Genomic DNA, 57671 nt, shown 5'->3' on the forward strand with positions numbered 1-57671 from the left:
TGCCGTTGCTGTCTGTGGCATGTTATGTCCTATAACTTGTGACTCATATTCCTGTGAGCAGTATAAAAGATTCAAAACTAAAAAATCTTTTGTTTGTTTTGAATCTTACTATTTTGGCATCCATAGCCAATAGATTGGCGTTTCGAGCTAAGCATACAAAGGTAGATATAAATAGAGTAGGGATATGAGAAAACTGAGGAATAACGGATGACCTACATATATAAAAATCCTGCTGGAATGAGCGATAGCGAAAAAACGGAACACATTAAAAAAGTAGTCACAGCGGAAGGTGTGGCTTTACGCAAGCGCCATCCCATTTTGAACCATCAAAACGCAATAGGAGCGATGATTCTATTTGTTTCCCTTGTTGGAATGATTGCTACGGCTGTACTCTATATCAATCATCAGCTTTCAGCGTGGTTCGCAATTCCAATTATTGCGTTTTTTGCATCTCTTACCCATGAGTTAGAACACGACCTCATTCACTGGATGTATTTTAGAAAAAAACCATGGGCACATCATTTAATGATGGGATTAGTGTGGTTAGCTCGCCCAAGTACCATTAACCCATGGAAACGCCGTGAGCTTCATTTTAATCACCATAAAAATTCAGGCACTGAAGTTGATTTAGAAGAAAGAGCGCTCACCAATGGAGAGCAGTGGAGCATACGCCGACTCGTCGCCATCGGTGATAATGGCTTTGCAGTTTTGCTACGCATTATTGCTGCAATCAATTGGACTGTTAGAAAAGTTATTTTTAAACGTGCGTTCTTAGCTTATTTTCCACTTGGAATTATTCATTGGTCTCTTTGGTATATCTTCTTAGGTTTCCATGCAGTTGATATGGTTTCAAGCTTGGCAAATGCACCGATTTCGTGGTCAGCTACAACCCTAAATGTTATGCATGTGATTAATATTCTGACTGTGGTGTGGATTGCGCCAAATGTGCTGCGTACCTTCTGCCTGCACTTTGTGACAAGCAACATGCATTACTACGGTGATGTTGAATTGGGTAATGTCATTCAACAAACTCAAGTGTTAACACCGTGGTGGATGATGCCGTTCCAACTCTTTTGCTTTAACTTTGGTTCGACACATGCCATCCATCATTTTGTGGTGAAAGAACCATTCTATATTCGACAAATGACCGCGCCCGTTGCCCATAAAGTCATGCGTGATATGGGAGTACGGTTTAACGATGTCGGAACCTTTAAAAGAGCAAATCGTTGGAATGTAAATAATTTATCTGAATCGAATACTTAAAAAATAGATTCTTAACTCGCTTGAATGGACTGAGTTCTGTACACAGGACTCAGTCCACACTCTACAGTTTCTTAAAAATTAAAAAGTTTTACTGAAACTTAGTAAAAAGCAGAATCACGCCTAAAACACATAAAATTGAACCAATCACCTTATTAATTTGCACTTGCTTGGCTAACATTTTCTGTCTCAATAGCATGGAAGAGAAAAGCACAGCCACAAGTGAAAACCATATGAAATGCGCAAATGACATAAAAAAGCCATAAGCCAAAAGAATGGTTTTAGGCGTGGTTAAGCTCACAATTTGGGTATAGGTACTAATCACAAATAGTGTGGTTTTAGGGTTCAGGGCATTGGTAAAAAAGCCGTATTTTATGGCTTGCAAACTACCTATAGCAGTTAAAGCAGCAGTGTCTAAAACAGGTTTTTGAGTAAAGGTTTTATAGCCAATGTAGATCAGGTAAAGCGCACCAATGTACTTAACAATATTTAAAATTTGCGGCGTATAAGTCATCACAAAGGCAACGGCAACTAACGTATAGGTTACATGTACCAACACGCCAAGCGATATCCCGAGTGAAGTGAACACACCTATTCTTCTACCGTACAGATAACTATTTTTGGTGACAATCGCAAAGTCAGCTCCGGGACTTACCACTGCCAAAATCGTAATTAAAATAACCGCAATAAACTCTGCCATTATCTTGTACCCTCACTGAAAACGAGGGAGTTCATCTGTACTTTTTGGAATGCATGTAAGAGAGCGAAAACACTACTTAAAATTGCTCTTCTTTTTGTAAGAGATGCTTGGGCTTTAGGTTTGCGAAGATAGATATCGATATCCAATATGTTTTTCATCATCTAAAATAGGGCCTAATCAAGATGATTTTTATTTTGAACAGAAACCTAGAAATAAAAATCGATAAAAACGACTACACATTTATGAGTTTTTGGAATGATTGAAAGAATATCGCTGAATTCATTAAAATTTTTCTACTTTGTGGCGAAGTATGGCAGCGTCACTTTAGCTGCAAAGAAATTATTTGTGACGCAAAGTGCGGTCAGTAAACAAATTTATAATTTAGAAGAAGCTTTAAATACGACTTTGTTCGACCGAAAAAATAAAACACTTGTGATGACCGAGCAGGGTGAAACTTTATTGAGTTGTTGCCATCAGGTGTTTGGTCAACTCGATGAATGTTTAATAGAGCTAAGCCAGCCTAAAACTCACAACAAGCAACTGGTTTTGTCGTGCGAACCCACTCTTTCCATGAAGTGGCTCATTCCGCGTTTATCAAAATTTAAAAAGCTCGGTCATGATTTTGAGGTTGTGCTGCTCACAGCAGGTGGGGTGGTCGATTTTGAAAAAGATAATATTGATATCGCGATTCGTAGAAATGATTTTGATTGGGGAGAGCATATCTATAGTGAAAAGATTGCCGATGAATATATCGCTCTAGTTCAAGCAACCAAGCCATCGGAAACAACCGACGTACTGATCTCGACCTCTAGACCCAATTTTTTCACAAGCATTAGTCGCATTGTTGAATTAAAGCAGAGTTTAAAAGGCTACACCAAAGTTGAACTCGAACATTTTTATCTATGTTTAGAAGGCTGTTTGGCAGGACTTGGCGCAACAATCATCTCAATTTATATGATTGAAAAAGAACTTGAGTGGAACTTACTGAAAAAAATTTCACCTGTTGTACAAGATAATTCAGCCTATTTTTTACTTTCTCATAGTGCTTTTGAGGAAGATTCACGTAAAACCATATTTTTAGAATGGCTAAAAGCAGAGATGAATGAGAGTCAGCATAAATTACTTTAGATCTAGCCATTCTCTCTAAATTTTTATGGATTAACATATTGAAAATAATAATAAATATTTGAATTTTTAAAGGTGGTTTGTGAGCGCCGTATAATGAATTTCTGCTGTCTAAAATTCCCAAAGATGAAAAATATTTAGCTTCATACTTCTTTATTAAACCCTAAACATGAATTTCACTCAGTTTTGAATGAGACTAAATCATTTTTATTCATGTTGTGATTGCGGTATAAATCTATTCACGCTCTGAAGCGTTCCAGTCATTCACTTTTGATAAGACCTTAAGGCACAAATCTGACAAGGCTGGAAAGTTTAAAAAGAGCTCGAAATATTTTTAGGTTTATCTCAGAAATTAGGGTACTGATCAAAATGAGTAAAGAATTTACATTTACGATTAAGAGTATTTGTTTCGATGAAAACTATCGTCCAGCAGACAATACGCGTATTACAACCAACTTTGCTAACTTAGCGAGAGGGATGAGCCGTGAAGAGAATCTGCGCAACACCTTACAGATGATCGACAATCGTTTTAATGCCTTAGCTCATTGGGACAACCCTAAAGGTGACCGCTACGGCGTTGAACTTGAAATCATTTCAGTTGAAATGAACATTGATGCCGAAAATCGTACTAGCGGGCTTCCTTTAATCGAAATATTGAAAACCAATATTGTTGATAAGAAAACTAATGAGCGCATCGAAGGTATTGTAGGTAACAACTTCTCGTCTTATGTACGTGACTATGACTTTAGTGTGCTGTTGTTAGATCACAACAAAAACAAGTCTACTTTCAGTACTCCAGAGAAGTTTGGTGAATTGCACGGTAACTTATTTAAGAGCTTTATTAACTCTGAAACTTACAAAGCCAACTTTAAAAAAGCACCTGTGATTTGCTTAAGCGTTTCAACCACTAAAGAGTACCACCGTACTGAAAATGAACATCCTGTTTTGGGTGTGGAATACAAGCAAGAAGACTATTCACTCACTGATGAATATTTCCAAAAAATGGGCTTAAAAGTTCGCTATTTCATGCCGAAAAACAGTGCTGCACCTTTGGCGTTCTATTTTACTGGTGATTTGCTGAGTGATTACACCAACCTTGAGTTGATCAGCACCATCAGCACCATGGAATCGTTCCAAAAGATTTACCGCCCTGAAATTTACAACGCAAATTCAGTTGCTGGACAGTCTTATCAGCCAAGCTTAAAGAACCAAGATTACTCACTTACTCGAATTGTGTATGACCGTGAAGAACGTAGCCGCCTCGCTATTGAGCAAGGGAAGTTTGTTGAAGAGCAATTTATCAAACCATACCAAGCGATTCTTGAGCAGTGGTCTGCTAATTACGCTCTTAACTAATCAACATATAGGTCATTGATCATGAAAAAATTACTACCGACTTCAACTGCTGGCAGCTTACCTAAACCATCTTGGCTTGCAGAACCTGAAAAGCTTTGGTCGCCTTGGAAACTCGAAAACGAAGGTCTGCTTGAAGGTAAAAAAGACGCGTTACGTTTAGCGTTGCACGAACAGCGCCTTGCTGGCATCGACATTGTGAGCGATGGTGAACAAACCCGCCAACACTTTGTGACTACGTTTATTGAACACTTAAATGGCGTAGATTTTGAGAAGCGCGAAACAGTTCGAATTCGTGACCGTTACGATGCAAGCGTGCCGTCTGTAGTGGGTGCGGTGTCTCGTCAAAAGCCTGTGTTTGTTGAAGACGCTAAGTTTTTACGTCAGCAAACTGATCAACCAATTAAGTGGGCATTACCTGGCCCAATGACCATGATCGATACGCTTTACGATGGTCACTACAAGAGCCGTGAAAAACTTGCTTGGGAATTCGCAAAAATTTTGAACCAAGAAGCGCGTGAGTTAGAAGCTGCTGGTGTAGACATCATTCAGTTTGACGAACCTGCATTTAACGTCTTCTTTGATGAAGTAAATGATTGGGGCGTTGCGACTTTAGAGCGTGCAATTGAAGGTCTTAAGTGTGAAACTGCGGTCCACATTTGCTATGGTTACGGCATTAAAGCTAACACTGACTGGAAAAAGACATTAGGTTCAGAATGGCGCCAGTACGAAGAAGCTTTCCCGAAACTGCAAAAATCTAACATCGATATTATCTCGTTAGAATGTCACAACTCACATGTGCCTATCGATTTACTCGAACTCATTCGCGGTAAAAAAGTGATGGTCGGTGCAATTGATGTTGCATCTAATCAAATTGAAACACCAGAAGAAGTGGCAAACACACTTCGTAAAGCGCTTCAGTTTGTAGATGCTGACAAGCTTTACCCTTGCACAAACTGCGGTATGGCACCTCTTTCTCGTGAAGTGGCACGTGGCAAGCTAAATGCCTTAACTGCAGGTGCAGAAATCGTTCGCAGAGAACTTACTGGTTTTGATCTTACTGCTTAATATTTACCAATAAGTGGTATAAAGGGTTACTTTTTTGATGGCAGTTGATAATCAAACAAGTAACCCTCATTTTACTTACTACATGTAGTTCTAATCAGGACTCATGTCGATAAAGTACCTTCCTGATGGAGTTGGGCGGTATAGCAAACACTCAGGACAAGGTACGATTCAATTTAGGAATAATGTCATGGTTCAAGCAACAGACTTTAGAAATGCAATGTCTTTACTCACAAGTGCGGTTAGTGTTGTGACTACGGCAGGCATGTCTGGCCGTTTTGGATTTACTGCCTCTGCTGTTTGTAGTGTGACTGACACACCTCCGACATTATTGGTGTGTATGAACCAATCTGCGAGTTCACATGCACATTTCCTAGATAATAAAATCTTAACTGTGAATGTTTTAGGCGCACACCACGAACATATTTCAAAAGCATTTTCATCTAAGCTCACGCCAGAAGAACGCTTTAAACATGGTGAATGGATTGAGTTAGAAACAGGTTCACCTGTGTTAGATGATGCGTTGGTCAGTTTCGATTGTGAGATTGAACAAATTCAACAAGTCGGCACACATACCATTCTTATTTGTCCGATTGTTGCGATTAAACAAAGCCAGCATGACCAAAGTTTGGTTTATTTTAATCGTGCTTATCACCAAGTGGGGCAGACGGAAATTGTCTAAACCGACTTTCCGCTGTGCACTCACACATTAAAAGTTAAAAGATAGAAATGAATAAGCATGGATCGCTTAATTTAAAAAATACAATTAAATATAATATCTAAAATAATAATTAAGTTAATCTAATGAAAAATAATAATAAATTTAAATACTTGTCATAAAAGCTACATTGACACCTATCAACTCTCGAATTATGCTTTGCGTGCTGGCCTACATTGCCAGCTGGCTTTGACAGGCCAGAACCTAAGTACATTGAAAAAACTTGTTTTTTTAATGTAGACTCGTTCGTCCCCCTTTTTTTGTTGCGGTAGGACGGAAGGGGGACACCCTCGGGTGTGCTGATTCTTAGGTTCAGTCTGTCAACCCTCTTTCGTTCTGCCACCATTATTTGACAGTAATGCGGTAGGACTTCTTTTACCTAAGGAGTCGCTCATGCGCAACATTTCTATTTTATTGGCAACCATTGCCAAGCCTTTTATTCCAATATCCTTTAGCTCATCTTTAAAACTATTTAATTGAAAATACATTTTAAAGCTTTAGCTCGTCACGACTAAAAACTTATATCAACAATAAAACTTGAGATGTGCCAAGCACCGTCTTACGGCTTTGCTGTGCCTTTTTTTCTCCCAGAAAGGGCACAGGCTTTTTATCTCAGCGAGACATAACAACTTATTTTTATAATGGTAAAACTATGCCACCTTTAGAAACGGCTTCAAAAAAATTAAAAGTTATTCATAGCGCAGTAGATCTATTTAACATCTATGGATTTCACAACACGGGCGTAGACTTAATTGCCAAAGAAACTAAAATTCCCAAAGCCACGCTTTATAACTACTTTCACTCGAAAGAAAAGCTCGTTGAAACCTGCATAAGCTTTCAAAAAAGTAGACTGAAAGAAGAAGTACTCGCAATTGTCTACTCACACCGCTACTCAAAACCAAGCGAGAAACTCAAAGAAATTGTGCGTTTACATGTCGAGGTAAATAGCCTTTACCACCTTTTGTTTAAAGCCATATTTGAAATAAAACAGCTTTACCCCACAGCTTATCGCATGGCGGTTGAATATCGAAAATGGCTAATTCGAGAGCTTTTTGATTTGGTCTTTAGTTTGGAGACCAATGCATTTAATCCCGATGCCAACATGGTTTTAAACCTGATTGATGGCTTGATGCTACAAGTTTTAAGCTCAAACAGTTTGGATGAAAGGGATGTAGTGTTGGAGAAGTTTTGGGGGAGGGGAAATAATAAAATAGTATACGGTGACTATACTTAAGGTTATTCAATAAAATTTTATTTTTATGCTAATATTTACCCGCTAAGGGTTTATAAAATATGTTTATATATTATTTTATATATTAATTTGAGAGTCATTATTTAGGTTGGGATATATCAATAATGAAATTATTTATAAAAATTATTTTATCCTTACTAGCTGTTTTTCTTATTTTATTAGTTGTAACTTCATCTTTTAACCTACAATCAAAAGTTTTTAAATTATTTCATCCTGACTGGATTGAGATAAAAGATTATGAAATTTTAGATTATAACGTTTATTGTAAAAGAAAATATTGGCGACGAGGAATGGATAGAAGTGCTCGTGGAGATATAAGGTATCAATATACATATCAAAATAAAGTTTATAAATCAGAAGAAAAAGATTTTTTGGTTGTATATAGATTGTTTATTTCTGAGAATTGTGATGAGATGAAAGACCAAAATGTATCTATATTTAATGAGATAAAGAAAAAGAATGAAATAAAAGTTTTTATTTCACCAGACACAAAAAAATCGAAAATATTAATAACAAAAAAAGGTTTATCATTTAGAAACTCATGGATGATAAACCTTTTTTTAGAGATTCAGTTAATATTCTTGGTCTTAATTGGATTAATTGTATATTTGATGGTGACTTCTAAAAAGTAAATTACTTAGAACTATTGGAACTGTTCTAAAGCTTCTTTTGCTGGCTCATATCCATTGTCGGCAGATTTTTGGAACCAAAATTTTGCTTTTTCATAATCTGAGTAAACATTAGCATACATATAGGCGAGGTTATTTTGAGCCTCAGGTACGCCTTTTTCTGCTACCTTTGTATATAACTCTAGAGCTTTTTCATTATCTTGTTTAACTAGACTGCCATCAGAATAAATATTTGCTAAATTATATTGAGCTTCAGAAAGATTTTGATCCGCAGCTTTCTTATATAATTCTAGAGCTAAATTAATATCTTTATTTATTCCATTCCCTGAAAGATAAGCATTTGCTAGATTATATTGAGCCTTAGCATATCCTTGATCAGAAGATAATTTATAAAATTCTAAAGCTTTTGATCGATCTTTATTTACATAATAGCCATTATCGTACATCAAACCCAAATTATATTGAGCTTCCGGGAAATTGTTTTTAGCAGCTTTCTCATACCAATAGTAAGCTTTTTCTTCATTTTTCGGGGTACCTATTCCTTTGGAATACATTCCTGCTAAATCATTTTGTGCAATAGGTAAGCCTTTTTCAGCTGCCATTTGGAAATAAGAAAAAGCTTTTTGGTAATCTTTAGGAGCATCTTTACCTAAGAAATATTTACCACCTTGTTCATATAATTGACTTGCTTCATTTTGAGTTCTATTTTGTTGTGGAATCGGTTCTGAGCAGCCTGCACTACCTAATAAAAATATACTTATGAGGCTAGAAATCATTAAATACTTTAAATTCATAATATATCTCTGTGAAATTAATCTGCTCCAACTATATGCCATTCTACCATTGGATCTTTTTTTATAGCCTCTTGTCTCTCTCTCTCAGCCGCTTTTGTCTCTACTTGATCCAATATGTCTACTGCATCGAGAACGCCTTGAGCTGCCTCTATAGCAGTCTTTGTTTTTCCAACCGTATTTCCTAACTCATCTCCTTTCTCTTTTAACAAGTATTTCACACCTATGGCTGCACCAGCACAGGTGAGACCAACAACTGTAGCTTTTCTAGGATCTAACCGTTTTATTGCTACTTTTGCACATTTTCCAGCAGCAGCAAGTCCAGCTACTTCACCCGTTTTTTCTCCAGCTTTAGATAGCACTAATGTAGAAGATTTTGTTGCAAGGGCTTCAGGGTTTCTATCGACAATAGCTAATGCTAACTCTACTCCATCTCCAAAATTACCTGCTTTTGACCCTAATTTATCAATCTTGGTTCCGAATTTTTTAGTATCGAATACTTTTGTATGCTGATTACCTTTAAAAATTCGTCCTGTCTGAGGATTTTCTTTATAAAACCGGAATTCCCTAGCTTTTTCTAACCTTTCTTTACTAAACAAAGGCGTATTTTTTGAGTGGATAAGACCCCATCTAAAATTGTAATTATCTACAACAGAAGTTCCATCTTTTAAATAACCTAATATATCTGAAGATTCTGAGGCTACATTAGCAGCTGTTTCGAGATGTTCTCTAGTAAACACTGAAACCGGCCTACCATTTTGGTTTACTTTCTGTTGTAAATCTTTCTGTTCATTTGCCATCTTTATCACTCGCAATACTTTTTGAATATTCAATTATTTATGATAGTTACTTCTTAAATAATCGCCTTTCTCATCTGTTTCTTGTAATAAATCGATTTCTTTCAAAATTTTAGGGCTTACTAAAATTATCTCTCTTACTAAGTTATTTTCTATTCTTAGTATTGGTTTAAATTCATTGGTAATTAAACTTTTAACGGATAGGATTGGAAAGTCATCTTTAGGACATACAAATACGGCTTCACCATCATTATTTGTTCTACATTCCATAAGAGTTTTATTATTATCATTGCTTAAGTTAAATTCTAAATTTGGTATAGGATCTCCTATAAAATCTAGGAATTTAATATAAGTATTATCCTCAATAGTTCCACCAAAACGGCTAATATAATAGTGCCATTCATCGCCACCAATCAGAACTTTAACTTTTTCGTGTTCATGAGATCTGATGCGTCCAGTCCTACCATACTGGTCAAGGAAGCCAGTTTTTACTTGTCCATTTGAATGTAAAACAGAATATTTAATATTAGATGTTTCCTTAAATAGATTATAAACATCTAATTTATTACTAAAAGGAGATTGAACATTAGGGATTTCTGGCAAAGAAAAATTAGCCTTTTCACCACTTTTAAAAAGGTGTTGTCCAGCTTTCGGCTCAAATTTTCCTGGTGTAATCAGGGTAATACCATCTTTATTAATAATGATTTGAGAACCACCAGCCATTAATAACCTCAATTTTATAAAAATATTCAGAATTTTGCACTGATATAGCCTAAAATAAATGTATATCAAATGTCTCGTTATTTTACGTAAAATATGACTTTCATCTTAGCTATTCAATTAAACGATAGCATTATTGTTGCAGTTGACAATAAAAGAGTAACTGTAAATGAAACCTTAGATGTGGAGCTTTCTACTACACATTACTCGAAGTTATACGCTTGGGAGCAAGGTATTATTACTGGTACTGGCGAATCAAGAGTGGTTCATCAATCAGTTGATATATTTAAAAATATAGCAAAATCTAAATTAATAACTTTACCTGAATGTCTAGATATTTCTAAGAGAATACGTACCTTAGAATTAGGTCAAGACCTTGATCAAGTTCATAATGGAAAACTACTTTGCACTAGTTATAGTCAATCTGGCGCGCAATTATATAAAATTGAAAGATTTGATAAAACATCTCAGCATACACTGAAAAAAGTTTCTCCCATGGAGATTATTATTTGGTTGTTTCACCCAAATGTAGACTTGATTGCAGATAATTTGAAGAGGCTCTATTCTGATCTCAGAGATTATTCTTATTTTTCAAATCAAGTTGATTGGATCAATTATTATATCAATAGGCTTACACCAATTTATCAAAAACAAAGTGAAGTCGATCCATTTATGAGTCAAAGCTTTGATATCTTTTTTCAAACAAAAGATGAGCATTTCTTTGGGCATATTCCTAATACACAAAATATTCCTTTAAGTTTTCAACAAGTTTTTAAAAAGAATAGCTATATTAAATAGATATAAAAAAATCGAAATAAAGCTAGATTTTACGATGGTTATTACCTTAGGCATAGCCATAAAATTACTCGCTTAAAGCATCACTGATTTGATAAAAAGTTACACGTATTTTATAAAGAACTTTCATACTCCACATATCCATCTTCAATTGCAGGAATAATCTCTACAAACTCAAAGTAGGGCACTGTACAAAATTCAGAGTCTCGAATCGCATCAATCACAAAATAATAATCTTGTAGAGATGTCGTCTCAAACACAGCAATATCACTGGCTTTAGTGCTAAATGCTTCAACGTCATACCACCGAACTTTTACAGTCGGGTACTTCTCAAAAATAGGTTCAAGTTTCTGTGCACTAAACTCAGCTCGCTTTTCACGAGCTAAAGCCAACCAAGCAGGCAAAGCTCTTAAATGAATAAAAAAAGTATAGGTTCTAGACATAACCACTCCATGACTGAGCCGAGTTGTAGTTCAACTGAAAAGACAGTATTTGCTTGTCATATCAATATGACTCAGTCAGTATATGAGTGATTACTCACATTAAATACTCGCATTTCGGCTCATGTCAGAAACACTTCCAGACCCACGTAAACGCCCACGTCAAGCACGCTCAGTGGCTACCTTTGAAGCTATTTTAGAGGCGGCTGCTCGCATTTTAGAGTCGTTAGGTTTTGCTGGATTTAACACAAATGCCGTGGCTGAACTTGCTGGCGTAAGCATTGGTAGCCTATATCAATACTTTCCATCTAAAGATGCTTTAATAGTTGAGTTAATTCGACGTGAGCGTATTAAACTCTCAAGTTGTATCGTTGAAGCCATTCAGCAAAATGACGCCGCAGACCTAAAAGAAAAATTAAAACTCATCATACACGCTGCGGTGCAACATCAATTGAGCCGTTCGCAGTTGGCACGAACTCTAGAGTTTGCTTCTGAAATCATTGGTAAAGACACTGAGGAAAATGAGCTTGAACATGAACTTGAAACCATAATTTCTGATCTGTTTATACGCTCAGGTATTTCACATGCGCAAACAGCTGCACAAGATGTAATTGCTTTAAGCAAGGGAATGATTAACGCGGCAGGCATCGCCGGGGAAAGTGATTTAAATGATTTACAGCAGCGAGTTGAAAAGGCTGTATTTGGTTATTTGAATCTATATTAAAGATTATTAATTTTGCTATAAAATAGCTTTTTTTATTTTATTAAATAATTATATTTTTTATTGGGGAATTTATGAAAGATGAAATTATGAGTAAAGGAGATGTAAGGGCATTTACCTCAATTTTCTTAGGTTTGACGGGGTACTCTATTTTTATGTTTTATCTACTTGCTAAAAGAAGTAAAGGAGTAAATTACTTTGATGATTTATACTCAGTTAATAGTTTTGTAGTTTACTTTCTAGTTTTTTTGCTATTTATCTTAGAAAGACAAGTAAAAAAGTATGTAAAACAAGAAAAAATATGGATTGTAAATTTTCTTGTATGTGTCGGTACTTTTAGTACAGGTATTTTATTGGCCTCTGGCTTTTTTACTATTGTTTTATAATTAAATTAAGAAGTTGGTTGTTATTAATTTTAATATAAAGTGGAATTTATGTTTTTGGGGAATTTATGAAAGATGAAATTATGAGTAAAGCAGAGGTAAGTGCATTTACTTCGCTTTTTTTAGGTTTAGTAGGTTACTCTATTTTTATGTTTTATCTCCTTGCTAAAAGAAGTAAAGGAATAAATTACTTTGATGATTTATCTTCTTTTAATTATAACGTTTCATATTTAATTTGTTTTCTCATTTTTATATTTAGCAAAGTTTTTAAGGAAAATAAGTATATAGCTAATTTTATGCCACTTTTAATAGGGATTCTTTTATCTGTGATGTTCTTTATTGTTGTTTTATAGTGGGGGATAGATGTGATTTATGAACTTAAAATGTGGATCTCTGCTGAGGTGGTTGATCCATTTTTTTCATTATATTCGTATGTTTATAAAAATTTTGTTCTTGTCCTTACCTTAAGTTTTTTTCTGATCGTACTACTTTGTGCTCTTAACCCAAGTATAGTTTTCACTCCTAAAAAAGAGGGTTTTGTTGTTTATGAACCTGAATTTCAAATTAAACATGGGCGTATGACATCACTGATAATAAAAAGGAGAAATAAAAAATTTTTAATTAATTGTGCATATTTTAAAAATGAGAATGGTTCATTCTGTGAATTATATAGACCTAGAAAATTGCTTAAATTAGAAGGAAGTTTTTTCCCTTATCCTTCAATATTTCTTGATGGTAACAAAATTGTAGCTAGTAGTGTTCGCTTTGAAGATGAAAAAGGTAGTGTAATTAATTTTTCAACAAGTGAAGAAAAAATTGCTTCTTGGTGGAATTGGGTTATGTTCCCCACCTTATTGATGAGATATTTAATTTTAATCTGGCTAGTGGTGGTCGTTTTAATATTACTTTTAAAAGCTTTTAAATATCAGAATAAAAGCTAATTCTTATCACAACAGATATTCTTGTAGTTCTTTTTCAATTGTTTCGCTAATCAACGTTGAATAGTCACTATCCTTCGTATCTAAATGACGCATTAGCCACACATCTTGTTTTAAAGTTTGCTTAGGTAGTATGGGTGCTAAACCAGAAGCCTGTGCAACAAAACAAGGCAGAGCTGTAATTCCTTGTCCTTCAATGACTGCTCGTAGTTGCGAGTACATGTTATCAAAAGACAAAGCAGGGGCTGCATCTTGGGTGAGTTCACACATCCATTGTGCTAAGAACGTATATTGAAGGCTTCTGTCCCAACCGATTATACGATGATTCAGTAAATCATCAGCCGTTTCAGCATGCTCTGTGAAACTGGCAAAATAATCTTTACTACAATAAAGACCATATTCTAGTTGGCCAAGGCGTCGAATAATGTAACGCCCGCTTTCTGGGCGAACAAGTCGAAGAATAATGTCAGCTTCCCGTCGGGAAAAATCAACAGGAACGACACTCGTTGAGATTTCTAATTGTAAATCTGGATGCTTCAATTGCAACGCTGTTAGCTTTGATTGAAGCAACTGCTGCCCAATTAACTCAGGTAAAGCAATGCGGAACAATGATTGTTGACCTTGATCATTGTAACGTTCCATCGCTATTAAATGCTCTTCAGCTTTTTCAGCCAAAGCAAAAAAATGTTTTCCAACGTGGGTGAGTGTATAGCCATCATTGTCTCGGGAAAAAAGAACCGCATTGAGGCTTTTCTCCAGTTGAACGGCTCTGCGATGTACGGTAGAAACACTAATACCAAGCAATTTTGCACTGCGGCTCAACCCGCCAGTTCGCCCAATAGCTAACAAAATTTTAGTATCGTCCCAGTTCATACCTTTCCATATTTAGAAAATGTGTTTGCAATAAAAACTATAGTATCCCCGATGTTTAGATTTATACAATTCAAACAATCACTATAAGGCCTCAAAAAATCATTATATGAGACGACTATAAACTTTTTAGAGAGGTGATATGTCTTACTGCAATTAAATAAGATTTTCTGGTTATGGCAGGAGCTATTTCTGAGATCACAATATTAACAACAGAGGAGTTCTGCCATGACGACCATTTATGTGGTTGATGCGTTTACCACTAAACCAAATACAGGAAATCGAGCAGGGGTTGTTCTAGAAGCTGACCATCTTACAACTCAAGAGATGCAAGATATTGCTGCATTCGCAGGGTATTCAGAAACTGCCTTTGTTTTGTCACCTAAAGATCAAAGCCATGACATACATGTTCGATATTTTACCCCTACAAATGAAGTCCCGATCTGTGGACATGCGACGATCGCTACTCATTTTTTACGAGCAACTACAGGCCACCAATCGGACTATCCATTAATCGCAAAAACAGGGGCAGGTCATTTACCTGTTTCAATATTTGGAAGTCCAGAAGCGTTATTGGTGAAAATGAATCAAGGTCGCGTAGAGTTTTTACCACCTTTTAATGCAAGTCAACGGAGTGAACTTGCAAGCGCACTGGGTATGAGTGAAAGTGATTTTGCTGACTTGCCAATACAAGTTGTCACGACGGGGCATTCCAAGGTGATGGTGCCCATGCTGAGTAGAAGTACACTTGATGGATTAACTCCGAACAATGAAAAATTGAAAGCTATTAGTGCTGAAATAGGCTGCAATGGCTTTTTCTCATTTGTCTTGGAAGGTAGTAAGCAAGAACCTATTACTTATGGTCGAATGTTCGCACCCGCGATCGGTATTAATGAAGATCCTGTAACTGGTAATGCAAATGGTCCAGCAGGAGCGTACCTTGTTCATCACGATTTAATCGAATGTGACCAGAAAGTAACTTATTGGGGATATCAAGGTCTCGCAATAAAAAAACCGGGGCGAGTTCTAGTAACAGTTGAGAAAACAGATTCAATATTACATGTTAGCATTGCAGGCCAAGCCGTTTTAGTTGGTTCAGTTTTGTACTCTGGAAAAGATTGATTATATTCAAGAAATTATGCCTTCTTGCAAGTAATGAAGAGGTCATTTTTTATGGCTTTGAGTTACTTTAAAAAGTAATACTTAAACCTACCAGCTTAACGCACCACCAGTTTAGTAGTCTGTTGCTGCATTTTAATTAATATTGAATTTAATTATGGTTTTATTAGTTTTTCTAATTAATTGCAGGTGTGATACTCATTTAACTAAAATAAATAATGATTATTTAGCAGAAGTAATACAATTGTAGTATTTCGTATTGCCATACCCATTACTATGATTAAGAAATATAATTTTAATTAATATAGATAACATTTAAAAATGCTAGACAAAATTAAATGCGACGCCTTTTCGGCCGTTGTTGAAACAGGAAGTTTCGAAAAAGCTGGTAAAAAATTATGTGTATCTCAATCAGCAATTTCTCAAAGAGTTCGATTATTAGAGGAGCGATTAGGGAATGTATTATTAGTTAGAGAAAGACCATGTAAACCAACACCATTTGGAGCTGAGTTATTTGCTTATCTTCAGCGAGCATCTTTATTAGAGAATGTTTTTTTAAAATCGGTCATCAACAATAAATTTAAACCATTACCCATTGCTGCGAGTATAGGTACATTTGAGTCATTGCTTTTCCCTATATTAGCCAAGTACTGTCTTTCTGAGGCTATTACAATAGATGTAAAGATTGATACGCTTTGTAATACCTTCGAACTCTTAAAAAGAGGAGAAGTTCAGGCCTGCATTACTTCCGAGTCTGAGATAATTAGAGGGTGTACAAGTGTACATTTAGGTAATATGGTTTATTGTCTGGTTGCCTCAGAGAATTTTATTAATAAATGGTTTAAAAATGGAATTAATAGAGAGAGTCTTCGTTTAGCTCCTTTAGTTTTATTTAATGAAAATGAAAGAATATATTTCGATTTTTTAGAATCTAACTTCGGACTAAAAAAAACAATGATTCCCTTTCATATTATTCCTTCGACTGACTCTTATATTTCTGGACTTGCCTGTGATATGGGCTACGGAATAATGCCTATATGCAAGATAAATCAGGATTTATCGAAACAGGGCATAAAGGAAATTTCAAAAGAATATAGAATTAAGATTCCATTATACTGGCATCAGCTTTCTTATCTTTCTCCAGCAGTTTTAATAATGAATGATATTATTATTAAGCACTCAACAACAATCTTGGCTACCGTAGGGAATGAAGATGCTTAAGCATGAGGGTCAAAGTCCAATCGAGATATACAATTCCATGATTGATAATGGTGTTGTTCTTGCAGATCCATCTCAGCGACAAGCTATTGAAACATTAGATGAGATTTGGAATAAACTTGAAACCCAGTCTAATCATTTCTTTAGTCCCCAGATTAAAGGTCTATATATGTGGGGGAGTGTAGGAACAGGTAAGACATGGATTATGGACTTATTCTATAACTCTCTTAATTTTAAAAAGAAAATGAGAGTGCATTTTCATCATTTCCTAAAAGATGTTCATAAACAACTTATTGGCTATAGTGGAAATAAAGATCCTTTAAAACTGATCGCTAATGACATCGCAAGCAAGTATAAACTGATTTGCTTCGATGAGTTTTTTGTTTCAAATGTTGCCGACGCAATGATACTTTCAAATCTATTTAATCTACTATTTTCAAAGAAAGTGATATTGGTTGCTACCTCGAATATTGATCCTAAAGATCTTTATAAAGATGGCTTAAATCGCGATAGATTTTTAGAGACCATAGATCATATCAATAAGAATTGCACAGTTTTGAAGATCGGTAATCAACTAGATTATAGAACCATAAAAGAAAGCAACTCCAATGATGATTTCTATAGATTTCCATTAAATGAAGAATCAGAACAATGGCTTCATTCGGTTTACCAGCAACTTACCAATAACCAGAAAGAACTCAAGACGAGCATCATAATTAATCATAGATCAGTAGATGTTAAATCTTGTCATAAGAACGTGATTTGGTTCGACTTTGAAGCCATTTGCCGAGAAGCCAGAAGCCCAGCTGATTATATTGAGATAGCAACGCAATATGACTATGTGCTTATCAGTGGAATTGGTGATTTAACAGATAGAATTTATGATACCGTGAGACGTTTTATTTATTTGATTGATGAGCTTTATGATCAAAAAATCAAACTCTACTTTGTTGCCTCACAGCCATTAAATCAGTTATATAAAGGTGAGAGACTTAAATTTGAATTTCAAAGAACTTATTCACGATTACAGGAAATGCAAAGCATAAGTTATAACAAGGAACTTCAAGAGCTTGCTTGAATATATGACTATGCTTTGCATGACTAACACGCAGTGGGATTAAGCAAAAAAGTACGATTTATCTGGAAATTTTGACTTATACCCATTCTGCAAAAATACTTCTAATGCTTGAATAATGTCTGCTTGTTCCTCGGTACTAATTTCCTTTTTTCTATTGTTTTGAAAGTCTTCAATAATATATTGAATGTCAGCGTTATAGTCTTTAATAAAAATATCTGAACTCAGTCGAGTTTTAGGTTCGATATTGGCAAGTAGGGGTTCTATTTCTTCAATATTTTTAAAAAATTCAATACTAAATTCTCCAATTTGAAGAATGATATAGCGGCTTTCAACCTCAATATCTTTATTTGCAAATCTGTGTCTAACATTTGGTGGAATTTGAAAAAAGTCACCCTGATTAACAATATATTTCTGCTTCAAATCTGGTAACTCAACCTGAATAGCACCTTTTGAGCAGTACACAAGATCGGGGATATGAGTATGCCTATGAAATGGAAACAGGCTATCTTTTAAATTGCATAGCACTATCCTAATATCACGGTCATAACAAAACTGATGCATTTCCATTGATCATTTCCTAGTCCGATTAACTAATTTTATAAAGTTGTTCTGGAGTAAATATTGGTTCACTGAGATGCTTTTGAAGCAATTCAACCCAATCAGTCGAGACAGAATCAGCTGCATCAACAATTGCTTTGGAAAAGTTACGTTCATTCTGCCAGTATCGGGTAAGCACACCAAAAGAGTAAAAATACTCCGAGGGCTTTATGGATCCTCTACGGTTTTCCATGAGTTTGTAGGTCTCGAAACCATCCAGCATCAATCCCCCAGTGTTATATTCATCTTCCATATTCGGGACAATATTCTTTTGCTCTAACAATGATTTAACCAATACTGAAGGATGCCTATAGATATCAAAGTCTTGACTGATCGTATTCACTACAAGATCAAAATCAAATGAATACCCCAGATGATCAGTGAGCTGTACACGGCTATCCATTATCTTTAGAGGTTTGCTGTTATAGCCAAGCTTAATTGATTGGAGTAGACCAGCTTCAAAGAGGCATTTCAGCTTTTGTGCATTTTCCAGTGGGATTGGTACGGCAAGACGAATGAATAAATGATCAAACTCTTGGTCGTAGCGTTTTTTATCATGACTACTTAAATAACGGTAAAACTTCATTCTTCGTACTTTGAGAATGATCATATTAATTAAGTCATTAAGCTCTTGGTGCTCCAGATCATATTTCAACTTTTCATAAGCATTTGCAAATTTCAAGTTACACAAATCATTGAATGACACTTCACCATTCGTTGCATTTTTAAGCTCAAGGTCAAGCAGATGAAGAATATCATCTAGTGATAAAACCTGATTTAAGTGCTGCTGCAACTCAGGGAAAGATTCATGAGTGAAATACTTAAAGTCATAGTTAGGCTTATTGCCTCGTACCGCTGGAAAGTATCCCGAACGACTAACAACATAGGCTTTGAAGTTTTCATCTGTCACGGCCTTCTGATAGCTTGAGAAGGCTCCGTTTTCAGTTGCAAACGATCCTTCGCTAAATAGAGTGATGACGGTATCAACACCACTAGGGCCCATACCGCGAACAAGAACATTTGGCTTATGATCTTGTCTAATAATGTCATTAAGTCTCATTAAGACTTTTTGAAAAGGGTAGGGTTTTACGAATAAACTCTGTTCAGAGTCTAAACGACTTGCAGTCCAGTGCCCGATAGTCAGCAACAGCTTAGAAAACCCTTTTAATTCAATTGTTCGATTTAAGTTTTGATTCTTAATAACTAAATTATAACCGCCTTTAGCCTCGTAGCCATCGATAGCTTCATAGCCATTGTAAACTTCAACTTTTATACGATTTAATTTGGCTAATTCTAGGTATTTTTTGAATCTATCATTCAGATAGATACCAAACAAAGCTCTAGGGTAAAAAGCGTTAGGATCGGGGAAGACTTGCGATTCACCAGCCAAAGATTTCTTATAAACTAGGTGGGGGTAATGAGTCATCAGATGGTTTTTATTTTCTGCCATCCAATCCACAAAGTCGTTATCCCAAAGCGACATTGAATGGGCAGGGTTATTACACAAATGACCAGCCAATAATTCGTCTTTGTCGTATGGATTCCCATGTCCAAGAGATTCACGCATTTCAACAAGAGTAATAGAGCATGACTTATGATTAATCTCTTGATTTAGTAATTTTTTTACAAAGCTGATGAAGGTACACGTACCTGAGAATCCCATTCCAATGATACAGAACTTTTTCAAAGTAATATCGTCCATAAAAATGTAAATTCAGGAAGTTAAAAATTAACTTCCTGAATAATATGAGTTAGTTCAATTTCTGAAGGGCTTCTTTAATACGTGCTGCGGCTGCCTTTAGAGTCACTGGATCACGTCCACAATTCATGCGAATGTAATGTCGGAGGCTATCGATGTTTTCACCAAAATGCATGCCTCCAATAGAAGCAACTTTTGCTGTTTCCAAAAGATATTGATCGGCTGAATCAAATCCTAGCTTTTGGATTTTGTCGCCATACTTTGACAAGTCCAAGAATAAGAAAAATCCACCTTCAGGCTCAGTCACTTCTAAACCAGTGCAGCTTTTCAAGTCTTCAATGAATGTCTGCATGTTCTGTCTGGCAACTACCGCACGTTTCTTTGCAACGTCATCCATGTATTCTTGCATTGCTTCATGTGTCGCAATTTGGGCATAAGTCGAAGCAAATGAGTTTAAATTCACCTGTACTTTTTCCATAACTTTAATCAGTTTATCCGAAGCACAAATATATCCAGATCGGTCGCCGTGCATTCCATAGGTTTTACCGGGACCAGTGATATAAATGGTGTAGTCCCACATAGAGTGTGTCTGGGCCTTAAACTGCTGCGTAATATTTGAAATGTTTGCAGGCTTAGTATTCAAAATATGTGATTCATACGGACAATCAAAAAGCACATAGATTGGACTTAGACCTTTTGATAAACGTTCGGCATTGGTAGTTAAAATCACTTTCGAAATCGACTCTAAGTCATCACGAGTATAAATTTTGCCAGAAGGGTTTAGACAGTCACCAAGAATGATAATTTTGGTCTTATCTGTAATGGTCTTTTCTAATTCAACTACATCAATCGCTTGGTTATAAAAGTCTTTGACATAGATTGGTTTAGCTTTACCTAAGTGTAATTCAATCATGTCTGCGTAATGGGGCCAGTTTGGTACTGGGTAAATAACCTCATCGTCTGGATTTAGAAGTGTATGGAATACGACGGTGATAGCGCCCTTAATACCTCCAGGAGTCACCATGATTTCAGTATCTGGGTTGAAGCTGATGTCTCGTAAACGCTTCACACGCTCAGCAATAGACTTTCGTAAGAAAGGAAAGCCTTTAACTGGGGCAAACTCATGGATAATTGCAGCATTATTCGAGATATAACTCTTAACTGCATTATCAATGCCGCTATTAGTCTTTTCATCCAATGTACCAATACTTAAATCAATGACCTGATCATCTGCATTAGATTTTTGATTTAATTCTAAAATTTTCGCCTTAGTTCCGTGTGTAATTGATTCACGTAAATTCAAGGCTGCTTGTGAAATACCTAAGTTTTGCATTATTAGATCTCAAAATCCGTTTTTAATTAAAGTGATACAGCTTGATTAAACATTGCATTCCACATCTTAAGCTGGGCTTTCAATGTTTCATTTGCACCAAACTTAATCTCATCAAGGTCTTCTTGGTTATTACAGTTATTATGGACACACTGTTTAGCATCTTGAGCATGACGATCTTCGACACCATTTTCGATATGGGCGTTAAAATAGACCTCAACTTTCTTAATGAATTCATTTGGATCAAGGTTTTTGTTATTGAATCGGAATGCTTCGCGGAATACGGTAAGCATCTTATCAGCATGGTTTTCTAGGGCCATGACTGCCCCCAACATGCGAGGATAACTGCCTGTAATCAAACCTTGGATAGTATCTCGATACTGTAATGTCTCTGCGATGATTCGATCACTATTCTTAGCTTGCTGAACCTTCATCTCTGGAAGATTGTATTCTGTAGCGCCAAATACATTGAGTGCATTCTCCATAAAGATTTCATGGCACTTGGCCTTTTCACCCATACCTGTTTCTTCACTTAAGATGTGGGTGAATAAGACTAGGGTGTCCATATCATTTTCAAAAGCAGATCGTGAACATACATGAGCAATCCCTTTTACTGTCAGCTCTGTACGATAGAAGAAGTTGTCACGAAATAAGATATATGATTCTGGCGTCCAAGACGTAGAAGTTAAATGCTTGAAATAATTGTTTTGGAAAATTTCATGATCATCCATTTTAGTAATGAATTCATCTAACTCAGCACTGATAGTTCCTTTACAATCAACATTTCCATTGATGATTACTTTAGAGTTCATTCTTGAATTATCCTTTTATAATAAAAATTATTTTTACAGCGAAATTTTTATAACAAAGAAATAATCAAAAAAAATGAGTATTAAATATTTTAATGTTTGATAAAATTATCTAATATTTATGTGATGATTTATATTTTCGTGTAGTTTGACTTGGTTAAAAATCAAAAATGGAATTTTAAATGTATCTTTTAGAATATTTTTCAGTGCTGCAACTTTCGATAATGTTGATAACAATAGTTTTTTCTTATATTATTTTTGGAATGGTGGGTTTTGGAACTGCGTTAATTGCGAGCCCTGTATTACTTAACTTTTTACCTCTCTCTCAAATTATTCCACTTTTAGCCTTACTAGATATGTTCGCTGCCATTTCGAATGTCATTAAAGATGGTAAGAAGGCAGACTTTTCTGAATTAAAATTTCTAATCCCACTTATGTTTGTCGGTAGTTTTCTTGGCTTTATACTACTGATGAGAGTGAATGCAAGTTACGCACTTCTAGCATTTGGCATATTTACTCTTTTATATGCTATTTACTCATTAAGTGGCTTTAAGCCACAGAAAAAACTAGAGAAAAAATTTGTTTTCCCTTTTGGGTTATCTGGTGGTTTCTTAGGAGCAATGTTTGGTAGTGGTGGGTTTTTATATGCGATTTACCTCAATGGACGAATCGAAACCCCAGAAAAAATCCGTGTCACTCAAACTACATTAATTGGGTGTAGTACGGTTTTTCGAGTCATTCTATTTACTACAGCGGGTGTGTACTTTTCGGATAACTTATTTTCACTTGCGCTTCTGTTTATTCCATCCATGTTGATAGGTGCATTCATTGGCAAGCGAATTACACTCAAATTGTCTAAACAACAATTCTTGAAGATTATTAATGTCATTGTACTGCTATCTGGAATCTCGATTATTGTTAAATACGCTTTAATAATATAGATTTATTATTAGTAGTACTTAAGATAATTGATTTAGATATTAATAATTTTAATTTTATTCTATTTGTTTTAATAACGAAGGGTAAGATAAATATATTGCTTTGTAGGAAATATTAATTAATACCTTGATGCCTATAGGGAAATAAAACCAATTAATAAATACCCAGTTATAATTGGTTTTAATGGCGTGATAGTGGGTTCTGACAAAACTAACTATAGACGCAGTAAATATTGCATTAAGCTCATTTAAAATTAATTTAAGTGAAAAAGTCACAAGAGATAAGTATAGGGGTAGTCAATTTAGCAAGATTGCTAAAGATTGATACATACCTGAACGTGATGTGCGTGAGATACGGCAGGGGATAGCCAATAAAAAAACCGCTATAGATAGCGGTTTTTTATTTAGCAGATGCTTAAACTTACCAGCTTAACGCACCACCAGTTTGGTAGTCAGTTACGCGAGTTTCAAAGAAGTTCTTCTCTTTACGTAAGTCCATCATCTCAGACATCCACGCAAATGGATTCGTTACACCAGCAAATTGCTCTGGTAAACCTAACTGAGATAAACGGCGGTTACAGATGAATTTCAAATATTCTTCCATCATGCTTGCGTTCATACCCAATACACCACGTGGCATTGTGTCACGCGCATATTCGATTTCAAGCATTGTGCCTTCAACAATCATTTGAACCACTTCTTGTTGGAACTCAGCGCTCCAAAGGTGAGGGTTCTCAATCTTGATTTGGTTAATCATGTCGATACCAAAGTTCAAGTGCATAGACTCATCACGCAAGATGTATTGGAATTGCTCAGCAACACCGTTCATCTTGTTACGACGACCCATACTCAAAATTTGAGTAAAGCCACAGTAGAAGAAGATCCCTTCAAGAACACAGTAGAATGCAATCAGGTTACGAAGTAAACGCTGGTCGTTTTCAGGTGTGCCTGTGTGGAAATTAGGGTCAGTTAAAGATTGAGTATATTTCAATCCCCACGCTGCTTTACGCGCAACAGATGGAACTTCACGGTACATGTTGAAGACTTCGCCTTCATCCATACCTAAAGATTCGATACAGTATTGGTAAGCGTGAGTGTGAATTGCTTCTTCAAATGCTTGACGCAAAATGTACTGACGGCATTCAGGGTTAGTAATGTGGCGGTAAATTGCCAATACTAAGTTGTTTGCAACCAAAGAGTCCGCAGTCGAGAAGAAACCTAAAGAACGCATAACAATCGTACGCTCATCTTCAGTTAAGCCGTTTTCAGACTTCCAAAGCGCGATGTCTAGGTTCATGTTTACTTCTTGCGGCATCCAGTGGTTTGCACACCCGTCAAGATACTTCTGCCAAGCCCACTCATATTTAAATGGAACAAGCTGGTTCAAGTCTGCACGACAGTTAATCATTGCTTTGTCGTCAACTTGAACACGTTGCGCGCCCATTTCTAGCTCTTCAAGGCCAGGGGCAACGTCTAAGTGTTCTAAGGCTGCAGAGGCTCTAGCCACCGTATCGGAGGCAACTGTTGGTCGCACGGAATGGGTTCCAGCGGATTGTGGAGCTGCCACGCTCTGCGATGATGACTGCGCAGCAGATACATTCTGCGAATCAGACGTTTTTTCCGGTTGGATGGGCGCAGACTTGTGTTCAGGTGCAGCCGGTTTTTGCGAATCATCTTCAAAATCGTCCCAACTAAGGATAGACATTTTTGTTCTCTCTTCGTTGTGTATATCTATATTTGACATCTCTTAAACGAAGATGTCCCTACTATACGCTTTTAATGTGTAAACAAAATTAAGTTTTATTGATGCATGACCAAATTTTGGGCCTCTGGTCTCTACTCACTACAACTTATTTTGCTTACGCTGTTGCTTACGTATTGTGAAAAATGCGTAAATCAGCGGTATATAAAAGAAAAGAAAGGCAAAGATTAAAACTCCAACACCAAGCATATAGTTATGGCTGAGATGAAAAAGCATAATCTTTACCTCTTAAAATTGCTCTTTAGTGAAAAAGAGCAATTTTATTGAATGTTATTGGCAAGCTTCACAATCTGGGTTGTCGATTGAACAAGCCATTGGAACTGGAGCTGCTTGAGTAAAACCATCTTCTTCAACAGCTTCTGGTTTTTTCGCTTCTACAACAGGGGCAGCAACTGCCGCTGCTTCAACAGTCGCAGGTTTAACTGCGTTTAAAGCACCTGTGTTGATTGTAGATTTTTCAGCAGAAGTTGCGCCTAAAGCTCGGAGGTAATAAGTCGTCTTAAGACCACGTAACCATGCCATCTTGTAAGTGATGTCAAGTTTCTTACCATTTGCACCAGAGATGTAAAGGTTAAGAGACTGAGCTTGATCAATCCACTTTTGACGGCGTGATGCAGCATCAACGATCCAACGTGTATCTACTTCAAACGCAGTAGCAAAGATTGCTTTTAATTCTTCAGGAATACGAGCAATTTTTTGTACTGAACCTTCAAAGTGTTTAAGGTCGTTAACCATTACTGTGTCCCAAAGACCACGGTCTTTCAATGCACGAACAAGGTAAGGGTTAATAACAGTGAACTCACCAGACAGGTTAGATTTCACATATAAGTTCTGGAATGTTGGCTCAATAGACTGAGAAACACCACAAATGTTAGAGATGGTTGCAGTAGGAGCAATCGCCATCACGTTTGAGTTACGCATACCGTCTTTTTGAACTTTGGCACGTAAAGTGTCCCAGTCTAAACGTTGAGTACGGTCAACTTCGAACATGCGTTCTGGACGAGATTTTGCAACAATTTCTAAAGAGTCGATTGGAAGGATACCTTGATCCCACAATGAACCTTTGAATGTTGAGTAAGAACCACGTTCAACAGCTAAGTTGCTTGAAGTTTCAATCGCGTAGTAGCTAATCACTTCCATTGATTCATCAGCAAAATCAATAGCAGCGTCTGAACCGTAAGCGATGTTCATTTCATATAGAGCATCTTGGAAGCCCATGATACCCATACCCACTGGGCGGTGTTTCAAGTTCGAGTTTTTCGCTTGTGGTACAGCGTAGTAGTTAATGTCGATAACGTTATCGAGCATGCGTACTGCTGTTTTAATTGTACGAGCTAACTTCTCACGGTCTAACACACCACCTTGAACGTGTTGTACAAGGTTGATTGAGCCCAAGTTACATACTGCGATTTCGTCTTGATTTGTATTCAAGGTAATTTCAGTACATAAGTTAGATGAGTGAACTACACCAACATGTTGTTGTGGTGAACGTAAGTTACATACATCTTTGAACGTAATCCACGGGTGACCAGTTTCGAACAACATAGAAAGCATTTTGCGCCATAAGTCTTTAGCACGTACTTTCTTGTGTAGCATGTTGGTTTCTTTCGCTACAGACTCATAGTAAGCATAACGCTCAGCAAATTCAGCACCAGTTAAGTCGTGCAAGTCTGGAGTTTCAGAAGGGGTAAATAGTGTCCATTCGCCATCTTCAAATACACGTTGCATAAACAAGTCTGGAACCCAGTTTGCAGTGTTCATGTCGTGTGTACGGCGACGGTCATCACCAGTGTTTTTACGAAGTTCTAAAAACTCTTCGATGTCTAAGTGCCAAGTTTCTAAGTATGCACACACGGCACCTTTACGCTTACCACCTTGGTTTACTGCAACAGCTGTATCGTTCGCAACTTTCAAGAATGGAACCACACCCTGAGACTTACCGTTTGTACCCTTAATGTAAGAGTTCAATGCACGTACAGGTGTCCAGTCATTCCCTAAACCACCAGCCCATTTAGAAAGCATAGCGTTGTCACGCATTGCGCCATAAATGTCGTAAAGGTCATCGCCAATTGTTGTTAAGTAACAACTAGAAAGCTGTGGACGTAATGTACCTGAGTTAAACAGGGTAGGCGTAGACGCCATGTAGTCGAAGCTAGACAATAAGTTATAGAACTCGATTGCACGTTCTTCTTTATCTTGCTCATTTAACGCAAGACCCATCGACACACGCATAAAGAATAATTGTGGTAATTCGAAGCGAACGCCATTTGAGTGAATAAAGTAACGGTCAAATAAAGTCTGTAAACCTAAGTAGGTAAATTGATTCGAGCGTTCTGGTTGAATTGCTGCTGCCAATTTCTCTAAATCGAAATCAAGTAAATCTGGTGAAAGCAAGTCAAGCTCTACACCTTTTTTCAAAAAGGCTTCAAGTGCATTGTTTTCAGGAGTATCTGTAGGTAAGCCTAAGAACGCTAAACCTGTGCTCACTAATTCACTAGAAAGCAAACGTGCAGTTACGTAAGTATAGTTTGGTTCTTGTTCAATACGAGTACGTGTTGCCATCATCATTGTAGTGGCAATATCACTTTCTTTTACGCCGTTATATAAGTTCTTAACGGTTTCATCAACAATAGCCTGAACGTCAATACCTTCCAAACCTTCAGCTGCTTTCGCTACAGTTGCTTGTAATGCACTTAAATCAAGTGGCTGAAGCTGACCGTTAGCATCGGTAACTTGTAACGTAGGATGGTGGTTTGAGTTCGTTTGCTGACGAGCAGTAGTACGTTGTTCGCGGTAAATCACGTAAGCGCGGGCAACTTTCTGTTCTCCGGTACGCATTAAAGCAAGTTCAACCTGATCTTGAATTTCTTCAATATGGATCGTACCGCCTGATGGTAAACGACGAGTGAAAGTATTTAATACCATTTCCGTCAGTTGGGTAATACGGTCGTGAATACGGCTTGAATCCGAACTCTGTTGACCTTCCACAGCAAGAAAAGCTTTACCAATCGCAACAGAAATTTTCTCTGCATCAAATGCAGCAACATCTCCAGTGCGTTTGATCACCTGAATTTGACCGGGAGTCGAAGTAATTACGCTCATGCCAGCATAGCTCCATTGTCACTTTTGTTATGTTTATAGACCGTTTGAACCGAGCAAAAAGTATGCCACGATGTTTGAGGGATAAACACAAGACTTAGTAGTTAAAGTTTATTTTGAACACAAGATACGGGATTTTTCATAGCAGATCAATCTTGACTTTTTAGTAATTTTTTATCTGTATGATTTGATGGGAGATAGCATAGCAAAGCTATTAAAAAACGCTTATAGATAACTTTGTGGATAACTCAAAAAACAAGCACTTAAATACAATTAATGTAGGGGAAGAAATAATTTGTTTAATATTCATACATTGGAAATATGAATAGAATATGAAATTTCATAACAATAACTAAATGTTAAAAACACGAGAAAATTCAAAGGTTAATAAAATGCAACAAAAGACGGTTGTCATGTATCAGTTTGGTGAACGCCTACTTGTTTACAATGTAAACGTGTGTATATTGCAAATGATAAACGAATGTATCTGCAAGATTTTTAAGATGCATGTAATGAGATTTATAGGGGCAATGATATGAGCCAAGAAGAAAAGTTACCAAAGATTCTGATCGTTGAAGATGACGAGCGTTTAGCACGATTAACTCAAGAGTATTTAATCCGCAACGGCTTGGAAGTTGGTGTAGAAACTGATGGTAACCGTGCAATTCGTCGTATTATTAGTGAACAACCAGACCTAGTGGTCTTGGATGTCATGTTGCCGGGTGCCGATGGCTTAACTGTTTGCCGTGAAGTTCGTCCACATTATCATCAACCGATTTTGATGTTGACTGCACGTACAGAAGATATGGATCAGGTACTTGGTCTAGAAATGGGTGCAGACGACTATGTTGCTAAACCAGTTCAACCACGTGTGCTATTAGCGCGTATTCGTGCACTATTACGTCGCACAGATAAAACTGTAGAAGACGAAGTTGCACAGCGTATCGAATTTGATGACCTTGTAATTGATAATGGCGGCCGTTCTGTAACACTGCATGGTGAGCTTGTTGATTTCACTAGCGCAGAATATGACCTATTATGGTTGCTTGCATCAAATGCTGGTCGTATCTTATCGCGTGAAGATATCTTCGAACGTTTACGCGGTATTGAATACGATGGTCAGGACCGTTCAATCGATGTCCGTATCTCACGTATTCGTCCAAAAATTGGTGATGATCCTGAAAATCCAAAACGTATTAAAACAGTGCGTAGTAAAGGTTACTTGTTCGTTAAAGAAACCAATGGGTTATAAGATCTGAATAAACTTCCTATAAGGTTGGTCGAGTGTTTAAACACAGCATATTCCTGCGAATCTATGCGGGACTGGTAATTCTTGTTGTTTTGGTTGCCGTTTTTGGTTATTTGCTTGTACAAATTATCAATTATCAGCGTGCTCAAGAATACCGTGAATCTTTAACTGATGGTATTTCCTATGTCATTAGTGAGGGAGTCGCTCGACAACCGGGGAAGCAACAGAAAATAGACTGGGTTTCAGATGCATCAGATTTATTGGAACTTCCAATTTATTACACTGATGCGAGCAAGGTCGAGTTATCTCGTACTGAGAAAAAACGGATCGAAGCTCAAAAGTCTGTTGTCCGTTACGATGCTAGTAATAGTATCGCGTATATCATTATTGGTTTACGTGACGATCCTCAGCACTTTTTATCGATAAAAGTAGACAAAATTAGTGAGCGCCAAATGAAGGCTCTCCCTATTTTTGTACTTGATTATCTAATGTTTTATCCGGGGCAAGAACAAGAATATCTTGCCAAGATTCAAAAACATTTTTCATATCCAATTAATATCTACAATATTCAAGATATTAATCTAGACTCTGAACAAATTGGTCGTTTACGCCAAGACCAAAGTGTCATGTTGTACAAAGATAGTGCAACAATGCGCGGAACAACCATTTCAATCGTATCTCCAATACCAAATCAGCCTACACGAGTTCTGGTTCTTGGACCGGTTCCAATGTTTAACTGGATGCCTTTACAGCTTTCTGCCGGAATTACCTTATTTAGCCTATTCTTACTGAGTTTAGGTGTTTATGGTCTTATTTTGCCGTTAGAGCGTAAAATTCGCCAAGTACGTTATGCATTAAACCGCATGAAGTCCGGTGATCTGTCATTGCGTGTTCCTATTGAGGGAAGTGATGAAATGGCAAACTTGGCATCAAGTTATAACAATATGTCTGATCATATTCAGCGTTTAATTGAGGCTCAGCGTGAATTGATGAGAGCTGTATCTCATGAGCTTAGAACGCCGGTTGCTCGTATACGCTTTGGTACAGAGATGTTGGCAGAGGAAGACGACTACAATCATCGTATGCATCAGGTCGATATGATTGATAAAGATATTGAGGCGCTCAATACCTTAATTGATGAAATCATGACTTATGCAAAACTAGAGCAGGGTACACCTTCATTAGATTTTGCTGAAATTGCGCTCTTTGATGTGTTGGATCAGGTTGCGGTAGAAACTGAAGCTTTAAAAACGCAAAAAGAAATTGAGCTTGTTGCTCCTCCTGTTTATTTGAAAGTAGATGCGGAGCGCCGTTATTTACATCGAGTGGTTCAAAACTTGGTAGGTAACGCTGTTCGTTATTGTGATAACAAAGTTCGCATTACAGGTGGTGTTCACAGCGATGGCATGGCCTTTGTTTGTGTTGAAGATGATGGCGCCGGAATTCCTGAGCAAGATCGTCAAAGAGTATTTGAAGCCTTTGCCCGTTTAGATGACAGCCGTACGCGTGCGTCGGGTGGTTATGGTTTAGGGTTGTCAATTGTAAGTCGTATTGCTTACTGGTTCGGTGGTGAGATTAAAGTAGATGAAAGTCCTACCTTAGGTGGAGCTCGCTTTATCATGACATGGCCTGCAAAACGCTTTAAACAACCTCCTTTGAAAACCAATAAAAAAGCACCTTCATAAAGGTGCTTTTTTATTGCATTACTTATAATTGAGTTGCATCTGGTTCCAAAATGGGTTTTCCGCTTCTTAAGCTGGTTAACGCATCGGAATTAAAGTCGATCAGTAATGAATTGTTTTTTGCATCAATCTGGTATTTTTGAATAAGAGGTTGATCTCCATTAAGCGTTTCTATTTTATATTCATCTGCAATATGCAAAATACCTTCTAGGTTTGTTGTCGTTGACGCAAAATCCTGTCTAAATATTTCGTAGACATCTCGCAAGTCAAAAATTGCATTGTTCGCATCTGGATGTTTGTGAATATAGCTTTCTATATGTCGCACAAGTAACTGCGCAAACAAGTAGTAGTTTGGTTTGTGCGTATATTCTAGAGTCATGCATTTTTCTCCTTATTATCTGTTATTAGCATACATGGCAAAACACAGGTTATTGTATAAAATTCATTACACTAGATGATTAAATGAAAACCTATAAAGATATAAAGACCCGATTACGCCCTTGGCGTTTTGCTTGATATAAAGCGTCATCTGCTTCTTTAAATAAATTTTCAATCGCTCTATGGGATGAAGGGGAATATAAACTTATACCAATACTGACTTGTATGAAAATTGGTAATTTCCCATAAATATAAATCGGTTGCTGACTAATTTTAATTCGTATTTGCTCTGCAAGGTCAAACGCACTCTCTTTTGTGGTATCTGCAATGAAAATTGCAAATTCTTCACCGCCAAATCGTCCTAATAAATCATGAGGATGCAAAATATTTTGAATAGTGGTAACACAGGTTTGTAGGGCACGGTCGCCTATTTGATGGCCGTAGTTGTCGTTAACTTGTTTGAAATGGTCTACATCCAGCATAAAAAAGGCTGAGGTTTTATTTTCCTTGTGCACTTTTTCTTGAAGTAGTCTGACCGACTGCAAAAATTGGCGTCGAGTGAGACTTGAGGTTAACTCGTCATGCGCAATCGCGTGTTGAAGTTTTTGAATTAATTCTGAGTGTAAAACGCTAATACTGGAAACCGTAAGAGGGGCAATCGTCATCATGATTAACCCAATACGAATTGAAATCGTATTGCTGAAATAGTCATTCGGATAGAGTAAAAGATAATGTCCAGAAACATGATAAATAATGTAGGCACTCGTAAGACTTGTAATGAGTGCAACAACAATAGGTTTGTAGCGAATTGCACACCAAATCAGTGCAGCAATTGGGTAGAGTAGCGAACCGGGACCAGAATCATAATAACTGGCTGCAATAGAAATGAGGACAGCCCCGAAAGGTAAAAGGTCGGTTACTTGTAAGCCGCGATTTCTTGAAAAATAATGTTTTACCTGACTATATTGAGGTAGGTTCAATATGATCGGTAAAAGAAGCAAAGCATTTTGCAATTCTGAAGTGAACCAGTAACCAAATTCATCCCACAAACCACCTAGCATAAATTTAGTATTAAACATGGGTACGAAAGTTGCTGCAAACAATGCGCCTGCTACGCTTCCTACTCCGCATAAAGCAAATAAAAAAAGGTAAGAATAACCTCGGTAGGCCGCTTTAATATGCTGATTAAAAAACATATAGAGTGCAAACGTAGTAACAACATAAAGAAAATTTGACGTTGTTAAAACGAGTGTAAGAGCAAATGGAGTACCCTGAAGCAGATCGGCAACGACATAGCCGCTATAAGCACCTAAAAATGAGCTTAATCGACGTGTGCTTGGAAAGCGAATGAGTAAACCAAGCAAAACCGAGTTAGCAGGCCAGAAGAATGCGAGAAAGCTTAAAGGACGAGATGCGATGCCAATAAAACAACATACTGCAATAATGAAGCTAAACAGGAGAAAAATTTTTAAAGAGGAGAAAAATGAAAATTCACGAAGTGAGTATGGCATCAGCTGCCCTTAATGATAAATACTCTTATCCAAGAGTAATAAATATTATGCATGACTAAACATTCATCATAATTCAGAGGAGAAGCTGAATACAATAAAAAACAAACTAATATTATAAAAAAGTAAGTTATTAAAACTTAATAGTCGATGAACTGTGTAAATATTCTAAAATTAAAAAATGAAAAAAATCATCATAAACAAAAAAACTATTAAATAAACCGATTATGTGCGGTGAAACCCCCCTTACAACCCATAGAAGAATAGTTTTGTTTAGAAAATCATCCGAAAGACTAAGACGCTTCAACTAGCATGCGAAATTAGAAATCAGGTACAATTGGCGGGATTAATTTTGTGTTTGGTGTATTTGAAGGCCAATACATACATTCTTTGTTAAATAATAGGCCTGCCAGGAGTTATCCCCGCATGAGTGCCATTACTCCATACGACTGGGCGATTATCGCCTTCGTGATCGGCGTTACATTTCTTTGCGTCTTTATGCTCACAGTTCCCTTACTCCTCGGGGGGAAATCGTGGGGGCGTGCTAAGCAAGAGCAGTTTGAATCGGGTGTCGTGAGTGCTGGTGGCGCTCGCATTCGCCTGTCTGCAAAGTTCTATTTAGTTGCAATTTTCTTTGTTGTCTTCGACTTAGAGGCACTTTACCTCTATGCATGGTCTACTTCTGTGCGTGAAGTAGGGTGGTTGGGATATACCACTGTCGTGATCTTTGTCGTTGATTTATTGATTGCGCTTGTTTATGCCTTCTCTGTAGGTGCTTTAAGTTGGTCACCAGCAGATCGCCGTAAATCAGCAGGTGAGGCGATTAAAATCGGTTCACCAACAATGAACATTGCTGAAATTACACGCTTTAACTCTATTGAAGAGCTCGTAACTGACCCTACAGGCCAGATTCCAGCTCAATCATCAGGTCGTGTTAAGTCAAAAACTACACCTGCATTGTCATCTGAAAAGGAGTAAGTCGGGATGAAATATACTCTGACCCGCGCGAATCCGGATGCTGATCAATACCCATTGCAAGAACGTCAAATCGTGACAGATCCACTAGAAGAGGAAGTGAATAAAAACGTATTCATGACTCGTTTAGAGGATGTCTTGCATACAGCAGTAAACTGGGGGCGTAAAAACTCCTTGTGGCCATTTAACTTTGGTACCTCTTGTTGTTACGTTGAATATGCAACGACCTTAACAGGTGTGCATGACTTGTCACGTTTCGGCGCAGAGGTTATCCGTGCTTCACCTCGTCAAGCTGACTTGATGATTGTTGCAGGAACCTGTTTCGTAAAAATGGCACCAGTTATTCAGCGTCTATATGAACAGATGTTAGAGCCTAAATGGGTCATCTCGATGGGTGCTTGTGCAAACTCTGGAGGTATGTACGACATCTATTCAGTAGTTCAAGGTGTAGACAAAATTATTCCTGTTGACGTGTACGTCCCAGGTTGTCCGCCTCGTCCTGAAGCATTAATTCAAGCTTTAATGCTTTTACAAGACCAGATTCAATTAGAGCGACGCCCGCTTTCTGCCGTGATCGGTGATGATCTTCAGCCAGTGTATAAGCCAAAGATGATGCCAGAACGTGACCGTAAGAATGCGCAGCGTATTGCCGTTAAAAACTTACGCTCTATGGATGAGATTAAATAATTTTTTGACGGTGTTTTGACATATCTAACCGATATGTTCATCGAGAAAATTGACAGAATTTGTATTAAATAGGAAGCCAAGCCAATGGCTGAAACTGACATTGCTATGCCAGAGTCAACACCAGTTGATTCACGCCCAGCATTTGCAATCGTAGAAGAACTCAAAACCAAATTTGGTGAGAACTTTTACGTGCAGGCGACTTTTGAAGAGTTTCCAACAGTCTGGGTTGAGCGCGCACGCGTGCAAGAAGTCCTTATGTTCCTACGTAAAGTGGAACGTCCATATGTAATGCTGTTTGACTTGTCTGCGATGGATGAGCGTTTACGTGTTCATCGTGATGGTTTGCCAGCATCTGACTTCACTGTGTTCTATCATTTATTATCGCTTGAGCGTAATAGTGACATTCGTATCAAGGTTGCCTTGAACGAAAATGATCTTAACCTTCCGACAGCGACTAATATCTGGCCAAATGCCAACTGGTATGAACGTGAAGCTTACGATATGTTCGGTATCAATTTCGAAGGGCATCCAATGCTCCGTCGTATCTTGTTGCCAACGTACTGGGAAGGTCATCCACTTCGTAAAGAATATTCAGCACGTGCGACGGAATATACGCCGTACATGCAAGACAAAGCGAAACAAGACTTTGAACAAGAGCACTTACGTTTTGTGCCAGAAGACTGGGGTCTTAAGCGTGGTAACGCTGACGAAGACTTCATGTTCTTGAACTTGGGTCCTAACCATCCATCTGCACATGGTGCGTTCCGTGTTGTATTGCAGTTAGATGGCGAAGAAGTGAAGGACTGTGTTCCTGATATTGGTTATCACCACCGTGGTGTGGAAAAGATGGCTGAACGTCAAACATGGCATTCTTTCATTCCTTATACTGACCGTGTCGACTACTTAGGTGGTTGTGCTCAAAACATGCCGTATGTAATGGCTGTAGAGCAAATGGCAGGTATTAAAGTTCCTGAACGTGCGCAAGTGATTCGTGTCATGTTGAACGAATTGTTCCGTATTAATAACCACTTGTTGTTCTGTGGTACGGCAATTCAGGATGCCGGTGGTATGACACCAGTATTCTATATGTTCGCAGACCGTCAAAAAGTTTACGACATTGTTGAAGCAATCACGGGTTACCGTATGCATCCAGCATGGTTCCGTATTGGTGGTACAGCACACGATCTTCCAAACAACTGGCAAAAACTTGTTAAAGAATTGCTAGAGTGGATGCCTAAGCGCTTAAACGAATACTACACAGCGGCATTGAAAAACTCTGTGTTTATTGGTCGTACGCGTAACGTTGCACAATACGATGCTAAATCTGCACTCGCATGGGGTGTAACTGGTACTGGTTTACGTGCGACAGGTATTGATTTTGACGTTCGTAAATATCGTCCATACAGTGGCTATGAAAACTTCGATTTTGATGTGCCAGTTGAGTATGAAGGCGATGCATATGCACGTGTACTCGTTCACTTCCGTGAAATTACTGAGTCGTTAAAAATTATTCAACAGTGTTTGGATAACATGCCTTCTGGTCCATATAAAGCGGATCATCCATTGGCTGTTCCACCACCGAAAGATAAGACATTACAAGATATTGAAACCTTGATTACGCACTTCTTAAGCGTTTCATGGGGTCCTGTCATGCCAGCGGGCGAGTCATCATTTATGACTGAAGTGGTTAAAGGCGCAAGTACTTACTACTTGACTTCAGATAAAGCGACGATGAGTTATCGTACTCGTATTCGTACACCGACGTTTACTCACTTACAGCAAATGCCTTCAGTGATTAACGGAAGTTTGGTATCTGACTTAATCATTTATCTGGCGACCATTGACGTGGTTATGGCTGACGTGGATCGCTAAGAGGTAACACATAATGATGATTTTGACTGATAAAAAGCCACGTGTGAATGTTGAAGGAATTTTGACTGCGGAAGAAATTCACGATATCGAACATCACATTGGTCACTATCCATACCCTCGTGCAGCCTCTTTGGATGCATTGAAGTGTGTACAGCGCCGTAATGGTTGGGTAGATGACGCTCAAATGAATGCCATCGCACAGTTATTGTCGATGAGTGTTGCTGATTTGGAAGGTGTTGCAACATTTTACAACCGTATCTATCGCCATCCGGTAGGTCGTCACGTAATTTTGCTTTGTGACTCAATTGCTTGCTTCTTGATGGGTGCAGAAACACTTGCTGAAGCATTCCAGCGCGAACTAGGAATTCAGTATGGTCAGACGACACCAGATGGTCGTTTTACGCTGCTTCCAATTTGCTGCCTCGGCAACTGCGACAAAGGCCCAACTTTAATGATTGATGAAGATACTCACGGTTTAGTTGAAGTGACATCGGTCAAACAGTTATTGGAGAAGTATGTATGAATACTGAACCAAAACCAATTTATGGCGACGGTAATCCAGAAACTCATCCACTAACTTGGCGTTTAAGCAAACGTGACGAAGTTCGTGGTGCTGATGATTACGAAGCACTTGAAGGTTATGCTGGCTTTAAAAAAGCATTAGGCATGAAACCTGCTGAAGTGTTAGACGTGATTAAAGCTGCAACTGTAAAAGGTCGTGGCGGTGCGGGTTTCCCAGCGGGTATTAAATGGTCATTAATGGCACCAAATGATGGTGGTCCACGTTATTTGATCTGTAATGCCGATGAAATGGAACCGGGTACTTTCAAAGACCGTTTGTTGATGGAAAAACTTCCACATCAATTGATCGAAGGGATGTTGATTGCGGGTTATACCTTAGAGGCAACTCAAGGTTATATCTTTATCCGTGGTGAATACATCGAGGCGGCTCAATATCTAAATGAAGCGTTAGAACAGATTCGTGCTAAAGGTTATTTAGGCGAAAATATTTTAGGTTCTGGCTGGAATTTTGAGTTGCATGTACATACGGGTGCAGGGCGTTATATCTGTGGTGAAGAAACTGCATTGATTAACTCGCTTGAAGGTCGTCGTGCTAACCCTCGTACTAAGCCACCGTTCCCGCAAGTTGCAGGAGCATGGGGCCGTCCAACAATTGTGAACAACGTTGAAACTTATAACAACTTGCCAGCAATTATGCTTCGTGGTCCAGAGTGGTATATCGGTTTATCAGCAGGTAAATCAAAAGACCCAGGCACTAAAATTTATGGTGCGTCAGGTAAAGTGAAATTTCCAGGTCTTTGGGAATTGCCATTTGGTACAACTGCACGTGAAGTGATTGAAGATCATGCTGGTGGTATGCGAGAAGGCTTAAAGCTTAAAGCATGGTTACCGGGCGGTGCTTCAACTGACTTTTTACCAGCAGATACCATTGATTTACCAATGGATGCAGACACGATTATGAAAGCAGGTTCTCGTTTGGGAACATGTTTATTGATGGTTGTTGATGAAACCCAGTGCATGGTATCGCTCACTCGTAACTTAGAAGAGTTCTTTGCGCGTGAATCATGTGGTTTCTGTACACCATGTCGTGATGGTTTGCCATGGGCTGTTAAAGCGCTTAAGGCACTTGAAGCAGGCGAAGGTAAGAAAGAAGATATCGACCATTTACAAGAATTGACTCGTAAATTATGGATCGGTAAAACTTTCTGTGCCCACGCACCAGGTGCGATGGAGCCGCTTATGGGCGCACTCAAACATTTCCGTGGTGAGTTTGAAGCGAAAGTGACGACTCGTCCTGTCGTGCAAACCAGCAACGTAGAACAAGCTTAAGGAATTCGACTATGGCTACAATTCATGTCGATGGAAAATCGTATGAAGTCAACGGCTCGGAAAACTTGCTACAAGCATGTTTGAGTCTGGGCATCGACATCCCATATTTTTGTTGGCATCCATCCTTAGGTTCGGTTGGTTCTTGCCGTCAATGTGCTGTTACGCAATATGCGAATCCAGAAGATACGCGTGGTCGTTTAGTCATGTCTTGCATGACACCAGCATCTGACAATACCTATATCTCAATTGAAGACAAAGAAGCAACGGATTTTCGTGCATCTATTGTTGAATTTTTGATGACGAATCACCCACACGACTGTCCAGTCTGTGAAGAGGGTGGTCACTGTCACTTACAAGATATGACTGTAATGACGGGTCATGACCGTCGTCGTTACCGCTTCACAAAACGTACGCATTACAACCAAGAACTCGGCTCATTCATTGCGCATGAAATGAACCGTTGTATTGCTTGTTACCGTTGTGTTCGTTACTACAAAGACTATGCGGGCGGTACAGATTTTGGTGTGTATGCCAATGCATCTCGTGTTTACTTTGGTCGTCCAGAATCAGGTACTTTAGAATCTGAATTCTCGGGTAACTTGACTGAAGTATGTCCAACAGGTGTATTCACTGATAAGACTCATTCAGAGCGTTATAACCGTAAATGGGACATGCAGTATGCACCAAGCGTGTGTCAAGGCTGTTCTTCTGGTTGTAACATTTCTCCGGGTGAACGTTATGGTGAAATCCGTCGCGTAGAAAACCGTTTTAATGGTTCGGTTAACCAGTACTTCCTTTGTGATAAAGGTCGTTTTGGCACAGGTTATGTAAACCGTGCAGACCGTCCACGTCAGCCTCAGTTCCGTAACGGTGAAACTGTTGCAACTGTTTCTGTTGATCAAGCTTTAGATCAAACGATTGCAAAGCTTCAAGGCAAAAAAGTCTTGGGTATTGGTTCTCCTCGCGCAAGCTTAGAATCAAACTACGCATTACGTGAGCTTGTAGGTCAGGCAAATTACTCAACTGGTGTTGCACAAAAAGAGCAAAAACTTGTTGAACTTGCTGCATCTATCATGCAAACCGAGGGGATTTACAACCCGAACATGCGTGAAATTGAAAGCTACGATGCTGTTCTGATTTTAGGTGAAGACCTGACTCAAACTGCTCCACGTATGGCATTGTCTGTTCGCCAAGCTGCGAAAAACAAAGCTCGCGAAATGGCTGCGAAAACACGTACTCCAGATTGGTTGGCTGAACCTGTACAACGTATTGGTCAAGAAGCAAAATCTCCGATCTATATCTTGGCTGCAACTCAAACTCGTCTTGCCGACGTTGCAACTGGTGAAGTTGTTGCTTCACCAAATGATATTGCACGTTTAGGCTTTGCCGTAGCGGCAGCAGTGAAAGGTGATGTATTAATTGGTCTGGATGACGATGCAAAAGCATTCGCTCAAACTATTGCTGACACTTTAAAAACAGCAAACAAACCATTAATCATTGCGGGCACAAGTTTGCAAGATGCTTCTATTATGGAAGCTGCGGCTGAGTTGACTCAGAACTTAGGTTCTAAAGCTGGTTTAAGTCTTGTGGTTCCTGAAGTGAACTCTATGGGCTTGGCATTGTTTGGTGGCTTAAGCCTTGAACAAGCATTTGCTCAAGACTACGACACACTTGTTATTGTTGAAAATGACTTGTTCCGTCGTTTACCTGCTGCTCAAGTAAAAGCTGCACTAGATAAAGCTGAAACAGTAATCGTGCTTGATCACAGTGAAACTGAAACTGTGAAACAGGCTGATATTGTTCTTTCAGCAGCAAGCTTTGCGGAAGGTGATGGTACTGTTGTAAGCCAAGAAGGTCGTGCACAGCGTTTCTATCAAGTTTACGATCCAAGTTACTACAAGCCTGAATATGCAATTAAAGAATCATGGCGTTGGTTACATGCCATTGAAACTGGCATTAAAGGTAAGGCTGTAGATTGGACATTGCTTGATGATGTGATTGAAAGCATCGTGAAAAATGTACCAGTACTTGAAGCAATTCAAGATGTGGCACCTGATGCAGGTTACCGTGTACATGGTTTGAAAATTGCACGTGAACCACGTCGTTATTCAGGTCGTACAGCAATGCGTGCGCCGTTATCAGTTCATGAGCCGAAACAGCCTACCGATCCAGATTCAGCATTAACATTCTCAATGGAAGGTTATGTTGGTCCGCAAAAAGCATCATCATTAGTACCGTTTGCATGGGCTCCGGGCTGGAACTCTCCACAATCTTGGAACAAATACCAAGATGAAGTAGGTGGTCACTTAAAAGGTGGTGATTCAGGTGTTCGTTTATTCGATCGCTTGGCAAAACGTCCTGCACGTAGCTATGTTGCTCCAGTGCCTGTAGTTGCAAACCCTGAAAGCTTCCGCTTAGTACCAATGCATCATATTTTTGGTTCTGGTGAATTCACTATCAAAACACCTGCAATGGAAACTCGTATTCCAGAAGCTATGTTTGCAGTGGGCGAACAAGATGCAACTCGTTTGAATCTTCAAGAAGGTCAACGCATTACAGTAAAAGCAGGCGAAACCAGTGTGAGCTTGCCTGTACAAGTAATTGAATATTTACCTACAGGTTATATTGGTTACCCAGTTGGTTTAGCACCAATGGTGTCACTAGCTGAGCCTGTTTCAGTGGCTTTAGGAGTGTAATTCATGAATCAAGAAATTATACGTCAAACGCCACTTTGGGCTGAGAACTGGCCAATCGCCTACGCTGTAGTTCAAGCAGTTGTGATTTTGCTTGTTGTTGTTTTAGTTGCAGCGTTGATGTCTTTCATTGAACGTCGTTTACTTGCTTGGTGGCAAGACCGTTATGGTCCGAACCGTGTTGGTCCTGGTGGTATGTTCCAGATCGTTGCCGACATGCTTAAGATCATGTTCAAAGAAGACTGGACACCAAAATTTGCTGACAAACTTACATTCCGTTTAGCACCAGCTGTTGCAATGGCAACAGCGGTTCTTTCATTCATGGTAATCCCGGTGAGTCCTTCACTGGGTGTTGCCGACATGAGTATCGGTTTGTTGTTCTTCATGGCAATGGCTGGTATTGCAGTCTATGCAGTATTGTTTGGTGGCTGGGCTTCAAATAACAAATACTCATTGCTTGGTGGTTTACGTTCAGCTGCTCAAACCATTTCTTATGAAGTGTTCTTGGGTATCTCATTAATGGGTGTGGTTGCAATTGCAGGCTCATTTAACCTTCGTGAAATTGTTGAAGCACAACGCGATGTTTGGTTCGTTATTCCACAATTCTTAGGTTTCTTGATTTTTGTGGTTGCTGGTGTTGCGGTAACTCACCGTCATCCATTTGACCAACCAGAAGCAGAACAAGAATTGGCTGAAGGTTACCATGTTGAATATGGTGGTATGAAATGGGGTATGTTCTTCGTTGCTGAATATGTCAACGTGGTACTTATTTCTGCATTGATCGTAACTTTATTCTTCGGTGGTTGGTTAGCACCATTCAATTTAGAAATTCCATTTGTTCCGCCAGTATTCTGGTTTGTGATTAAAACAGCATTCTTTGTAATGATGTTTGTTTTGGCTCGTGGTTCTTTAATGCGTCCACGTTATGACCAAGTCATGAACTTTGGTTGGAAAATTTGTTTGCCATTGGCGTTGGTCAACTTGTTAGTGACTGGTGCTGTGATTCTGATGAATCAGGCCTAGGACAGCAGGGAGTACAAAATGTATAAATTTCTAGCTGGATTCGGATCGATTGTACGTTCGTTGTTTATGGTATTTAGCCATGTAACGCGTAAACGTGACACGATTTTATATCCAGAAGTACCGGCTGAACAGATTGTGCCGCCACGCTTTCGTGGTCGTATTGTGTTAACGCGTGACCCAGATGGGGAAGAGCGTTGTGTGGCATGTAACCTATGTGCGGTTGCGTGTCCAGTTGGCTGTATCTCACTACAAAAAGCAGAAACAGAAGATGGACGTTGGTATCCGGAATTTTTCCGCATCAACTTTTCACGTTGTATTTTCTGCGGTATGTGTGAAGAAGCTTGTCCAACAACTGCAATTCAGCTCACACCAGACTTCGAGTTAGGCGAATACGTACGTCAAGACCTTGTTTATGAGAAAGAAAACTTACTCATTTCAGGTCCGGGAAAATACCCAGACTACAACTTCTACCGTGTAACGGGTATGGCGATTAACGGTAAAGAGAAAGGTCAAGCACAAAAAGAAAGTGCACCAATCGATGTACGGAGTCTATTACCATGATGTGGCCGTTTTATTTGATGGCACTCGTGGCCATCGTTTCTACGGTTCGTGTAGTGACTAACACGAACCCTGTACACGCTTTGCTTAGTCTAATTGTTTCATTGCTTGCTGTTGCTGGTATTTTCATGATCGTGGGGGCGCCTTTTGCAGGTGCTCTTGAAATCATCGTCTATGCTGGAGCAATTATGGTTCTGTTCGTATTCGTTGTGATGATGCTTAACTTAGGTCAACACACCGTTGAACAAGAACGTAAATGGCTTTCTTCAGATGCTTGGGCATATCCAGCACTCATGAGTTTCTTGCTCGGCTTGCTTTTAGTTTGGATGCTTGGTGGTGAATACACTACTATTTCAGCACCGCTTGGGGCACAAGTGATTGGACCAAAAGTCGTTGGTCAAGCACTCTTTACTCACTATTTATTATTGGTTGAAGTTGCCGCGATGTTATTGCTAGCAGCCCTTGTTGCAGCATACCACTTAGGTAAACGTGAACCAGGTGCAGAAGAGGAAAAAGAATAATGGGCCAGATTCCTTTAGAACATGGTTTGATTGTTGCAACCATCCTTTTTGCACTCGGTTTTTACGGTGTAATGGTGCGACGCAACCTATTATTTATGTTAATGAGCCTTGAGGTCATGATGAATGCTGCTGCATTGGCATTTGTTCTTGCGGGTAGCGTATGGGCACAACCAGATGGACAAGTGATGTTCATTCTGATTTTGACCCTTGCAGCAGCAGAGGCATGTATCGGTCTTGCGATTGTCCTTCAGTTCTATCATCGCTTCCATCATTTGGATGTGGATGCTGCTAGTGAGATGCGCGGATGAGTTATTTATATCTAACAGTATTATTTCCGCTAATCGGTTTTATTTTATTGGCGGCGGGACGAGACAAACTCTCTGAAAATGTTGCAGCAATTATTGGTGTAGGTTCTGTAGGTTTATCTGCATTATTTGCATTGATTGCTGGAATGGCATTTACCACAAGTGGTCAGCAAGTTTTTGTTCAAAATCTGTGGACATGGTTCAATGTTGGTGGTTTTGCACCGGGCATTAGCTTACATTTAGATGGCTTATCTTTACTCATGATGGGCATGGTGACAGGTGTTGGTTTCTTAATCCATATCTTTGCATCATGGTACATGCGCGGTGAAGAGGGTTATGCGCGTTTCTTCTCTTATTTCAACCTGTTTGTTGCCAGCATGCTTGTTCTTGTATTGGGCGACAACTTAGCGTTGTTATTCTTAGGGTGGGAAGGCGTAGGTCTTTGCTCTTATTTGCTCATCGGTTTCTATTATGCAAACCCTGCAAATGGTTGGGCTGCGATCAAAGCATTTACAGTTACCCGCGTAGGTGACGTATTCTTACTTATCGCTTTATTCTTGCTTTACCAACAATTTGGTACGCTAAATACTCAGTACATCGTTGAACATGCAGCAGAAGTAATGACGAAGAGTTCGTCTCTTACGATCTGGACTGCATTAATGTTGTTCTTGGGTGCTGCTGGTAAATCTGCACAAATTCCATTGCAAACATGGTTGGCAGATGCAATGGCAGGTCCAACACCTGTTTCTGCATTAATCCATGCTGCAACAATGGTAACGGCTGGTGTGTACTTATGCTGCCGTCTATTCAGCGTATTTGAACTTGCTCCTGAAGTGATGCAATTCATTTCAGTAACTGGCGCGGTAACTTTGTTAGTTGCAGGTTTTGCTGCACTTGTTCAAACAGACATCAAACGTATCTTGGCTTACTCAACAATGAGTCAGTTGGGTTATATGTTTATGGCTGTAGGTGCGGAAGCGTATCAAGCTGGCTTGTTCCACATGTTGGCTCACGCATTCTTTAAGGCATTATTATTCTTGTCTTCTGGTGCGGTGATTTTGGCTTACCACCACGAGCAAAACATCTTCAAAATGGGTGGTTTGTTCAAACGTAACAAATTCCTGTTTGCTTGTTTCGCAATTGGTGGCGGTGCATTAGCAGCGATTCCATTCTTGACCATTGGCTTCTTCTCTAAAGATGCGATTCTTGGTGAAGTTTGGGTACAAGGTCAATCAGTTGCCCTATATCACACCTTATATTGGGTGGGTGTAGCAGGTGCATTCCTGACTTCAATCTATACATTCCGTTTAATCTGGGTTGTATTCTTTGGTCAAGAAAACACGCCTTACCATGAAATTAAAGGTGCAACTTACTGGGCTCCATTGGGCATTTTAGCTGTACTGTCTACTTTTGTGGGTGCCGTATTAAAAGCGCCTGTAGCTGGTATTCTTAATACTGCAAAAATTCCTGAATTCCATGTGGCTGAACAATTTGTTAAAGGCATGCATGGGGCAGAGCATTTAGCAGTAGGAATTGCACTAGTTGGTCTAGTTGTTGGTATAGCATTATTTACATTTGCTTATGGTGCAGTGAAATCATTTGCTCAAACAAGTTTGGGTTCAGGTTTGGCACATATTTGCCGTACCGCTTTTGGTTTTGATGCATTGTATGACATCGTTTTTGTTAAACCTTATTTATTCTTCGCCAAAATCTTTGGCCGTGACCCGATTGACAGTTTGTGGTTAGTTCTTCCTGCACTTGTTAAAGGCGGAAACAGTTTTACAAGCTCACGTCAAACCGGTTCATTGCGTGAATACGCATCAAGTATGTCACTCGGTGTAGTGGTGTTATTGATGATCTTGATCGTTATTCAGGTAGTGGGGAAATAAAATGGAAAACAATTTAATTTTACCCGCGCTGATCCTTGTTCCGTTCATTGCTGGTTTTATTTGTTGGTTAGTCGATAAGCTCGACAAAACCTTGCCACGCTGGATTGCCTTAATTGGTATGCTCATTACTTTGGGCTTAGGTCTTGCACTTTGGCAAAATGGAACTTATAGCTATGAGATGGGTTCAAAAATCCCAACTTGGTCTGCTGAGTTCTATTTACCGTGGATTCAATCACTCGGTATCGGCATTCACTTAGCTGTGGATGGCTTATCTTTACTCATGGTGTTATTAACAGCGTTACTTGGTGTACTTGCTGTTGGTTGTTCATGGGGCGAAATTCAAAAGAACGTCGGTTTCTTCCACTTAAACCTTTTATGGAGTTTAGGTGGCGTTATCGGTGTATTCTTAGCGATTGACCTGTTCTTGTTCTTCTTCTTCTGGGAGATGATGCTTGTACCAATCTACTTCCTGATTGCGTTATGGGGTCATAAAGGTTCAAACGGTCGTTCACGTGTTTACGCAGCTACTAAGTTCTTCCTTTACACGCAAATCGCTGGTTTAGTGATGTTAATCGGTATTCTTGGTCTTGTAGTTTATGGCTACATGATGACCGGAATGATCGGTTTCGATTACAACTATTTATTAGCTGTAGCTAACCACTTACCACCTGGCTTAGCGTACGGTTTCATGATCTGTTTCTTCATCGGTTTTGCGGTGAAGTTACCAGTGTTCCCATTACACGGTTGGTTACCAGATGCGCACGCTCAAGCACCTACAGCAGGTTCTGTAGACTTAGCGGGTATCTTGATTAAAACAGCTGCGTATGGCTTGCTTCGTTTCGTTATTCCATTCTTCCCGACAGCTTCTGCACAGTTTGCAGATATTGCGATCATTTTCGGTTTGATTGGTATTTTCTACGGCGCATGGTGTGCTTACCAGCAAACTGACATGAAACGTTTACTTGCGTATACGTCGATTTCACACATGGGCTTTATTTTACTTGCGATCTACGCAGGTAACATTTTGACCTTCCAAGGTCTAATGATCATGATGTTGGCACATGGTTTGTCATCAGCTGCATTGTTCATTATGTCTGGTCAAATCTACGAACGTTTACATACACGTGACTTGCGTTTAATGGGTGGTCTTCGTGGCCAGCTTCAGTACTTGCCATTCTTCTTGATGTTCTTCGTTGCTGCTCTTGTTGGTGTGCCAGGTTTAGGTAACTTTATTGGTGAATTCCTGATTTTGATGGGTTCATTTAATAAATATCCTGTATTCACGATTCTTGCTTCTATCAGCCTTGTATTCGCAGGCTTATACGGCTTGATTTTGATTCACCGCGCTTTGTTTGGTGAACCAAATCCTGAACAAAAGCAACACTACACTAGTCCACTAAAAGACTTATCTGCTCGTGAAGTTGGTATTTTGATGATTTGTGCGATTGGTCTCGTTTGGCTTGGTATCTACCCACAAACATTCTTGGATGTATCTCATTCAAGCATGCAGTGGTTCGTCAATAGTTATGTGCCAGTTCAAGAAGTCGTTGACACTGTTCAGCAAACAGCTACTCAACTTGACCATGTGGAGATCCAATAATCATGAACTTCACAGTATCATTCGCTACGCTTATGCCTTTAGCTCCGGTGATGATTGTTGCTTTAACAACAATCGTCGTCATGCTGTTAATTTCAATTAAGCGTAATCATAATTTAATCGCAACAGCTTCTGTTGTTGGTTTAAACCTCGCTGCACTTTATATTTTATTTGCAGTATTTGGCGGTAAGTTTGTACCGGCAAATGTGATGGGCATGTTTATGGTTGATCCATTTACCATGTTCTATCAATTTATGATTTTGATTGCGGCGTTGGCTTGTTGTACTTTGTCTCACGCTTACATCGAAACCTATAAAGATAACCGCGAAGAACTCTATCTTTTGTTACTTGCTTCGGTAGCAGGTGCAATGTTGATGGTTGCAAGTTCTCACTATGCATCGTTCTTCATTAGCCTTGAGTTAATGTCGATCCCTGTATACGGCTTACTTGCTTATACTTATCAACGTAGTAGTTCACTTGAAGCTGGTATTAAATATCTTGTACTTTCAGCGACAGCTTCTGCAATGTTGTTGATGGGTATGGCATATATCTATGCATATACTGGTTCACTTTCATTCTATGATTCTGTACAGGCTTTATTTGGCGCAATTAAACAGCCAATGGTGTTATTAGGTTTAGCACTCATTATCTTTGCTGTTGCGTTTAAATTATCGCTTGCGCCGTTCCATAAATGGACACCAGATGTATATGCAGGTGCACCAGCGCCAATGGCAACTTTCTTGGCGACTGCTGCTAAAGTTGCAACCATTGGTTTGTTCGTGCGCTATATGCTTGCTTCAGGCGCAATTATGGTGGATTCGTTAGTTACTATTTTGACAATCATTGCAGTATTGTCGATTTTAGTTGGTAACTTACTCGCTGTTCGTCAAGTTAACTTAAAACGTATCCTTGGTTATTCATCTATTGCTCATTTTGGTTATTTGTTAATTGCTTTAATTAGCATGACTTATGCGAGCTTGGGTAGTGTAACTGTATATGTGGTGTCTTACGTATTAACAACTATCGGTGCTTTTGGTGCTGTAGCGTTAATGTCTAGCCCATATAACAACGTAGATGAAGCACAAAGTCTTGCAGACTACCGTGGTTTGTTCTGGCGTCGTCCAGTACTTACAGCAACTTTAACAGTCATGATGTTATCTTTGGCTGGTATTCCATTAACAGCAGGCTTCATTGGTAAGTTCTTGGTTGTAATGGCTGCTGTAACAACTCAGCACTGGTTCTTAGCTGCAATGATTATTGTGGGTAGTGGTATTGGTTTATACTATTACTTACGTGTGATGGTTGTAATGTATATGACACCACCAGAAACTCCTCGTATTGATGCAGATGCTCATTGGGGTCAAAAAGTAGGTGGTTTAATGGTATTAGCTGCTGCTGCATTAGTTATTATTTTGGGTGTATATCCAGATCCAATGATTAATTTAGCATTAAAAGCAGAAATTTTATCTCCATTACATTTCATGCTTTCACAACAACACTAATTCTAGTGTACAAAAAAGCCTCCAAATCTGGAGGCTTTTTTTTATTGAGCATTAAAAAAAGATTATAATAAATACGTTTTTATATTTTTAGGTAACATCTGTGGCCATTCAAGAAATTCGTCACCCACTTATTCGTCATAAATTAGGTTTGTTGCGTCGTTCTGACATCAGTACTAAGAATTTCCGTGAGCTTGCTCAGGAAGTGACTATGTTGTTGACCTATGAAGCAACAAAAGATTTACCAGTGGTGGATTGTGAAATTGCTGGATGGGCTGGAACTGTTACTACACAACGTATTGCTGGTAAAAAAATAACGATTGTACCGATTTTACGTGCAGGAATTGGTATGCTGGATGGCGTACTTAATCTGATTCCAAGTGCAAAAGTAAGTGTTTTAGGTCTTGAACGTAATGAAGAAACATTAGAAGTTCGTACTTACTATAAAAAACTAGTTCCAGATGTGGCTAATCGTCTTGCAATGATTATCGATCCAATGTTGGCAACAGGTAATTCATTAGTTGCTGCGATTGATGTATTAAAGGCGAGTGGCTGTAAAGATATACGTGTTATGGTATTAGTTGCTGCTCCGGAAGGTGTTGCTAAAGTTGAAGCAGCTCATCCAGATGTACAGATTTATACAGCATCTATTGATAATGGCTTAAATGAACAAGGTTATATTGTTCCTGGTTTAGGTGATGCGGGCGATAAAATTTTTGGTAGTGTCCAAAAAGACTAATTTTTGAAATAACGATAAAAGAGACTTAATCAAACCGTAAAGTTTTGAGGGCGGATTGAAAGTCTCTTTTTAATTTTCTGCTGTAATGACAGTATTGAAAAAGTAAGGTAAAGATCATGAAGCAAGAATTTTATACCGGAAAAGTTAAACAATATGATCCTGATAAAGGATTTGGTTTTATTTCGACTACTGAAGGAGATATTTTCTTTCATATTTCTGATTTCCCTGCATCCGAAGGTGAGCCAAAAAGAAATGAAAAAGTGAGATTTCTTGCGGCAGATAATCAGGGGAAATTTAAGGCTATCAAGATCGAGCGTATTGATCCTAATCCGGCTAAAACAAAAAAGAATAAAATCGCTGATCATAATAAAGCGATTACGTCAGAGTTGTTATCACATTTTCGACGTTAATAGAGACTCTCAATCTTAAAGGCTAGCTTGTTATCGAGTTTAGCTGTGACGGACAATTGATAACGTTTCGAACAAGTAAGTAATGCAAAATTAAGGGAGGTGATAGCTTCCCTTAATTGTCTTAACCAATAAATAATAAAATGGTGAGCCATGTGAGAATGACTCAAGATGGCACTAGAAGATCAGGTCTTAAACTTGATCTTCACAGAATTGCAAGAATGCTTTTAGGCCAGGGCCTTGGTACTTTTGACGATGTACCAACATGTAAAGTGGGCGAGTAAGTTGCCAAAAAGGTGTTTCTAAAATCACTAATTGTCCTTTTTCAATTAAAGGCTCAATAGCGAGTTTAGAGATACAAGACATTCCTAAACCACCAGCAACAATTTTCAAGATTGCTTCATTGTGACCTAGGGTTAGGCGAATATTGGCATCTGGGAGATCTTGCAAAATAGCATTATCAAACACTTCACGAGTTCCCGAACCTTCCTCACGTAAAATCCATTCAACTTGATAAAAATCATTTGCTGTTAAAGGTCGATTTAAACGTGCTAGAGGGTGATTAGGGGAGCAGCATACTGCAAGCTCATCATCTCGCCAGTGAATACATTGAAGTTGAGGCAGGTGACATGAGCCTTCAATTAATGCCAAATCAAGCTGAAACTGATTGACTGCTTCAATCATTTGGCGTGTGTTGCCTACCTGTAATTGCAGGTGTGCTTTTGGATGATACTGTAAAAAGTTCGCCATTAAATCTGGCATGAGATAATCACTGATCGTTAGAGTTGCCCCAATACGTAAATCAATGCTTTGTAACTCACCTTTTGCAGCTTGCTCAAAAGCTTCACAGCGACCTAATATTTCTAGCGCTTGAGGCAATAAAAACCGACCAAGATCATTGAGTTGTAGTCGTTTACCTAAACGATCAAATAGAGGGGCACCAAGACCATCCTCTAAATCGGCTAAAGCCATACTTGCTGCACTTTGCGTCAGTCTGACCGCATCACTGGCTTTGGTGACAGTTCCTTCTTGAGCGACTGCTACAAAAACAGCCAACTGGCGTAATGTCATGCGCATGTTTAAAAAGCCTTAACGTTTAAAAGTATTCATTATTTCGGCTGTCATGCTAACATGAGCGCACTATTTCATGCCACGTTGAAATCATGTCAATTGAAAAATTTAGCGTAGAAAAAGTTTTATCTGTACACCGCTGGACGCCAACTCTTTTTAGTTTCACCATGACTCGCCCTGCACATTTTAAATTTACGGCTGGGCAATTTGCGCGTATTGGACTGAAAGTTGGAGAGGAACTTGTTGTTCGTGCCTATTCGGTGGTGTCGTCTCCATTTGATGAAACGCTAGAATTTTTCTCGATTGTAGTGCCTGATGGTGCATTTACCTCAAATCTTCAACATTTGAAGGTGGGTGATGAGCTTTACTTAGAAAAAATACCTTATGGTTATCTTACTTTAGCTCGCTATCAACAGCCTTTACCGCATGATTTATGGTTATTGGCAACGGGTACGGGTTTGGCGCCGTTTTTGTCGATGCTACAAGACTTCGATACATGGTCTAAATATCAAAAGATTAATTTGGTCTACAGTGTCCGTACTGCAGCTGAATTAGCTTATGTCGATCGGATTCAAGAAATTGCTGAAACTTTTGGTGAAGGACACATCGGTTTTAAATTTATTTCAATTATCACTCGTGACCCATCAGCACAGTTACATGATCGTTTGCCAGTTTTGATTGAGAACGGTGAATTAGAAAAAGTTGCTGGTATAGAACTGAGCCCTGCAACAAGCCATGTCATGCTTTGTGGAAACCCAGAAATGGTAGATGACACGAAAGATGCTTTAAAGCGCTGTGGTTTGACGATGAATCGTCGAGGTGAGGGAAATATTGCAGTAGAAAATTACTGGTAACAAACGACAATTAAAAGAACTTTAAAATTATTTTTATGGATATGTTTATTAATGGACAAACATATCCATAAATTCACGAATTTCGGAAATTGCACTGTCTACATCGCTTGAAAGCCAAGTTGGTTCAAAAAGGCCTGCATAATGTTCCAAACGATCTTGAGGAACAACTAAGCGAACAGGGCAATCTTCTTCAAGTAAACGCCAAGGTAAAATTGGAACTTCATTGTCCAGAAAAATATTGATATTACGAATATCAACAATCATGGCGTTAATGCAGTCAGGAAATGGCATCACTGAAAACTCTTCAGTACGGCGACGAAAATACTCCAGATCACCCCACTTGAGTTCATAACTTGGTTTATTAAATTCAATAATACCAATCAGATGTTCATCTCTCGTCTGGTGTATATAACATTGATGTGTGACGTCAGTGTCGAGATCAAGAGTTACGTTTTGCTGACGATACATCATAAAATAGAGCAGCTTTAAAACTAGGGGGCTTATTATAGCCTATTTTATAAAAAGTAAGCGCTAAAACATATTGTATTACAAATGGGGAATAGACGAAGTTCGTGAATAAAGAGAAATTATTTTTAATTGGCTAAATTAATGTGTGCAAATTTTATACTGTTTTTATTATTTTAAAAGTAGAGTTTTGCAACTACAGACACCTTCCAATAATGCTTTTTCACACAATGCAACAAAGCAAATTGCTATGATGAATATAAAGTTAATGATAATAGAAGAGGGGAAAGAAGATGCATGACTTTTCAAAACCACCTCATGTGACGAGTCCTGAAGAAACTGCGAAAAAAAGAAGACTGCCAGTTTATATTTTAATTATTGTTGGGCTTTTTCTTCTTGCACTTATTGTCTATATGGTTGCTGACCACAACCAGACTCCTAAACAAGAAGGAGCATTTCAAAATGAGACCACACCACATGTAATTAAGGGTAGTTCTGATTTGAATTTAAAGACCTACACAGGGTAATAAGAGAATCAGTTTAACTTGATATCAAGCCTTTAGGTGTAAACCTGAAGGCTTTTTTGCAACCTTTTGCATCAATTTGTTGTATTTGTGCAGAAGTGTGTTGATTAGAAAATATTCAAAACATAATGTGAGATAGACCGCATTCATCGTCATTTTTTACAACGAATGGTGTTTCCTAGAGATAACACTGAAAAGAACATAACAATTGAGGACATAACAATATGAATGAATTTTTTGATGGGCCTCGCGGCGCTCAATTTGATGCGATGTATTACTGGGATCAGTTTCATCCTATCCTAGCTGCAGTAGTGATCTTATTGGTTGGTTGGATAATTGCTTTATTAGTAGCAGCAGGTGTGAAAAAGCTTCTACAAAAAGTAAATACCAATGCCAAACTATCTTCAGCTACTGGCAGAGCGCCAAATATTGAAGGTCTGATCTCCAAGGTTGTATTCTGGTTTATTCTGATTTTAGCTGTTGTTGCGGCTCTAAATGTGCTCAACATTAGTGGAGTGAGTGGCCCATTCAGCAACATGGTAAATCAGGTACTAGTCTACATTCCAAATATTATTGCTGCTGTGGTGGTGGGTTTTATTGGTTGGATCGTTGCTCGACTGGTGCGGGCAGGCATTACCAATGTTTTATCCAGAACCCAACTCGATGATAAGTTAAGCAGTGAAGTGGGTGTAGGTGGAATTAGCCAGAACATTGGTGAAATTCTTTATTGGCTTGTATTGTTACTTTTCCTTCCGATTGTTCTGTCAATATTAGGACTTACAGGCTTACTCATTCCAGTTCAAAATATGGTAAATGACGCCGTAGCTTTCTTACCAAATATCTTTATTGCTGGCGTTATCGTTTTTGTTGGTTATATCTTGGCAAAAATTGTACGCGGTATTGTTGAAGGTCTAGTAAATAGCTTAGGTGTTCAGGCTCAAGCTGAAAAAATTGGTCTTTTCAAAAGCTCTAATGTAGGCAAATTCTTAGGTTCATTTGTTTTTGCCATCATCATTATTACTACATTAATTGTAGCGTTCGAAGCGTTAGGTATTGAGACAATTTCTCAACCTGCGACAGCAATGCTAAATGAAATCTTGCAAGCAATTCCAAACATTATTGCGGCTGGTTTAATTTTACTGGTTGCTTATATTGTTTCTCGTTTTGTTGGCCGCTTAGTAGCTGAACTCATTGCAGGTACGGGTGTTGATGAAATTCCTGAAAAATTAGATGTACAACGCTTCTTAGGTCAAACTAAAGTTTCTAATGCAGTTGGCTGGCTAATTGTATTCTTTACTATGCTGTTTGCAGTATCTGAAGCAGCGGACCGTCTTGGTTTCGATCAAATCAGTGGTCTCATTGCAATGTTTATCCATTTCGGTGCAAACATTCTATTGGGTGCTGTAATTTTAGTAATTGGTTTCTGGCTAGCGAATGTTGTAGCGAATGTGGTGCAACGTGGTGAATATAATAGTTCGCGTTGGTTAGCTAGTTTAGTTCGTGTTTTAATTATTGGTCTGGTACTTGCGCTTGGTTTAAGAGCGATGGGTATTGCAGATTCAATTGTTAACCTTGCATTTGGTTTGACTCTAGGCGCGGTTGCCGTGGCTTTCGCTCTTGCATTCGGTTTAGGTGGTCGCCAACCAGCAGAACGACTTTTAACTGATTTACTTGATAAAGCGAAAAAAGAAGCTAATCAACCAAATCCTCTTTATCAACCGCCTTCTACTACGAGTAGTTCAGCTCCAGCTACAACTACGCCAACAACTACATCTACGCCAACAACGCCACCATCAACAGCTCCATCTGATGCAAAACCAGCAGATTCTGTACAGGTGAATCCAGCACAACCGCCAGTGAATAAACCGTTTGGTTCTACAGGCGAAAATGATGAAATTTAAGGGAATTAAATTAAATTTCAGATAAACAGTACAAAAAATCTTTGATTTTTGTGATAAGTTCGACCACTCTATATGAGTGGTCGAACTTTTTTGGCCGTTATAAAAACAAATAAGTGAGGAAAATACGATGAAGAAACCAGGTCGTTTTTTAGCACCGATTGTCATTGCCGGAATTACGGTAGGGTTTTTAGCAAGTGCTTATAAATTTGTATTTAGTAAGTCGGAAAGCTCAAAACAGACTACTTCTCAGCCACAAGATTCATCGAACGCATCAAGTAGTTCGAAAAACTCAAATTAGCTTATACATATTGGGCAGCAGCATAGGCAGAAGACCATGCCCACTGGAAGTTGTAGCCCCCTAAATGTCCAGTGACATCGAGTACCTCGCCAACAAAAAATAGCCCTTTCTGCTTTTTACTTTCCATGGTCTTAGAAGATACTTCTGTTGTATCTATTCCGCCTAAAGTAACTTCAGCGGTACGATATCCTTCTGTGCCAGATGGTTTAACTGCAAAGCCATGTAGCTGCTCGGCAATATGATCTAGCTGTGCATCACTGATATTGCCAATCGCTGTTTCGCTCTGTTCTGACCATATGAGTTGTTGTAACTCTTGGATAATACTTTTGGCAGTAAACTCATTAAGAAGGGTACGTAATAAAACTTTTGGCTGTGCTTTCTTTTTATCTTTTAAATAGGTCGCTAAATCTTGGCTAGGGAAGAAGTCAATTTTAAAACTTTCTCCTGAGTTCCAATAGTTTGAAAGCTGCAAAGAACTTGGCCCACTCAAGCCACGGTGGGTAAATAATAACGCTTCAGTAAAGCTATTTTTTGAGTTACTTAACGTCACATCCAAAGCATTACCACTTAAACGTGTGGTCACCTCTTTAATGTGATCTGAAAAAGTAAATGGAACTAAACCAGCACGGGTTGGAAAAACTTGATGTCCAAATTTTTGTGCTAGTTCATAGCCAAATCCAGAACCACCTAATGTGGGAATCGATAAGCCACCAGTGGCAATAATTAAAGAATCACAAGTGTAATGTCCTTGATTGGTGTTTAGTGAAAACCCACCTTGTTCTAATGGGTCGATTTGTCCAACTTCGCAATGGGTTTGAATATCCACATTTTTGGTTTTATTACACTCGCTCACAAGCATTTCTAAAATTTCTTTAGCGCCGTTTAGCGTAAATAATTGCCCGTGTTTACGTTCTTCATAGGCAATTTTGTAGTCACATACCAAACCGATAAAGTCCCAGTTGCTATAGCGTGACAAGGCAGAAATAACGAAGTGCGGATTATGAGAAATATAGTTATCAGGTTCGACATACAGATTGGTAAAGTTACACTTACCACCACCTGACATTAAAATCTTTTTACCAATTTTATTGGCTTTTTCTAAAATTAAAACCGAGCGCCCGCGTTTAGCAGCATGTGCAGCCAACATGAGTCCAGAAGCACCTGCACCTAAGACAATGACATCAACATGGCTGTTAGACATAAGAGATTCTCGATTAATCTTGAAAATTAAAAAGGGGCATATACTATCATGCCGAGCCTTAGTCATGCTAAAGACATTTATCACTCTGGTGAATAAGGCATCCTAAATATTTGTGAGTCAGTAGCTTGGTTTATTTCTTATATCTGCTTGTAAGCCACCAGAATGAATTGCCAGAATGCGAGTTCCTTCAGGGAAGTAGTTGTTTTTGATAAGGTCAAACAGACCGAACATCATTTTTCCCGTATAGATCGGTTCAATGGGTATAGCGTATTGTTCTTCGAAATTTTCTATAAATGCCAGTAACTCAGGTGAAGTTTTCGCATAACCACCGCAGCAATAAGCATCTGTCAGCGACCAATTCTGTTTTTTAGTCCACTGCTGAATCTCTTGTTGTAGAAAGTCGCCTTTTAATGCTGAAAATCCTAGAACCTTTTGATGAGAAGCACTTTGTTCAATTAAGCCCGAAATCGTGCCTCCAGTTCCAACTGCACAACAAATGACATCATAGTTTTGTAAATCGCTTTGACTGAGAATTTCCTGACATCCTTGTACTGCTAGCTCATTAGAACCACCTTCAGGAATAATGAAAGTTTCAGGAAATTGATTGTGTAATTGTTGAAGGTAATTTGCACCATCCCTCAAGCGATATTCAGTGCGCGAAACAAAATATAAATGCATTCCTAAACTTTGAGCTTTTGCCAAGGTTGGGTTAAGAGGCTGGGTTGCTAATTCTTCCCCACGAATAATGCCTATACTTTTAAAGCCAAAAAGATGAGCTGCATACGCAGTTGCGGCAATATGGTTTGAATAAGCCCCACCAAAAGTCAAAACGCGTGATAATTCTTGTTGCTGTGCCTCAAGTAGATTGTATTTTAGTTTGAAAAACTTATTCCCCGAGATTTGAGGATGAATTAAGTCTAACCGCTTAATATCGAGATGCAGGGGATAGGGAAGTTGAATATGTTGATAAGGAACCGATTGAGTAATGTGATCAAACATTAGAAATTGAGAAAATAATGATTGATCACATTGTAACTTTTTAAATAGAACTTTAAAAAGCTGTTTAAGAATTTGTATCGACAGAAGTAACCACTGACATGCCAGGACGTAAGTGTTCCATTCCTTCCTGATTCGGATCAATAGTAATGCGTACGGCAATTCGTTGAACAACTTTGGTAAAGTTACCTGTCGCATTGTCAGGTTTTAATACACTGAACTCGGAACCCGCAGCAGGTGAGATCTGCTCAACATGTCCTGTAAATTTTTTGTGTTTCATCGCATCGACTGTAAACCATGCCTTCTGACCAATTCGCATATTGGCAATTTGGGTTTCTTTGAAATTGGCAATCACCCAAGTTTGCTGTGGAATGAGGTAGAGTAACTGTGAGCCTGCTGCTACATATTGCCCAACACGAGGGTTAACTTCACCAAGTTGGCCATCCATCGGAGCAACAATAACGCTATAGTCTTTGGTGGTTTGTGCTTGGTCTAACTGTGCTTTAGCACTTGAAACTTGTGCTTCTAAACCCGCTTCTGCAACTTGTGCTGTTTTAAGTGCTTCATTTGCAACTAATACGTTAGCTTCTGCTTGTTTAAGTGCTGCAAGATTATTTTCAGCATCTGCTGCGGCTTTATCTTGCTCAGATTTAGAAGCTGCGCCACTATTTCCTAGCTGTTGATAGCGTCTAAGCTGGGCTAATGAAAGTTCATATTGAGCT

Annotated in this window: 60 protein-coding genes (2 of these 60 cut by a window edge); 38 read left to right on the forward strand and 22 right to left on the reverse strand. The window is 38.6% G+C overall.

Annotation, left to right across the window (positions count from 1 at the left end; translation table 11 throughout):
* A protein-coding gene (locus I7H67_RS08080; RefSeq protein ID WP_151799259.1) for an AraC family transcriptional regulator crosses the window boundary here: on the reverse strand, positions 1–21 show its 5' portion. The gene continues 987 nt to the left of window position 1, outside the view; the window shows 21 of its 1008 coding nt (coding positions 1–21); the start codon lies at positions 19–21; the stop codon falls past the left edge of the window.
* A gap of 216 nt (positions 22–237) precedes the next feature.
* Here I7H67_RS08080 and I7H67_RS08085 point away from each other — a divergent pair, with 216 nt between their 5' ends.
* Positions 238–1263 (forward strand): fatty acid desaturase, encoded by a 1026-nt coding sequence (locus tag I7H67_RS08085; protein WP_198307613.1) that lies wholly within the window; start codon positions 238–240, stop codon positions 1261–1263.
* 88 nt (positions 1264–1351) lie between these two features.
* Here I7H67_RS08085 and I7H67_RS08090 read toward each other — a convergent pair whose 3' ends face one another.
* Positions 1352–1960 carry a LysE family translocator gene (locus I7H67_RS08090; RefSeq protein WP_198307547.1) on the reverse strand — a complete coding sequence of 203 codons (609 nt, stop codon included), beginning with the start codon at positions 1958–1960 and terminating at the stop codon, positions 1352–1354.
* 255 nt (positions 1961–2215) lie between these two features.
* Between I7H67_RS08090 and I7H67_RS08095 the strand changes: the two genes are divergently transcribed.
* The 4 genes from I7H67_RS08095 to I7H67_RS08110 all read left to right on the forward strand — a co-directional run bounded on the left by I7H67_RS08095 (position 2216) and on the right by I7H67_RS08110 (position 6185).
* Entirely contained in the window at positions 2216–3088 is an 873-nt protein-coding gene (locus tag I7H67_RS08095; protein WP_198307548.1) for a LysR family transcriptional regulator, read from the forward strand.
* A 366-nt stretch (positions 3089–3454) separates the two neighbouring features.
* Complete coding sequence (locus I7H67_RS08100; protein ID WP_151767449.1) at positions 3455–4441, forward strand: DUF1852 domain-containing protein; 987 nt, start codon at positions 3455–3457, stop codon at positions 4439–4441.
* 21 nt (positions 4442–4462) lie between these two features.
* Positions 4463–5506 carry a methionine synthase gene (locus tag I7H67_RS08105; protein WP_004703605.1) on the forward strand — a complete coding sequence of 348 codons (1044 nt, stop codon included), beginning with the start codon at positions 4463–4465 and terminating at the stop codon, positions 5504–5506.
* Between the two features lie 187 nt (positions 5507–5693).
* Positions 5694–6185, forward strand: a complete 492-nt coding sequence (locus tag I7H67_RS08110) for a flavin reductase (protein WP_004794389.1) — start codon at positions 5694–5696, stop codon at positions 6183–6185.
* A gap of 356 nt (positions 6186–6541) precedes the next feature.
* Here I7H67_RS08110 and I7H67_RS08115 read toward each other — a convergent pair whose 3' ends face one another.
* The gene (locus tag I7H67_RS08115) at positions 6542–6709 is read right to left on the reverse strand and encodes a hypothetical protein (protein WP_198307549.1); all 168 of its coding nucleotides are present in this window, start codon (positions 6707–6709) and stop codon (positions 6542–6544) included.
* Between the two features lie 164 nt (positions 6710–6873).
* Between I7H67_RS08115 and I7H67_RS08120 the strand changes: the two genes are divergently transcribed.
* Both I7H67_RS08120 and I7H67_RS08125 read left to right on the forward strand, forming a co-directional pair.
* Entirely contained in the window at positions 6874–7455 is a 582-nt protein-coding gene (locus I7H67_RS08120) for a TetR/AcrR family transcriptional regulator (RefSeq protein ID WP_198307550.1), read from the forward strand.
* 122 nt (positions 7456–7577) lie between these two features.
* Positions 7578–8105, forward strand: coding sequence for a hypothetical protein (locus tag I7H67_RS08125; RefSeq protein WP_013198864.1), 528 nt, complete (start codon positions 7578–7580; stop codon positions 8103–8105).
* Between the two features lie 11 nt (positions 8106–8116).
* On the opposite strand, the gene I7H67_RS08130 is transcribed toward I7H67_RS08125, so the two are convergent.
* Genes I7H67_RS08130 through I7H67_RS08140 form a run of 3 tightly spaced genes read right to left on the reverse strand, consistent with a single transcriptional unit; the run spans position 8117 to position 10413 of the window.
* Positions 8117–8896: a tetratricopeptide repeat protein gene (locus I7H67_RS08130; RefSeq protein WP_198307551.1), complete on the reverse strand. Its 780-nt coding sequence runs from the start codon at positions 8894–8896 to the stop codon at positions 8117–8119.
* Between the two features lie 17 nt (positions 8897–8913).
* Complete coding sequence (locus tag I7H67_RS08135) at positions 8914–9693, reverse strand: hypothetical protein (protein WP_198307552.1); 780 nt, start codon at positions 9691–9693, stop codon at positions 8914–8916.
* 33 nt (positions 9694–9726) lie between these two features.
* Entirely contained in the window at positions 9727–10413 is a 687-nt protein-coding gene (locus I7H67_RS08140) for a type IV secretion protein Rhs (protein ID WP_198307553.1), read from the reverse strand.
* Positions 10414–10506: 93 nt separating this feature from the next.
* On the opposite strand from I7H67_RS08140, the gene I7H67_RS08145 reads away from it, so the two are divergent.
* Positions 10507–11208: a hypothetical protein gene (locus I7H67_RS08145; protein ID WP_198307554.1), complete on the forward strand. Its 702-nt coding sequence runs from the start codon at positions 10507–10509 to the stop codon at positions 11206–11208.
* A 110-nt stretch (positions 11209–11318) separates the two neighbouring features.
* On the opposite strand, the gene I7H67_RS08150 is transcribed toward I7H67_RS08145, so the two are convergent.
* Positions 11319–11648 carry a darcynin family protein gene (locus tag I7H67_RS08150; protein WP_002050365.1) on the reverse strand — a complete coding sequence of 110 codons (330 nt, stop codon included), beginning with the start codon at positions 11646–11648 and terminating at the stop codon, positions 11319–11321.
* A gap of 121 nt (positions 11649–11769) precedes the next feature.
* On the opposite strand from I7H67_RS08150, the gene I7H67_RS08155 reads away from it, so the two are divergent.
* The 4 genes from I7H67_RS08155 (at position 11770) to I7H67_RS08170 (ending at position 13690) form a co-directional block, all read left to right on the forward strand.
* Positions 11770–12369, forward strand: a complete 600-nt coding sequence (locus I7H67_RS08155; protein ID WP_151989078.1) for a TetR/AcrR family transcriptional regulator — start codon at positions 11770–11772, stop codon at positions 12367–12369.
* 71 nt (positions 12370–12440) lie between these two features.
* Positions 12441–12752 carry a hypothetical protein gene (locus I7H67_RS08160; RefSeq protein ID WP_198307555.1) on the forward strand — a complete coding sequence of 104 codons (312 nt, stop codon included), beginning with the start codon at positions 12441–12443 and terminating at the stop codon, positions 12750–12752.
* Between the two features lie 65 nt (positions 12753–12817).
* Positions 12818–13102: a hypothetical protein gene (locus I7H67_RS08165; protein WP_080026378.1), complete on the forward strand. Its 285-nt coding sequence runs from the start codon at positions 12818–12820 to the stop codon at positions 13100–13102.
* Between the two features lie 12 nt (positions 13103–13114).
* Positions 13115–13690 (forward strand): hypothetical protein, encoded by a 576-nt coding sequence (locus I7H67_RS08170; protein WP_198307556.1) that lies wholly within the window; start codon positions 13115–13117, stop codon positions 13688–13690.
* A gap of 6 nt (positions 13691–13696) precedes the next feature.
* Here I7H67_RS08170 and I7H67_RS08175 read toward each other — a convergent pair whose 3' ends face one another.
* Complete coding sequence (locus tag I7H67_RS08175) at positions 13697–14560, reverse strand: LysR family transcriptional regulator (protein ID WP_198307557.1); 864 nt, start codon at positions 14558–14560, stop codon at positions 13697–13699.
* Positions 14561–14785: 225 nt separating this feature from the next.
* Here I7H67_RS08175 and I7H67_RS08180 point away from each other — a divergent pair, with 225 nt between their 5' ends.
* From I7H67_RS08180 to zapE, 3 genes are all read left to right on the forward strand, one after another.
* The gene (locus I7H67_RS08180; protein ID WP_198307558.1) at positions 14786–15679 is read left to right on the forward strand and encodes a PhzF family isomerase; all 894 of its coding nucleotides are present in this window, start codon (positions 14786–14788) and stop codon (positions 15677–15679) included.
* A gap of 318 nt (positions 15680–15997) precedes the next feature.
* Positions 15998–16897, forward strand: coding sequence for an ArgP/LysG family DNA-binding transcriptional regulator (locus tag I7H67_RS08185; RefSeq protein ID WP_198307559.1), 900 nt, complete (start codon positions 15998–16000; stop codon positions 16895–16897).
* Positions 16890–17972 (forward strand): cell division protein ZapE, encoded by a 1083-nt coding sequence (gene zapE / locus I7H67_RS08190; protein WP_198307560.1) that lies wholly within the window; start codon positions 16890–16892, stop codon positions 17970–17972. Before I7H67_RS08185 ends, zapE begins: the two co-directional genes overlap by 8 nt.
* A gap of 39 nt (positions 17973–18011) precedes the next feature.
* On the opposite strand, the gene I7H67_RS08195 is transcribed toward zapE, so the two are convergent.
* The 4 genes from I7H67_RS08195 to I7H67_RS08210 are packed head-to-tail and all read right to left on the reverse strand — an operon-like array spanning position 18012 to position 22410.
* On the reverse strand, positions 18012–18539 hold the full coding sequence (locus I7H67_RS08195) for a cupin domain-containing protein (RefSeq protein WP_198307561.1): 528 nt from the start codon (positions 18537–18539) through the stop codon (positions 18012–18014).
* A gap of 19 nt (positions 18540–18558) precedes the next feature.
* The gene (locus I7H67_RS08200) at positions 18559–20271 is read right to left on the reverse strand and encodes an FAD/NAD(P)-binding protein (RefSeq protein WP_198307562.1); all 1713 of its coding nucleotides are present in this window, start codon (positions 20269–20271) and stop codon (positions 18559–18561) included.
* Positions 20272–20320: 49 nt separating this feature from the next.
* The gene (locus I7H67_RS08205) at positions 20321–21601 is read right to left on the reverse strand and encodes a pyridoxal phosphate-dependent aminotransferase (RefSeq protein WP_198307563.1); all 1281 of its coding nucleotides are present in this window, start codon (positions 21599–21601) and stop codon (positions 20321–20323) included.
* A 26-nt stretch (positions 21602–21627) separates the two neighbouring features.
* Positions 21628–22410, reverse strand: coding sequence for an iron-containing redox enzyme family protein (locus I7H67_RS08210; RefSeq protein ID WP_198307564.1), 783 nt, complete (start codon positions 22408–22410; stop codon positions 21628–21630).
* Between the two features lie 221 nt (positions 22411–22631).
* Here I7H67_RS08210 and I7H67_RS08215 point away from each other — a divergent pair, with 221 nt between their 5' ends.
* The gene (locus I7H67_RS08215; protein WP_265091385.1) at positions 22632–23348 is read left to right on the forward strand and encodes a sulfite exporter TauE/SafE family protein; all 717 of its coding nucleotides are present in this window, start codon (positions 22632–22634) and stop codon (positions 23346–23348) included.
* A gap of 418 nt (positions 23349–23766) precedes the next feature.
* Here the strand turns inward: I7H67_RS08215 and I7H67_RS08220 are convergent, their stop codons facing one another.
* The 3 genes from I7H67_RS08220 to I7H67_RS08230 form a co-directional block, all read right to left on the reverse strand.
* Positions 23767–25050, reverse strand: a complete 1284-nt coding sequence (locus I7H67_RS08220; protein ID WP_005302967.1) for a ribonucleotide-diphosphate reductase subunit beta — start codon at positions 25048–25050, stop codon at positions 23767–23769.
* A gap of 138 nt (positions 25051–25188) precedes the next feature.
* Complete coding sequence (locus tag I7H67_RS08225) at positions 25189–25323, reverse strand: preprotein translocase subunit YajC (protein WP_081399196.1); 135 nt, start codon at positions 25321–25323, stop codon at positions 25189–25191.
* A gap of 54 nt (positions 25324–25377) precedes the next feature.
* Positions 25378–28209 carry a ribonucleoside-diphosphate reductase subunit alpha gene (locus I7H67_RS08230; protein ID WP_004794340.1) on the reverse strand — a complete coding sequence of 944 codons (2832 nt, stop codon included), beginning with the start codon at positions 28207–28209 and terminating at the stop codon, positions 25378–25380.
* A gap of 353 nt (positions 28210–28562) precedes the next feature.
* Here I7H67_RS08230 and I7H67_RS08235 point away from each other — a divergent pair, with 353 nt between their 5' ends.
* Genes I7H67_RS08235 through bfmS form a run of 3 tightly spaced genes read left to right on the forward strand, consistent with a single transcriptional unit; the run spans position 28563 to position 31140 of the window.
* Positions 28563–28745 carry a hypothetical protein gene (locus I7H67_RS08235; protein ID WP_034590939.1) on the forward strand — a complete coding sequence of 61 codons (183 nt, stop codon included), beginning with the start codon at positions 28563–28565 and terminating at the stop codon, positions 28743–28745.
* Entirely contained in the window at positions 28742–29458 is a 717-nt protein-coding gene (bfmR, locus tag I7H67_RS08240) for a response regulator transcription factor BfmR (RefSeq protein ID WP_003653488.1), read from the forward strand. The genes I7H67_RS08235 and bfmR overlap by 4 nt, the downstream gene beginning before the upstream one ends.
* Positions 29459–29490: 32 nt before the next feature.
* The gene (gene bfmS / locus I7H67_RS08245; RefSeq protein WP_005302970.1) at positions 29491–31140 is read left to right on the forward strand and encodes a sensor histidine kinase BfmS; all 1650 of its coding nucleotides are present in this window, start codon (positions 29491–29493) and stop codon (positions 31138–31140) included.
* 22 nt (positions 31141–31162) lie between these two features.
* On the opposite strand, the gene I7H67_RS08250 is transcribed toward bfmS, so the two are convergent.
* Entirely contained in the window at positions 31163–31516 is a 354-nt protein-coding gene (locus I7H67_RS08250; RefSeq protein ID WP_002120022.1) for a hypothetical protein, read from the reverse strand.
* A gap of 91 nt (positions 31517–31607) precedes the next feature.
* Complete coding sequence (locus I7H67_RS08255) at positions 31608–33026, reverse strand: diguanylate cyclase (RefSeq protein ID WP_005302972.1); 1419 nt, start codon at positions 33024–33026, stop codon at positions 31608–31610.
* 423 nt (positions 33027–33449) lie between these two features.
* Here I7H67_RS08255 and ndhC point away from each other — a divergent pair, with 423 nt between their 5' ends.
* The 15 genes from ndhC to I7H67_RS08330 all read left to right on the forward strand — a co-directional run bounded on the left by ndhC (position 33450) and on the right by I7H67_RS08330 (position 49642).
* Positions 33450–34001, forward strand: coding sequence for an NADH-quinone oxidoreductase subunit A (gene ndhC / locus I7H67_RS08260; RefSeq protein WP_003653481.1), 552 nt, complete (start codon positions 33450–33452; stop codon positions 33999–34001).
* Positions 34002–34007: 6 nt separating this feature from the next.
* On the forward strand, positions 34008–34685 hold the full coding sequence (locus I7H67_RS08265) for a NuoB/complex I 20 kDa subunit family protein (RefSeq protein ID WP_002050353.1): 678 nt from the start codon (positions 34008–34010) through the stop codon (positions 34683–34685).
* 84 nt (positions 34686–34769) lie between these two features.
* A complete protein-coding gene (nuoC, locus tag I7H67_RS08270) occupies positions 34770–36557 on the forward strand; it encodes an NADH-quinone oxidoreductase subunit C/D (RefSeq protein ID WP_004794331.1) in 1788 nt (595 codons plus the stop codon).
* 13 nt (positions 36558–36570) lie between these two features.
* Entirely contained in the window at positions 36571–37080 is a 510-nt protein-coding gene (gene nuoE / locus I7H67_RS08275) for an NADH-quinone oxidoreductase subunit NuoE (protein ID WP_005302974.1), read from the forward strand.
* Positions 37077–38408 (forward strand): NADH-quinone oxidoreductase subunit NuoF, encoded by a 1332-nt coding sequence (nuoF, locus tag I7H67_RS08280; protein WP_004794326.1) that lies wholly within the window; start codon positions 37077–37079, stop codon positions 38406–38408. Before nuoE ends, nuoF begins: the two co-directional genes overlap by 4 nt.
* A gap of 11 nt (positions 38409–38419) precedes the next feature.
* Complete coding sequence (gene nuoG / locus I7H67_RS08285) at positions 38420–41104, forward strand: NADH-quinone oxidoreductase subunit NuoG (RefSeq protein ID WP_144735480.1); 2685 nt, start codon at positions 38420–38422, stop codon at positions 41102–41104.
* Positions 41105–41107: 3 nt separating this feature from the next.
* Positions 41108–42124, forward strand: coding sequence for an NADH-quinone oxidoreductase subunit NuoH (gene nuoH / locus I7H67_RS08290; RefSeq protein WP_004703499.1), 1017 nt, complete (start codon positions 41108–41110; stop codon positions 42122–42124).
* A gap of 18 nt (positions 42125–42142) precedes the next feature.
* Positions 42143–42685 carry an NADH-quinone oxidoreductase subunit NuoI gene (nuoI, locus tag I7H67_RS08295; RefSeq protein ID WP_004794319.1) on the forward strand — a complete coding sequence of 181 codons (543 nt, stop codon included), beginning with the start codon at positions 42143–42145 and terminating at the stop codon, positions 42683–42685.
* A complete protein-coding gene (nuoJ, locus tag I7H67_RS08300) occupies positions 42685–43203 on the forward strand; it encodes an NADH-quinone oxidoreductase subunit J (protein WP_014205902.1) in 519 nt (172 codons plus the stop codon). The genes nuoI and nuoJ overlap by 1 nt, the downstream gene beginning before the upstream one ends.
* Positions 43203–43511 (forward strand): NADH-quinone oxidoreductase subunit NuoK, encoded by a 309-nt coding sequence (nuoK, locus tag I7H67_RS08305; RefSeq protein ID WP_003653467.1) that lies wholly within the window; start codon positions 43203–43205, stop codon positions 43509–43511. The genes nuoJ and nuoK overlap by 1 nt, the downstream gene beginning before the upstream one ends.
* Positions 43508–45397 (forward strand): NADH-quinone oxidoreductase subunit L, encoded by a 1890-nt coding sequence (gene nuoL / locus I7H67_RS08310; RefSeq protein WP_198307566.1) that lies wholly within the window; start codon positions 43508–43510, stop codon positions 45395–45397. The genes nuoK and nuoL overlap by 4 nt, the downstream gene beginning before the upstream one ends.
* Position 45398: 1 nt before the next feature.
* Positions 45399–46997 carry an NADH-quinone oxidoreductase subunit M gene (nuoM, locus tag I7H67_RS08315; protein WP_004794314.1) on the forward strand — a complete coding sequence of 533 codons (1599 nt, stop codon included), beginning with the start codon at positions 45399–45401 and terminating at the stop codon, positions 46995–46997.
* Positions 46998–46999: 2 nt separating this feature from the next.
* Entirely contained in the window at positions 47000–48496 is a 1497-nt protein-coding gene (gene nuoN, locus I7H67_RS08320; protein ID WP_004794312.1) for an NADH-quinone oxidoreductase subunit NuoN, read from the forward strand.
* A 100-nt stretch (positions 48497–48596) separates the two neighbouring features.
* Positions 48597–49232 (forward strand): uracil phosphoribosyltransferase, encoded by a 636-nt coding sequence (gene upp / locus I7H67_RS08325; RefSeq protein ID WP_004794310.1) that lies wholly within the window; start codon positions 48597–48599, stop codon positions 49230–49232.
* 116 nt (positions 49233–49348) lie between these two features.
* The gene (locus I7H67_RS08330; RefSeq protein WP_004794308.1) at positions 49349–49642 is read left to right on the forward strand and encodes a cold shock domain-containing protein; all 294 of its coding nucleotides are present in this window, start codon (positions 49349–49351) and stop codon (positions 49640–49642) included.
* Positions 49643–49831: 189 nt separating this feature from the next.
* Here the strand turns inward: I7H67_RS08330 and gigC are convergent, their stop codons facing one another.
* A complete protein-coding gene (gigC, locus tag I7H67_RS08335; protein WP_004794306.1) occupies positions 49832–50716 on the reverse strand; it encodes a LysR family transcriptional regulator GigC in 885 nt (294 codons plus the stop codon).
* An 86-nt stretch (positions 50717–50802) separates the two neighbouring features.
* Between gigC and I7H67_RS08340 the strand changes: the two genes are divergently transcribed.
* On the forward strand, positions 50803–51564 hold the full coding sequence (locus I7H67_RS08340; protein WP_198307567.1) for a ferredoxin--NADP reductase: 762 nt from the start codon (positions 50803–50805) through the stop codon (positions 51562–51564).
* Between the two features lie 48 nt (positions 51565–51612).
* On the opposite strand, the gene I7H67_RS08345 is transcribed toward I7H67_RS08340, so the two are convergent.
* Positions 51613–52032: a hypothetical protein gene (locus I7H67_RS08345; RefSeq protein WP_171056780.1), complete on the reverse strand. Its 420-nt coding sequence runs from the start codon at positions 52030–52032 to the stop codon at positions 51613–51615.
* Positions 52033–52322: 290 nt separating this feature from the next.
* Here I7H67_RS08345 and I7H67_RS08350 point away from each other — a divergent pair, with 290 nt between their 5' ends.
* The 3 genes from I7H67_RS08350 to I7H67_RS08360 all read left to right on the forward strand — a co-directional run bounded on the left by I7H67_RS08350 (position 52323) and on the right by I7H67_RS08360 (position 54752).
* Complete coding sequence (locus tag I7H67_RS08350) at positions 52323–52556, forward strand: hypothetical protein (RefSeq protein ID WP_005302983.1); 234 nt, start codon at positions 52323–52325, stop codon at positions 52554–52556.
* A gap of 221 nt (positions 52557–52777) precedes the next feature.
* Complete coding sequence (locus tag I7H67_RS08355; RefSeq protein WP_198307568.1) at positions 52778–54454, forward strand: mechanosensitive ion channel; 1677 nt, start codon at positions 52778–52780, stop codon at positions 54452–54454.
* Positions 54455–54581: 127 nt separating this feature from the next.
* Positions 54582–54752, forward strand: coding sequence for a hypothetical protein (locus I7H67_RS08360; RefSeq protein ID WP_004794296.1), 171 nt, complete (start codon positions 54582–54584; stop codon positions 54750–54752).
* 1 nt (position 54753) lies between these two features.
* On the opposite strand, the gene I7H67_RS08365 is transcribed toward I7H67_RS08360, so the two are convergent.
* The 3 genes from I7H67_RS08365 to I7H67_RS08375 all read right to left on the reverse strand — a co-directional run.
* The gene (locus I7H67_RS08365; RefSeq protein WP_198307569.1) at positions 54754–55953 is read right to left on the reverse strand and encodes an NAD(P)/FAD-dependent oxidoreductase; all 1200 of its coding nucleotides are present in this window, start codon (positions 55951–55953) and stop codon (positions 54754–54756) included.
* A gap of 117 nt (positions 55954–56070) precedes the next feature.
* Positions 56071–56952 carry a 1-aminocyclopropane-1-carboxylate deaminase/D-cysteine desulfhydrase gene (locus I7H67_RS08370; protein ID WP_198307570.1) on the reverse strand — a complete coding sequence of 294 codons (882 nt, stop codon included), beginning with the start codon at positions 56950–56952 and terminating at the stop codon, positions 56071–56073.
* 64 nt (positions 56953–57016) lie between these two features.
* Positions 57017–57671, reverse strand: the 3' portion of a protein-coding gene (locus tag I7H67_RS08375) for an HlyD family secretion protein (protein ID WP_198307571.1). The gene runs 479 nt beyond the window's last position; only the last 655 of its 1134 coding nucleotides appear in the window; its start codon lies off the right edge, out of view; it ends in the stop codon at positions 57017–57019.

The organism is Acinetobacter sp. ACIN00229 (genome assembly GCF_016106645.1).
Taxonomy (GTDB): domain Bacteria; phylum Pseudomonadota; class Gammaproteobacteria; order Pseudomonadales; family Moraxellaceae; genus Acinetobacter; species Acinetobacter oleivorans.

Coding starts and splice junctions, on each gene's coding strand:
- I7H67_RS08085 (WP_198307613.1), top strand. CDS start 238: ATGAGCGATAGCGAAAAAACGGAACACATTAAAAAAGTAGTCACAGCG.
- I7H67_RS08090 (WP_198307547.1), bottom strand. CDS start 1,960: ATGGCAGAGTTTATTGCGGTTATTTTAATTACGATTTTGGCAGTGGTA.
- I7H67_RS08095 (WP_198307548.1), top strand. CDS start 2,216: ATGATTGAAAGAATATCGCTGAATTCATTAAAATTTTTCTACTTTGTG.
- I7H67_RS08100 (WP_151767449.1), top strand. CDS start 3,455: ATGAGTAAAGAATTTACATTTACGATTAAGAGTATTTGTTTCGATGAA.
- I7H67_RS08105 (WP_004703605.1), top strand. CDS start 4,463: ATGAAAAAATTACTACCGACTTCAACTGCTGGCAGCTTACCTAAACCA.
- I7H67_RS08110 (WP_004794389.1), top strand. CDS start 5,694: ATGGTTCAAGCAACAGACTTTAGAAATGCAATGTCTTTACTCACAAGT.
- I7H67_RS08115 (WP_198307549.1), bottom strand. CDS start 6,709: ATGTATTTTCAATTAAATAGTTTTAAAGATGAGCTAAAGGATATTGGA.
- I7H67_RS08120 (WP_198307550.1), top strand. CDS start 6,874: ATGCCACCTTTAGAAACGGCTTCAAAAAAATTAAAAGTTATTCATAGC.
- I7H67_RS08125 (WP_013198864.1), top strand. CDS start 7,578: ATGAAATTATTTATAAAAATTATTTTATCCTTACTAGCTGTTTTTCTT.
- I7H67_RS08130 (WP_198307551.1), bottom strand. CDS start 8,896: ATGAATTTAAAGTATTTAATGATTTCTAGCCTCATAAGTATATTTTTA.
- I7H67_RS08135 (WP_198307552.1), bottom strand. CDS start 9,693: ATGGCAAATGAACAGAAAGATTTACAACAGAAAGTAAACCAAAATGGT.
- I7H67_RS08140 (WP_198307553.1), bottom strand. CDS start 10,413: ATGGCTGGTGGTTCTCAAATCATTATTAATAAAGATGGTATTACCCTG.
- I7H67_RS08145 (WP_198307554.1), top strand. CDS start 10,507: ATGACTTTCATCTTAGCTATTCAATTAAACGATAGCATTATTGTTGCA.
- I7H67_RS08150 (WP_002050365.1), bottom strand. CDS start 11,648: ATGTCTAGAACCTATACTTTTTTTATTCATTTAAGAGCTTTGCCTGCT.
- I7H67_RS08155 (WP_151989078.1), top strand. CDS start 11,770: ATGTCAGAAACACTTCCAGACCCACGTAAACGCCCACGTCAAGCACGC.
- I7H67_RS08160 (WP_198307555.1), top strand. CDS start 12,441: ATGAAAGATGAAATTATGAGTAAAGGAGATGTAAGGGCATTTACCTCA.
- I7H67_RS08165 (WP_080026378.1), top strand. CDS start 12,818: ATGAAAGATGAAATTATGAGTAAAGCAGAGGTAAGTGCATTTACTTCG.
- I7H67_RS08175 (WP_198307557.1), bottom strand. CDS start 14,560: ATGAACTGGGACGATACTAAAATTTTGTTAGCTATTGGGCGAACTGGC.
- I7H67_RS08180 (WP_198307558.1), top strand. CDS start 14,786: ATGACGACCATTTATGTGGTTGATGCGTTTACCACTAAACCAAATACA.
- I7H67_RS08185 (WP_198307559.1), top strand. CDS start 15,998: ATGCTAGACAAAATTAAATGCGACGCCTTTTCGGCCGTTGTTGAAACA.
- zapE (WP_198307560.1), top strand. CDS start 16,890: ATGCTTAAGCATGAGGGTCAAAGTCCAATCGAGATATACAATTCCATG.
- I7H67_RS08195 (WP_198307561.1), bottom strand. CDS start 18,539: ATGGAAATGCATCAGTTTTGTTATGACCGTGATATTAGGATAGTGCTA.
- I7H67_RS08200 (WP_198307562.1), bottom strand. CDS start 20,271: ATGGACGATATTACTTTGAAAAAGTTCTGTATCATTGGAATGGGATTC.
- I7H67_RS08205 (WP_198307563.1), bottom strand. CDS start 21,601: ATGCAAAACTTAGGTATTTCACAAGCAGCCTTGAATTTACGTGAATCA.
- I7H67_RS08210 (WP_198307564.1), bottom strand. CDS start 22,410: ATGAACTCTAAAGTAATCATCAATGGAAATGTTGATTGTAAAGGAACT.
- I7H67_RS08215 (WP_265091385.1), top strand. CDS start 22,632: ATGTTGATAACAATAGTTTTTTCTTATATTATTTTTGGAATGGTGGGT.
- I7H67_RS08220 (WP_005302967.1), bottom strand. CDS start 25,050: ATGTCTATCCTTAGTTGGGACGATTTTGAAGATGATTCGCAAAAACCG.
- I7H67_RS08225 (WP_081399196.1), bottom strand. CDS start 25,323: ATGCTTTTTCATCTCAGCCATAACTATATGCTTGGTGTTGGAGTTTTA.
- I7H67_RS08230 (WP_004794340.1), bottom strand. CDS start 28,209: ATGAGCGTAATTACTTCGACTCCCGGTCAAATTCAGGTGATCAAACGC.
- I7H67_RS08235 (WP_034590939.1), top strand. CDS start 28,563: ATGTTAAAAACACGAGAAAATTCAAAGGTTAATAAAATGCAACAAAAG.
- bfmR (WP_003653488.1), top strand. CDS start 28,742: ATGAGCCAAGAAGAAAAGTTACCAAAGATTCTGATCGTTGAAGATGAC.
- I7H67_RS08250 (WP_002120022.1), bottom strand. CDS start 31,516: ATGACTCTAGAATATACGCACAAACCAAACTACTACTTGTTTGCGCAG.
- I7H67_RS08255 (WP_005302972.1), bottom strand. CDS start 33,026: ATGCCATACTCACTTCGTGAATTTTCATTTTTCTCCTCTTTAAAAATT.
- ndhC (WP_003653481.1), top strand. CDS start 33,450: ATGAGTGCCATTACTCCATACGACTGGGCGATTATCGCCTTCGTGATC.
- I7H67_RS08265 (WP_002050353.1), top strand. CDS start 34,008: ATGAAATATACTCTGACCCGCGCGAATCCGGATGCTGATCAATACCCA.
- nuoC (WP_004794331.1), top strand. CDS start 34,770: ATGGCTGAAACTGACATTGCTATGCCAGAGTCAACACCAGTTGATTCA.
- nuoE (WP_005302974.1), top strand. CDS start 36,571: ATGATGATTTTGACTGATAAAAAGCCACGTGTGAATGTTGAAGGAATT.
- nuoF (WP_004794326.1), top strand. CDS start 37,077: ATGAATACTGAACCAAAACCAATTTATGGCGACGGTAATCCAGAAACT.
- nuoG (WP_144735480.1), top strand. CDS start 38,420: ATGGCTACAATTCATGTCGATGGAAAATCGTATGAAGTCAACGGCTCG.
- nuoH (WP_004703499.1), top strand. CDS start 41,108: ATGAATCAAGAAATTATACGTCAAACGCCACTTTGGGCTGAGAACTGG.
- nuoI (WP_004794319.1), top strand. CDS start 42,143: ATGTATAAATTTCTAGCTGGATTCGGATCGATTGTACGTTCGTTGTTT.
- nuoJ (WP_014205902.1), top strand. CDS start 42,685: ATGTGGCCGTTTTATTTGATGGCACTCGTGGCCATCGTTTCTACGGTT.
- nuoK (WP_003653467.1), top strand. CDS start 43,203: ATGGGCCAGATTCCTTTAGAACATGGTTTGATTGTTGCAACCATCCTT.
- nuoL (WP_198307566.1), top strand. CDS start 43,508: ATGAGTTATTTATATCTAACAGTATTATTTCCGCTAATCGGTTTTATT.
- nuoM (WP_004794314.1), top strand. CDS start 45,399: ATGGAAAACAATTTAATTTTACCCGCGCTGATCCTTGTTCCGTTCATT.
- nuoN (WP_004794312.1), top strand. CDS start 47,000: ATGAACTTCACAGTATCATTCGCTACGCTTATGCCTTTAGCTCCGGTG.
- I7H67_RS08330 (WP_004794308.1), top strand. CDS start 49,349: ATGAAGCAAGAATTTTATACCGGAAAAGTTAAACAATATGATCCTGAT.
- gigC (WP_004794306.1), bottom strand. CDS start 50,716: ATGCGCATGACATTACGCCAGTTGGCTGTTTTTGTAGCAGTCGCTCAA.
- I7H67_RS08340 (WP_198307567.1), top strand. CDS start 50,803: ATGTCAATTGAAAAATTTAGCGTAGAAAAAGTTTTATCTGTACACCGC.
- I7H67_RS08345 (WP_171056780.1), bottom strand. CDS start 52,032: ATGTATCGTCAGCAAAACGTAACTCTTGATCTCGACACTGACGTCACA.
- I7H67_RS08350 (WP_005302983.1), top strand. CDS start 52,323: ATGCATGACTTTTCAAAACCACCTCATGTGACGAGTCCTGAAGAAACT.
- I7H67_RS08355 (WP_198307568.1), top strand. CDS start 52,778: ATGAATGAATTTTTTGATGGGCCTCGCGGCGCTCAATTTGATGCGATG.
- I7H67_RS08360 (WP_004794296.1), top strand. CDS start 54,582: ATGAAGAAACCAGGTCGTTTTTTAGCACCGATTGTCATTGCCGGAATT.
- I7H67_RS08365 (WP_198307569.1), bottom strand. CDS start 55,953: ATGTCTAACAGCCATGTTGATGTCATTGTCTTAGGTGCAGGTGCTTCT.
- I7H67_RS08370 (WP_198307570.1), bottom strand. CDS start 56,952: ATGTTTGATCACATTACTCAATCGGTTCCTTATCAACATATTCAACTT.